Raw genomic sequence first — 57,671 nt, forward strand, 5'->3', positions numbered from 1 at the left:
GGTTCTTTCTTTTAAAAAACCTTTGCTAGAACCCCTATTTTCATTCTTGGTGGTGACGTCGGCTACGAACGTCATGGATGGTTTTTCATCGTTAAATGAAGAATAAGGAGAGGACACAGTGCTTTTAACGATGAAAAACATCGTTAAAGTAGCAGATCCTTCTCAACTGCGTGCTCTTCATTCCTAGCGCTGCGCCGGCTAGGAAATCTCCTCCAATCAAGAGAAAAACCCTTGCTGGCTGTTCGTTTGGGCTTGGTGTTCGTGTGATTCGTGCGATTGTAGCTAAAGAGAGGGAAGGGCTGTGGGTGGAAGAGCGTTAGCGTCCGCCTTTAAAGATTTGTCTCCTCATCGATTCTATTCAGGGAACAAATCTTTAACAGCGGCTGGAGCCCACAGCCATTCCCTCCGCAACGCACCCAAGTCACGAACACACACATCAAAGGACGACACAAGGTGTTTATCTTATGAGAGCTTTATTCAGTTAAGCTTAGGATTCTACCCATTCGTGGCGAAGGGCGAACATATCACGGAGTTCTGCGGTTGAAAGCTCGGTGATCCAGCTCTCGCCGCTGCCAACGATTTGCTGGCTAAGCTCCAGCTTGCGCTCGATCATCTCGTCGATGCGCTCCTCCAGTGTGCCAAGGGTCACGAACTTGTGCACCTGCACATGACGGGTCTGGCCGATCCGGAAGGCGCGGTCCGTTGCCTGGTTCTCAACAGCGGGATTCCACCACCGATCATAGTGGAAGACGTGATTGGCCGCTGTGAGATTGAGCCCGATGCCGCCAGCTTTCAGCGAAAGGATGAAGATGCAGCGCTGCTCTTCCGCAGGCAGCTGAGAGTTCTGAAAGTGCGCGATCATCTCGTCGCGCGCCGTCTTGGAGGAGCCGCCGTGCAGGAACAGCACAGGCTCCGAAAGCTCTCGCTGCAGAACGGATTGCAGCAGGTGTCCGGTCTCGACAAATTGCGTGAAAATCAGGCATTTGTCGCCTTCCTGGCGCAGCTCCTGAACCATTTCCAAGAGGCGCTCCAGCTTGTTGGAACGTCCGCTCCACGGAGCGTTGGGCCCTTCTTTGAGCAATAAAGCAGGATGGTTGCACACTTGCTTGAGCTTCGTCAAAGCGGCCAAAATAATGCCGCGGCGTTCCATGGGCGAGAGCTTATCAAGCCGGTCGAACATATCCTGGATGTAGTTCTCGTAGAGTGAGCCCTGCTCCGCAGTTAGCGAGACGAAGGTTTTCGACTCGTTCTTTTCCGGGAGATCGAGCTGAATGGCCGGATCCTTTTTTACCCGGCGCAGCAGGAAAGGACGAATCAGCCGCTGCACTTTGCCGATGATTTCACTGTCCTGGGTTCGTTCAATGGCATTCACATAACGGTTCGTGAAGTCCCTGACGGTGCCGAGATAGCCGGGATTAGCGAAGTCAAAGATGGACCATAGCTCTGTAAGACGATTTTCTATAGGCGTACCGGTCAGTGCGATGCGATGATTTCCATCGAGCCGGCGTATGGCTGAAGCCTGCTTGGTATAGGCGTTTTTGATGTTCTGCGCTTCATCCAGACATATAGAATTCCATGTAACTGCACCGAGCTCAGCCTCGTCAAGATGCGATAGCGTATAGGAAGTCAGCACCAAATCGATGCCTGACAAAATTTTCTTGAAGGCATCGCCCTTCGATCTTTGGGGTCCGTAATGGAGATGGACCTTTAGTGAAGGCGCAAACCGTTTCAGCTCCATCTGCCAATTACCCAGAACAGAGGTTGGGCAGATGAGCAGGGATGGTGTCTCAGGGGCTTCCTGTTCTTTGACTGTAAGAAGGTAGGTGATCCACTGGATCGTTTTGCCTAGTCCCATATCATCGGCTAAGCAGCCTCCCAATCCACATTTGCGCAAAAACAAGAGCCATGAGATGCCGTCCATCTGATAATGCCGCAGGGATCCCTGGAACGAAGCAGGGGTCTGGGCGGCAGGGATAGAGGAGGTCTGGGTCAACTGGTCGATCATCTGCTGGAGCTGATCGTTCAGCTCTACCTCCATCTCGAACATGCGCTCAACTTCGGGATCAAGCTCACCGGGAGTGAGGCCCTGAGCTTCTCCAGAGAAATGGAGCTCCAGTACGTCGCGGAAGGACAGCCCCTTCTTCTTATCCACCTGTTTAAGAATTTGCTGGATCTGGGCGATGAATCGCGGATCGAGCTGAATCCAATTGCCGCGGATCTGCACAAGACGGCGCTTTTCCTCCAGCAGCTGGCGAAACTCATCTTCCGTCAGCTCCAGATCGCCGATTGCGAGCCTCCAATCGAACTGCATCAGCTGGCTGATGCCGAACAATCGCTCGTGTGCGGAGCCAACGGAGGACTTGATCTTAGCCCGCAGCTTAGGCTTCTGCTTGCTAATCCGCTCCCACCATGCCGGAAGAAACACGGAGGTCCCGGTTTCCGCAAGCCGAACGCTGCCCTCTGAGAGGAAGCGCCAAGCCTCAGCCTCCGTCAGCTTCGTGCGGATTCTGTTAGGCACTGCTTCTCCAGCTGTGTGGCCAGCGCCTTTACCTGCAGCTTTAGCTTGTTCAGCAGCTTGAGCAGCCAACTGAGCTGACAATTGAGCTCCAGCGCCAGCAGCTTCATGCCCAGGATCATGCGCAGGATCATGTCCGGCTCCATGCTCGGCTCCATGCACAGCTTCATGCCCAGCCCCATGGCCAATTTCATGGCCAACAAACTGCCCAGACGTTGCCCCGGCATTTGCCGCAGCACTTGCCCCAGCTGCCGGCGCAGCAGCCGCTTCATCGGCCGCAGCATCCAGCCAAGGCAGGATGCGCAGCCACTTGGCGCTATCGCGCTGCACGCGGCCGAGCTCCGGCAGCCAGTGCTCCGGCAGCGGCAGCTCGCCTGCCAGCGGCTCGCCCGCTGGCGTGATCGTGCGCAGCACGTCTTTATCCTGCCGGTCCTGCAGGAGGAGGCGCAGCTGCCAGGAGCCCATATCGGCAGGCTCGACAAGCTGCAGGCAGGTGCGCATAGGCGTCGGATCCTGCCGCCAGCCAATGGCGACGAGCCAGTCCTCCTCGTCCAGCCAAAGATCAGGCGGCAGCTCGCCTTTGCGCATAAGCGGGTAAGTCGCCTCAAGCTGCCGCAAATTCTCTTTCAGAACACCGTCGTCATCGACCCATTCCGGAATAAGGACATCAATCCATTGGCGTACAGCCGCGGTTTCCAGGCTTTGCAGATCGTCCGGCAGCTCCAGCTTCCAGCCCATCTCGCCGATTTTCCACTTCTCATAATCGGGGATGAAGCGGCCCTGGGTCAGAGCTTCTTTAATGGCGGGCGCGAGCTTTAAGAAGCTCATGGCATCCCGGTCCCAAAGCAGCTTCGTATGCTGCACGGGAGCCGGATTGCTGAAATAATCGAGAGCTTCCAGAGAGCTAAGCTCGAGGCCTTCCCGGTGGAGATATTCGCCCGTTTCTATAAAGGTGCCATAGAAGGAAGGCTTATACCAGGCAAAAAGGATGTGCTTGAGATCCATAGCATCCCATACACCGCCGTTAGAGCGGCTGCCCCAAAGAAACAGGGAGCCGTTGGGCAGTGGGGCGGCATGTATAGTGAGCGTGCTGGTTTCAATCATCGAATCCATTTTCCTTTCTTTAGCTCTTCTTGAAAAGCGCGAAGCCGCGAGAACTTATCCGCCAAGCGATAGATGAATTGCTCCCATCGTTCCTCCTGATTAAGCTGCTTGTAATAGCTGTGCAGCTTTTTGAGCAGCCTCACGGCTGTCTTGTAGGAGGTGCGGTTTTTCTCCAAAACCGTTCTCTCCACAGCCTGATGATACAGCGGGAGCAGCAGGCTCGGATCGCATTCTTCAATAGCGCGCAGCTCGAGAGCGTACAGGCTTAGCGGCGAGATCCTGTTGGCAAGCTGCAGATCCACCCACAGCTTGTAACGCTGGGTTTGCAGCAAGTAAGCCGTATAATAGTAATAGGATCTAGGCAGCAGTGATTCCATCACTTCAACCCACTCCGCATCGGAGTCCAGCTGCTTGGCCGTGTCCAGCCAGAACTGGCAGAAGCTGCGGAAATCCTCATGGGCAGCCTTATGGATAGAGGGAAGGAGCCAGCGCAGCCATCTAAGCGTATCCTCATAGCGTTCATGCTGGTAATCGTTTTTCAGATAAATAAAAAAGTCGGAGGCGTTGCACGTATGAAGCTCATCCAAGCGTCCGAAGGCCTGCTCCCAATTGCCCCGGATTACATCAAAATGGGCTCTGGCGATCAAAAGTGTATCTTTTTTCCTGGCAAGCAAATCTTTCTTATCCAATAACAGCTCTAACCGGCGTTGTTCCTTCTGGGACCATCCGAGCTTCTCATCGATGTTCCACCAGATCAAGCGGTAGATAAACAGCCAGTCGATCGGACTGTCCTTGCCATGCAGCGACAATTCCCCTAGCAGCGTAAGGGTGGCCTGCCAGTGCTTGGGCTCTGCGGCAATATTTTTGGGCTTTGCTTCTATGCTCTTAATGAGCTCGAGCAGCTGCTCCTGGCATTTTTCGGCCGCTAGTTTACAGCCATTTTCATGATAATAAGACAAGTAGGAGCTTTTGGTATCCTGGTAAAATTGCTCGATCTTACGCATCATGAACAAGATGACATGCAGTTTATATACAATTCTAAGCGGCTCATTCCATTTCTCCGCATAGAGTGGAAGAGTTTCAAGAGCAGAATCAAAGAAGGTTTCAATGGAATTCTGATGCGAGATCGAGAAGCCATGGAATTTCCCTTCGAAAAAGCGCTGCCACTCCTGCGGCAGTTGGTCCGCCATAGGCTCTATCGGTTTGGCCAACTTTTTGTCCTGGGGAGAGGGGGCGGCGTGCTTGCTTTTTTTACGTGTAAGAATCGCTTGCTTCAGCTGCTGCAAAATAAGTTCCGGGCGGCCATAGGGCGAGTACAAACTGAAAAAAACCGCAGCCATATGCTTGCAGTACCCGTTATGTGAGCAGCTGCACTCGCTGTCAGGGAAATCCTCCAGATCAATCACGGTCTTAGAGTTCTGGGTTCCTTTCACCAGCGCCTCTACCCGGCCCCCTATCAGGCTCACATTTGTTACTCTTCCTTTGTGATAACAGTCCCAGCCCTCTTCAAGAATGACGGCATCATAACGGTCCTGGACCTGCTTGATCAGGTAGTTCATTCTGTTTTTTGGGATTAGCAGTTTCACCATTTGTTCCATCGAACCTCCGCGCTACATTCCTTTCTCCATAGTAACAGATTTTTTCCGAAAATGCCCATTTCCATAGCTTATGCCACTTGTAAGTTTTTTATCCTTCTCTATGAAATCGATTCGGGCTGTCCGAAGCACTTGCGCCTGATTTCCTGTCAGCATTGTGGTAAAGTGTAATTAGACGAAAATGTGTGAATAGATAAGGTATAATGATCTGAAAGGATGAATGACATTGGGCGTTAAGCATGCTAGGGAATATGCAGTCATCATTGATGATATGGTTCGAGGGATCGGCCAGGTTAACAATGTATATGAATTTTTTGATATGACCGAGGGTGAGTGGCTTGAACTGGAGCTTCCTGAGCAGGAGGAGTGTTTGAAGACGCTGGCTGATGACATTTTTTACGGACTTGGTTCGGAGCCAGTGATGAATGTGGGTGATGGCGTAATTCGCCATGACGGAGATAACCATGTCATTCGTGTTCATGATGGGGACAACCTGATTTCCGTTATTTATTTAATCTGAAAAGTCATTGAGGTGTTAAGGAAACATGTTGGAAGAAGCGAGTCGAGTATTGCAGCAGGTATACGGCTACCCTGAATTCAGGGAAGGTCAGAAACATATAATAACCAGCCTTCTTGCAGGCAAGGATACGTTAGGGATTATGCCTACTGGAGGCGGGAAGTCGATATGCTACCAGGTGCCCGCCATGCTGATGGAAGGGGTAACGCTGGTAGTTTCCCCGCTTATTTCACTGATGAAGGACCAGGTGGATGCCCTGCACAGCTTCGGGGTGTCCGCTACTTATATCAACAGCACACTGGAGGCCAAAGAGGTTGAGAAGCGCATACAGGGGGCGATGCAGGGGAAGTACAAGCTGCTCTATATTGCTCCTGAACGGCTCGAATCTGAACGTTTTCGTGCTCGTATGCATGCTTTAAATTTGCCGTTTGTAGCGATCGATGAAGCGCATTGCGTCTCTCAGTGGGGCCATGATTTCCGTCCTAGCTATGTGTCGATTGCACCTTTTATCCGCGGCTTGCCGATTCGTCCGATCGTAGCTGCCTTTACAGCAACCGCGACCGCTGAGGTAGCGGAGGATGTAGCGAGACTACTGGACTTGAACAATCCGGATATTTATATAAATGGCTTTAGCCGGGATAATCTGGAGCTGATTATTTTGCGCGGCGAGAATAAGCGCGACTTCGTCCAGGCGCACGTCAAGGAGCATACGCATCAGCCCGGCATTATTTATGCGGCCACACGTAAGGATGTCGATGAGCTGTACGAGCTGCTGCGCAAAAAAGGCTTCGCCGTAGGCAAATATCACGCCGGGCTGACTGAGGAGGAGCGCTCTCATTTCCAGGAGGCCTTCCTCTATGATGATATTCGTGTAATCGTGGCGACGAACGCCTTCGGTATGGGGATAGATAAATCCAATGTGCGATACGTGATTCATTACAACATGCCGAAAAATATGGAGGCTTACTACCAGGAAGCCGGCCGCGCGGGCAGAGATGGAGAGCCTAGCAAATGTATGGTGCTGTTCAGCGCACAGGATATTATGACACAGAAATTCCTGATTGAGCAGAATCAAATCTCTCCCGAACGTAAAGCCAACGAATACAAAAAGCTGCAAACGATGATCGATTATTGCTACTCACCGCGCTGCCTGAGGAACTATATTTTGCATTATTTCGGCGATGAGCATATAACGGAAGCATGCGGTAATTGCAGCTCCTGCAAGGATGACAGGGATTCAGTGGACATTACGGTTGAAGCGCAGAAAATTTTCTCGTGCATACGCCGCATGAATGAGCGTTTTGGGATTTCGATGGTCGCCTCCGTACTGAAGGGATCCAAGCTGAAAAAGGTGCTCGAGTATCGCTTTGACCGTCTGCCCACCTACGGTATACTGCGGGATCTACCCGAGAAGGAAATTTCCGATCTTATCAATGTGCTGATCTCCGAGGGCTACTTGCAGCTGTCCGATGGACAGTATCCGGTCGTCAAGCTGCAGCAGCCCGCCGCGGATGTGCTTATGGGTAAAATGAGCGTCTACCAGAAGGTGCGCAGGCAGCAGCAGAAGGCCGCAGCGATCGACAACACCTTGTTCGAGCAGCTGCGTCTGCTTCGGCGGGAGATTTCCCAGCGGGAGAAGGTTCCTCCGTATATTATTTTTACGGACAGTACGCTTCGTGAAATGAGTGAAATATGCCCGACAACAGCGGCAGGGATGCTGGCTATCAAGGGCGTTGGGGAAGTCAAGTTCCGTAACTATGGCGGCCTGTTCCTGGAGCTGCTGCAAAGCTATACGGGAGAAACAGCGGCTGCTTTTGAAGAGCCGTTTCACGACTAGTGCGGGTGTGTTAGGAATAGACCATGCAGTGGAAGGTGGCTAGGCCATTCGGGGTCATTCGTTCATAGGTATCCGTAATGGCGAAGCCTGCTTTCATATAAGTCCGCTGCGCTCTAATGTTCCAAATGAGCACTTCAAGATCGATTTGGTTGGAGGGCGCTCTTGCTACAGCTTCTCGCACTAAGAGCTTCACGAAGGCTGTTCCGAGGCCCTTGCCAACACGATCCGGATGAAGCCCCAGCCCAAGACGGGTGACACCAACAATCGGGAAAAATTGTACAAAACCGCACAAGCTTTGCTGTTCATCCAGCACTGCAAAATACTGCTGAGCCCTAATAGCCGGATCGGCATAATCCAGCTCTTCCAGTACCATTTGCTCCCAGTTCGGCCAATTGTACAGATCGTATGGATAAGGATATCTCCATTTACATATTAATTTTCCATGCTCTTCCTCCAGAGGGACTATGCACCAGGGTAATTCGATTTCTTCGGTTTCTATGGTGATTCCATCCTTTCAAATTGTTTTGGGAAGCTACACAAATCAAATGAAAGAGGCTTGTCATGCAAGTAGCGCTTAAGATTGCAATGTCTACTACTACTTTATTCTCTATGCTATTCTTCAGTACCATGCTTTTTCGATTCTCTATACGGAAATCTACCGTTGTTTTGCTGCTTCTTGCCGCCTTTATAACCGCTAATTTTAATTATATGGTGATAAATATTTGGGGGATGCAGGTTATTGAGCCCGTGCTTTCCCTGTTGATTCAAAGCATGATGCTTTTTTTAATACTTAGAATCAAAGCACATCATGCTTTGATTATTACTTTTTTTGGAGTTATTGTATATACTTTAATTCTAGGTGTTATGATTTTGATCGTGAATATTATAAACGGAGTTTCGCATAGTGAAATTCTGCTTGCCAACCAGTACATCTTCATTATTAAGATTCCGACTGTTCTGGTTATGTGGCTGCTTTCTTCTTACCTTTACCGTTCGCGTTTCGGCTTCACGCTTGTCAGCGGCAAAAGTTTTAGCCGGACGAATTTGCTCGTAGGGCATAAGTTTGTCCTCACCTTTCTACTGGCATTATTGGTTTTTATAGTGGCTATTTATGCAATGATGGTCCATTCGGGTTATATGGTCTGGATTATGCTTAGTTTTTTTGTTGCCCTCGTTGTTATGTTATTTTATTTATATAAAAAGGAAATGGATGGGGATTAGCCTTGGAAGACTCCAAGCATGCGGGTGGATTTAGTGTTTGGATGTTTGGATGTAGTGCTTGGCTTTAGTGCTTGGATCTGTATCTAAATACAAATCTTCCGGTTTTTACTCCATTCTTCTATAGGGATTTCCGCTTACAATTAAAGGATGGACGAAGATGAATAAGGAGGCGTTGAACAATGGCACAGGTAGTCATTCGGCACGCAGTTGAAGAGGATGTTATACAGCTCAGACAGCTTATGATTACATATATCGTGGTTTTTTACCGGTACAGACAGCCTGAGGAAGAGAAGCTTGATGAAATGATTCGGATTCTGCTGGAGCATAAGGAAGGCGTTCAGTTTGTAGCCGAATTGGAGGGCAAATTGGTTGGCTTTGCAACTTTGTTTTTCAGGTACAGCTCGTTCCATGCAGCAAAAATTGCTGTGATGAACGATTTGTTTGTGGCGGAAGACCAGCGAAGACAAGGTATCGCGCACAAGCTGTTTGCGGCATGTAAGGGTTACTCGGCGCGGCATCGGTACGTGTCTATGATCTGGTCAACAGGGAAGGACAACATCAGTTCGCAGCGCTTCTATGAGAAGTTGAGCGGAGAGCAAAGCGAGTGGCTGACTTATTCCATTAATCCGACTATTGGCATAGGCGACTAGACGACTGGGCGACTGGAGCTAAGAGACAGAGCTGGCGTTATATAAAAGAATTCAGATGTCTTAATGAAGGAGTGATCATAGTGAGCAGCATCGTAAGTCAGGAGTGGTTGTTGGAGCGCTTGGACCACGCAGATATAGTGATTGTGGATTGCAGATTTACACTTGGCCAGCCGGAAGCGGGGAAGGAAGGCTATCAACAGGGGCATATTCCGGGAGCTTTTTATATGGATCTGGAAAAGGATTTGTCAGGAGCTATAAAAGCACATGGAGGCAGGCATCCGCTCCCCGATCTGGGCGGGTTCTCACTCCTGGTTGGCAGTCTGGGTATAGATGCTTCAAAGAAGGTTGTAGCTTACGATGACCAAGGTGGAGCTATGGCGTCGCGCTTATGGTGGATGTTGCAATTTCTGGGGCACACGGAGGGATATGTGCTAGGGAAGGGCTTTAGCGCCTGGAAGGCTGCAGGATTGCCTGTTACTGCTGAAGTCCCTGCCGCGGCGCCGCGCACCTTCTCACCAAAGGTCCAGAGGCACATGCTGGCCAGCTATGATGAAGTGAAGGACAAAGTGGAGCGCAAAGGTACGGTTCTTGTAGATTCAAGGGAAGCCAGGCGTTATCAAGGACTGGAAGAGGCCATTGATCCAGTGGCCGGCCATATACCGGGAGCAAAGAATTATTTCTGGAAAGAAGTGCTGGACGGAGAAGGCGCTTGGAAAAGTCCGGAGGAGCACAAGGCTCATTTCGAGGAGCTTCAGGCAGCCGACGAAATCATCGTCTATTGCGGCTCGGGCGTCACAGCATGCCCTAATGTCCTGGCGCTTAAGCAGGCTGGGTTTGCTAACGTAAAGCTGTATTCGGGCAGCTGGAGCGATTGGGTTTCCTACGCGGAGAATCCGATTGCTACAGGGGAAGAGTAAGCGAGCCGAGAGGCTGCGTCGGACGCGGGTTTGGGGGCTGTGACAGGTTACTGGTTGGTGACCTGTTGCGGCCCTTTTTGTGCATCCGTTTAACAACTTTCAAACAAGAAGCCGGAAATCCCTGTAGATGGGCTGATTTTTCATCTTGAACCTTAAGCTTTTTTTAAGTTAACTTTAAGAAAATTATAAAAGACGATTTATGGTGCAGTGATAAAATGAAATAACATATGTGAGTGAGGCGGTACAATGTTGAGTTAGACATAAGGAGGATTATTGTGAGTATTACAGAAATATTCAATTACTTACGCATTCTGGGATTACCAGTGATCGTTGTGGTCGGAATCGAACTGCTTTTTGTCGCAGCTTATTATATTTTTTATTATCGTAAAAGAAGTCCAGAGGAAAAGCCTTGGCTGTCTATGAATAAGCTTGTCCTCGGTGCGTTGTTCGTAGGTTATATTGTTTTTGTACTTCAGTTGACTGTTATCGGTCGAGGTACATCACATTTCATGGAAATGAACCTTTATCCTTTCGGTGGTTATATAGAAGCATGGCAAAAATACTCACTAAGAGAATTTCAGAACGGCATTTTTAACATTTTAATGTTCGTGCCTATGGGGATTTTGTTGCCTTGCATGAGTTACAAATATAGAGCATTCAAGAAGCTTCTTCTTGTCGTTGTATGTGCAACAATTGCTATCGAAACGTATCAGACGTTTTCAGGTGCAGGGTTGTTTGAGGTTGATGATATTATTAACAATACACTTGGTGGTATTATGGGCTACCAGTTATACAGACTGGCTATTTCTATAATTAAGCACAAAAAAGTTAAGATCAAGAGTCTATTGAGTAATCTGTCCATCCCGATTATCATCGGTTTAATGTTTGGGGCCATGAGTATCGTCTACAACCAGCAGGAGTTTGGTCAACTAGCGATTAATTCGTATCATAAATGGAATATGACAGGCGTTCAGCTAAGCACTTCACCTGAGTTAAATCCAGAGCCGGCTGTTGCTGCGGTATATAAAAGAATCGTGAAAAAAGATGAAGTCGCAGCGCTACTGCGGCAGAAATTAGAATTGACAGAGTTAAGCGTCAAGAGTTGGGGGGATGATCGTGAAAGTGTGTTAACGAGTAACATCGGTGTACACTACACGTTATTTCAATCCAGAGAGGGAAACTGGTCGTTAACCGAGGATGATTACGTTCCAGCGCAAGCTTCATTTACTGATCCAGATTCTATGTTAGAGAAGGCGAAGGCTGTTGCGGATGAGTTGGGCTTGCCTACCCAGAAAGCTGAATTACAAGAAGTGGATGATGGAGAGTATGTATGGTCACTTTCGGAGATTCCCCGAATTAATGAAGACTATTGGACAGGCGAGTTCTCAGTCGGCCTAAAAAAGGACGGCAGCATCTATGGGATCCAGAGCGGGATTCAGTACAATCAATTTGTACGGATGATAGATTTATTGTCTCCTGCTGAGGTATATAAGCGTATAGAGGATGGAAAGTTTCAGCAAATACAAAGAAACGCCTTATTAACAAAGGATCAGCTTGAAATTAAAAAGGGTGATCACCTAGAAATAAAAGGAATCGAACTGACCTTCATGTATGATTCAAAAGACTTCTATCGACCTGTATACCGAGTTGTTGGAACATATAATGGAGATCCCAATTGGTTTACCTTAATTGATGCAAGGCATTAAAAAGATGATTGGACTTAGAATTTTTGCAATCTGATAATTGTTAGAATAGAAATCAACATTCCAGTCTGGAGTGAAGAAGATAGTATGAAAACAAAAAAACTCAGATGTACAATTAGGTGATATCTTCCCGGTTAAATTGCCAAATGGGCAATACGGTGCAATACATGCAATTTATTATAATATTCCTTTACAGGAATATTCCGTTTGAGGTATACTTTAATCATGGATTCATATTAAGAAATGGAGGAATGGAAATGACAGTGAAACCGGAAGGCAAGGAGCTAGTCATAACACGTGTACTCAATGCGCCGCGCGAGCTTGTATTCAATGTATGGTCCGAGGCCGAGCATCTGAAGCGATGGTGGGGACCGAAAGGATTTGAAATAAATGTCGCACAATTGGATTTCCGTCCAGGCGGTTTTTTTCATTACAACATGCAATCTCCCGATGGTAATCAAATGTGGGGTAAATTTGTGTATCAGGAAATCGAAGCTTTCGAAAAGATTGTCTGGGTCAACAGCTTTTCAGATGAGGCGGGCCATATTGTTCGGGCTCCATTTAGCGATTTAATCCCGTTGGAAATACGAAATACGGTAACCTTTAGTGAAAATAACGGTATTACAACAATGACCTTGTCCAGCGGAGCGATCAACGCAACTGAGGAAGAGAGAAACTTTTTTGAGGGCATGTTCAAATCCATGCAGGAGGGCTTCGGAGCAACCTTCGATCAGCTGGAACAATATTTGGCAGACCATTCTTAATCAAGATTCATACGCTGAACCTTATCATTGGTTAAAAAAAATTGGAACTCGGACGCGGCTTTGAGGGCAATGACAGGTTGTTTACATGTAACCTGTTACAGCCCTTTTTTGGTTTTCCATTCGCACTGCAAGCAACACCGTCTTTCTACTGAAAGGGGCGGTGCGTTGAAGTGATAATTGGCGGATGGTGCAAGGTTATCGCAGCGGAAGTCAGCCGTTCACGTATTGCAGTTGCTTGTGTCATATGAATCGCTCCCCTCAAAATGAGTGCAAAAAGGCCACCAAAGCTATGGCGGCAGCGGACCTGCTCATATATAAATAATTATAAAATTTGGAAACCCAAGCTGACAAGTCATACATCTCACATTTGGTCAATCAACGCTGTGCTAACGGGCTAGATAGTGGAATCAACATTGTGAAAATTCCACGTCTTCGCCTATGCTTAAGAACAGTTTTGTTCAATCCCGGAAAATTATATGTTATTGTAGGTTTGTACTAATATTTATCAAAAATGGAGGAAGTCAAATGGCTATTGGTGTGAAGAACCTTGTGGTAGGCATTCCAGTTGGTAAATCGGGATCGGGCAATCCGGGGGAATATGAAAAAGCAATACAGTGGTATGCTGATGTTCTCGGATTTAAAATTGAATGGATAATGGGGATTGCGAGCCTTAAACTGGCAAACGGGCAAGAAATTTTACTTTTTGGAGAAGAAGATGATGAAAACAGCCTTTGGTACACAGGCGATATTAAACGGAATCCGCATTACAGCATGCAATTTTCTACAGATAATATCGAGGAATTACGTGCAGATTTAATAAAAAGTGGTGTAGTCGTCGGTGAAATTATTCCCGATGCAGGTGGTGGTGAACCCATAATGATGTTTTGCGATCCGTATGGCAATCGTTTTTGGGCAGTAGAAGATAAAGATATAGATCGGGTAAACTAAATGCATGCTAAAGGAATTGAGCATCCGGAACTAAAGGAATTGCACAACAAGTTGATGAAACCTTAGCATAACGACCTTCTTAGCCAGTCGTAAGAACTATATCGTTGTGAGCTAGCCCCATTTTCATAGACTGTGGTGCCGATTGAATGTAGAGGTTCGTGGGGGGATAAGAAGCTGGAGCGGTTGGAGTTTGTGTATGGAGAATCCGATTGCGACTGGAGAAGAGTAAGAATCAAGAGGCTGCGTCGCACGTGGGCCTGGGGGTTGTGACAGGTTGCAAGCAAGTGATCTGTTGCGGCCCTCTTCGGGCATCGGACTCAACGTCTTGCAAACAATAAGTTGGAGAAAATACAATTATATATGCACAAACATACCTACCACAAAGCAATTCAAGGAGGAAGACTGATGAGTGAATCTGCGAACTTGAGCTCGGCCGGCCGCAACGATGTGACCTACACCATAACAACCCAATACGCAACTTACAATAATGACGCAATAGAAGCATCGCTTATCACGGATATTATCATAGGCTTCGATACGGAACCTGATGATTTCATCGTCGTTGTCCCAGATGCGCCTATCGGGGAAAGCAGCTATATGCAGGCCAGCCCGGCACGGGACGCTCAGCACAGCATCATCGTCGAACTGCGCCTGGACTACGCTGATCAGTCCTTCAAGCATTACAGTTATCAGACGACGGACAAGAGCCAAGTGATTCGGATGTTTCTCGATTATTGGGGCTTACAGAAGCTGCCCGATTGGACAAACTGGACGGATATAACGGACCAGTTCTGAAGTTAACGGACGGAAGGCAAGAGTCTGGAAGCCGCATCGGACGCGGATTATGGGCTGTGACAGGTGTGAACAAGTGACTTGTTGCAGCCCTCTTTGTTGTTCGCACAACAGCTTGCAACAACGAACTACAAATACAATGCAATCCGAGTCATTCATCTACATGTCGGTTAACCTGTATGATTTTTCATACAGAATTGTCGATTTAGACGCTAAATGATGAATTCTATCTGATTTTTCATACAGATTCATCGACTAAGTCATCTAAAGCGAAGATCTAGATGATTATTCATACACAACCCGTGCGAGCTTTGGATGGATCCAACATATTCGTAGTAAATGACGCGTTGTGACATTCCCCTCGCTACGGTTCGAAACTTCCTCTTGTCCACCAATAAGCGATAGGGGAAGCAGGGCGAGCAACACATAGTCACGAATAATAATTAAGAGCCATGTAATGATGTTAGTTTTACAAAGTAATTCTAGATCTATTTTGAGGAGTGGGGGTTGATCCTGGACATGAACAAGCGCTATAGCTTCAAGCAAAACGAAGTCGAAAAAATCATTAACCGTTTTGGTAAAGCTTTTTATGAAAGAGTTTTGAGGGATATTGAAGTATATGCCGAAAAATGGGCGTTAACCTCTTTTCAACTTATTCCTTCATATTCTGCAAATTTAGTTTTTATATGCGATTCTGCAAGTTTTGGAAGTGTAGTCCTTAAATTAGGTAATCCTTCTTCTCGGGAAACATTTACAGAATTTAACACTTTGTACCGATATAACGGCAGACGATTTTGTAAAGTTTTCGATGCTGATATTGAAAATGGTGCCATACTTGAAGAGCGTGTGCAGCCAGGGAATCCTTTACGGGATGAGAGTTCTCTTGATAAACGACTAGCTGTATTTTGTTCCCTATATAAAGGTTTACATATAACGCCCGCTAAAGAAGAAATATATCCGACTTACACAGAGTGGGTGGGGAGGATAACAGCATACATGAGCAAGCGACAAGATTGTAAAAAATTGTATGTGCATATGAAAAAAGCAAAAGATATTTGCTTATCGGTTTCTAATTTGTATTCACAAAAAATGCTGCTTCATGGCGACTTTCATCATGACAATATTTTACTTGGTAATGATGGAAAGTATGTAATTATCGACCCTAAAGGCGTAATAGGCGATCCTGTATTTGATGTTCCACGTTTTATATTAAATGAATTTAGTGATGAAATAACTACGGAATTATATAAGAAAATAAATGATATCATATGCATCTTAGAAAAAAATCTTAATATCCCAAACGACATATTAAAGCAATGCCTTTATGTGGAAACTGCAATGGGAGTTTGCTGGAGCGTAGAAGACGGCACAACCCCAGAGGAATACGAGAGTCTTATCAAAAAAGTTGCTTTCGCAGAAACAATTTTGAATACTTGATTTTTACTTGGTTTTTTATTGGTGTTTCGGCTCAGTTTGTTGCCTTGTATCAGAACGACCTATATAATGGGAAGGTATCCCTATTATATAGGTTTTTTTGTTTTATATATGATATTGAGAGAAATGAATATATATAGCTACTATTATCTTTTATGTCGAACATAAAGGACCTACCCCATGAATTCTACTATAGAGCTTGTCTTTATGATTGCTTCCGTGATGATGATCTGCATCATTTTTATCTCTGTATACGGGTTCAGAAAAGAACGCGGTGTAAGCTATCTGCTAGGTGTAATCATGTGCCGGATTGTTTACGCAAGCGGTGTCGTTCTGGAGAAAAGCAGCGATTTATTAATAGAGAAGCTGATATTTCGCAATATGTTTCAAACGGCGCTTAATTTAATGGTGCCTTTCTTTTTATTGTTCACACTAGAATTAATCGGGCGCGACAAGTTATTAAGGACACGATGGAAGATTATGCTTTTCTCGGGTTTCACGCTCTGGTCGCTGCTGATGTGGTTCGATGCAGATTTACATATGATCTATCGCACGATCGAGCTCTATGACGGTCATTTAGTCACGACAAGAACTGTCTATTCCATTACGTTCTCTATAATTTGTTATTGTATTGTACTTATATGTTTTTATTTTCTAGTTCAGTATATACGGAATATTCGTAACGATCTGCGTAAGCCGGTGTTGTGGGTTTTGTTGCTTGCTTCATTTTCGTTTGTTTTTGAGATCGTTAAATTCGCGAGTCCCGGATGGTTGCCATGGCTGCTTCCGTTGACAGTGTACTGTGGATTTATCGGTATGGTAATGCTCGTGATTATACTGCGCTACAAATTTTTCTCTATCGTTCCTTTTGCCAGGAATATGGTGCTTGATACGCTTCAGGAAAGTATTCTAATTGCGAATGCTGCAGGACAAGTCATTGACAGCAATAAACAAGCCTCCCAGTGGTTCTCTAAGATGGGCTATGCCTCTGTTTCCGGCAGGAGTATTGCCGAGCTATTGGCGCTGTGGCCGCAATGGCATATGTTGTGTAAGTCTATGCAGCAGGGCAATGTAGAGATTGACATTTGGCTGGATGGAGAAAGACGAAATTACAGTGTGAACGTATATCCGCTGCATACACAGCGTAAACAGAGGCAGGGCAGTATTTCTCTTATCTTCGATATTACGGAGAAAGAGCGGCATCTGGAGCAGATTGTACAGCTCAACCAGTTGAAGGATCAACTGCTTACGATTGTGTCTCACGATATTCGTAGTCCTCTGGCGCTTCAGTTTCAACTTGTTGAATTGCTCGAGGAAGATAGAGACAGCTTCGGTGCGGAACATCGGGAGATTATTGAGAGGCTGGGTGACCAGACTCGTAACACACTCGGAATGACTACTAATTTGTTAGAATGGTTTCGAATCCAGCGGGAAGATATGTCTCTTCGTCCACAAATACTGGAGTTGTCTGAGGTTGTGGAGGATTGTTGTCATCTACTGCGTATTCAAAGCGAGAGCAAACAAATTATGGTGAGCAATAGAATTGCCTCAGGCACTCGTGTGTATGCCGACCGGGAAGCGCTTGGATTAATTATTCGTAATTTGTTATCCAACGCGATCAAATTTACCGGATTGTGCGGTTCAATCCAGGTGTATGCTCAGGTATCTGGAGACATGGTGATCGTTTCCGTCCGCGATAATGGGGTTGGAATGGAAGAGGAGCATGTTCGTCAGCTATTTGGTGAGAAGCAGCACAACTCATTGATGGGTACCATGGGAGAGAAGGGCACGGGACTTGGACTTCTCGTAAGCCAGCAGTTCGTACAACGAAGCGGCGGGAGTTTGTGGGTGGAAAGCAAGGCAGGGCAAGGAAGCGTATTTCACTTCACTATAAAAGGGGAGCACAATGATGGAAATACTCATCGTTGACGATGAGGCTGCCATGCTGCTCGCTATGAAGCGGATGCAATAGACCATGGAAGGCGTGGAGCTGGTTGAAAGCTTCCGGAATGCGGCAGAGGTGCTAGATTTCGTCCAGATAGGGATGTGGATATCGCAATTCTGGACATCAAGATCGCTGATGATGACGGGTTAGAGCTGTCTCACCGCTTGCGTTTAAGGGCTGTGACAGGTTGCCGAGAGGTAATCTGCTCAGGGCCCTTTTTGGCTTTTCATTTCAACAGCCTGCAAACTATAAGTAGAAGCTTATTTTTCACCCAGTTAACTAAAATTAAAGAAAATAAATTATTTCTTTTTAGAGAAAATTTAGGATATTATCAATTTAGAAAAGCATATCAACAAAATAGGGGGACGATCATAGCTATGGTTATTGTTAGGAAGGCAAATGAAAACGACGTCTTAATAGTGGCGATGCTTTCTGAATTATGGGCTTCTGAACGTATCACCTACGGTTTGGGGGCTAATACGAAAGAACTTTTGAGGAACTATATTGGAGATTACTTCTGGGTGACAGAAATCAACTCAGAAGTTGTGGGATATATAACTGGAAGCGTTCACGAAAGCGACGGGTTGGCAGTCATCGAAGAGGGTGAAAGGTACCTTGAAGTCGATGAGGTGTACGTTCATCCAGAATATCGTAGTGAAAATATTGGTCATATGATGGTAGATAAGCTTCTTCAAACAGCAGAAGGAAATGGCATCACTCGTTCTGTCGTTTATTCAGCGAGTAAGCAGTGGCAAAAAATCGTTGGTTTTTATGAAAAACATGGTTTTAAAATGTGGTTCGTCCAAATGTACCGATAACAGATGAAAAAGGAGAGTTTAAACATGTCAGAATCCAAATCGTTTCTTGAAGAGATTCATTATTTTCGTATTCCGGTAACAGATCTGGAGGGTTCCATCCACTGGTACGCAAATGTTCTACGACTCACTTTACGTAGGCAGACTGAGGGACGTGCTGTTTTTGCCGTTGGAGAGGGGCCTCTGCTTGTGATCGTAAAGGCGGATGCGGACTCGCGAGGTCATTTTCTCATCAATGGAACACCTGAGTTCTCAGTCGGATTTACCTGTCCGGATATCCATGATTTCCGGGATTATCTAAGAGAGGAAGGCGTTCAAGTAGATGCTATGCAGGAGGAAGGCGGGCATTATTACTTCCACTTCTACGATCCGTCTGGTAATAAACTGCAGGCACACTGGTGAGATGTAAAACCATCATAGAAAAATTTTTTAACGAAGTTGACCGATTTTCTCTATGATGTACGTCATTTAATATGAAAGATTGCAATGAGGTGAACTTATGCCCTTCGACGAACAGGAAATCGTTCTTTCAGCAAGCCGAGGTGATGTAGATGCTTTCAGGCGTTTAATCAGCAAGTATGCAAATGCCGTCTATGCAGTTGCTCTCAATAGGCTAGGTCAAGGAAGCGATGCTGAAGACGTAGCACAAGAGGTCTTCATCAAAGCGTGGTACAACTTAATAAGGCTGGAGCAACCAGGTAAATTCGGTAGCTGGCTAATGGCAATTGCCCGCAATACTGCGGAGGATTGGTGGAGAAAGCATGGTAGACAAAGGGAAGAGCAGCTGGAGGAGGAGCTCTTTCTTGCAAAACAATCAACTGAGGAAGAAGTACTCCAGAGGGAGCATGTTCGGGCGGTAAGAATGGCTTTAAAACAATTGGACGAGAAGTATCGTATCGTTGCGATCATGTACTTTATTAGCGGTTTTACCGTTAGAGAAATAGCGGAGTTCCTTCAAGTCACAGTAAGTGCAACGGAAAGCCGGCTCAGAAGGGCCAAAGATAAATTAAAAAAGGAGTTGTTCGAGTTGGCGGAGCAGACAATGAGTAAGCAAAAGTTGGGCGAGACATTTGAGGATCATGTAGTTAAGAGAATTGTCGGTATTTCATGTATCAATTTTCCGGTGAAAAATGTAGATGTTTCTGCTTGGTGGTATGTACAACATTTGGGATGTAAATTGGTTCGCGAGCCGATACGTTTCAAAGAAGGTGCCAATGCTATCATTCAATTAGGAGAAAACGGTCCCAATGTGTTCTTGCTGGAAGAAACAGAGAGAACACCTTTGCACTTTACCCGAAATGGAGTTCCGGCGTCGCTTTTTGAATTAAAAACAAACGATATTGAATCTTTTTATGCACAATTAAAAGAAGAAGGAGTGCAAGTAGGCGAGCGATACGATAATGTACCTTGTTCCAAATATTTTGATGTAATAGACCCAGACGGTAATACAATCACCATAGCAGAATGGTATTAGAACGGATGCTTAAGTGAAAATGGGGCTGCAAACGATTCACCCACAGCCTGCAAACAACATGTTGCAGCCTTTCCCAGTCTCAATTCACCTTCGAAAAAATCGTACAGCCCGCTGTACACAAAGAAGGCCGGCAGCCCTGCTCTTTCGAGTAGGCTTCCGGCCTTTCTGCAAATCCTGCAGTTTAGGAGTTAAAGTTGGTGCTTATCCCTTGACCATGTTTTCCACAATCTGCTTAAATTGATCCTCTGTCAGATGTACATTTCCTGAAGCTGTTATTTTATAGTGTGTATTCTGGGCTTCGTCATACCATATTGCCTCATACTTTTTATAGCCATGTATGATGCCGCTGGCGAATATGGTTTCTATGCCGCCTATATCCAGTGTTTTCTGTGTAAATTCAGATGTGTAGGAAACTTCCATGCCGATTATGTTTTTCATTGCCTGAATTCGAAGATTCATCAAGTCATCCTCATACTCGAGCGCCGATATCTCCGCTTCTGACCAGTTCACTTCTTCTACAAACAAGTCCTGATCCGGCTCTGCTAAGGCTCTTTGTTGAAACAACGTCAGCAGCCTGGCGTACTCTGCTGACGTTCGCTCGTCATGCTCATACGGGAGGAGAGGCATGACGCTGCCATACTGGAATTTAAAACCCGCGGGCAGGCTCGGCTCCTTAATTACGGGGGCGGAAGTACGTACTAAGAGCTCCTTAAAATCGTTGTAGGAAGAGGATATTCTCGTGTCATCGAGATACTGTATGTACGGGTTTGAACGGCCGTCTCTAACGTAATATGCCAATACTTCTCCCGGCTTAACCAGTGCTAGCACGCGATCTCTATAAGTTGGTTTGGACGTACCATCTTCCTTCTTGTACGGTATGTACCGCGTTTCAGAGTCTAGTACAACGGATTGAATTTTCACATCTCTCGCATGATTGCGAATTTGAATAAATTCACTCGCGGCATATGCCGATGCGGATACGAGCAGTACGATAAGCAAAGCCGTTACAGATAGCGAAAATCGTCGGGCAGGCCCGCGGCTTCTCAGTCTTCCTCCTGCCTGCTTGGCTGCTATGCGGGTCATCACACGTTCTGTAATATCGATTTCGCTGAGCTGATGATCAGGTGCCGAGTGCTGCTTTAAACCTTCAAATTGACCGTTTGATTGTTCTCGTCCCATATTTCTTCCCCCTGCCATTTTAGCATTGCTCGTCTAACCTTTTCCTTAATCCTGCTTACTCTCTTCTTGGCTGCTTCCGGCTTGCACCCCATAATTTCACTCAACTCCTCATAAGTCCGTTCTTCAAAAATGCGAAGGATGAGTACGGATCGATCCTCAGGAGACAACGCAGTCAGCGCAAACATTAATGGTGGACTGAATAATCTCTTGTCCATTGCTTGTTCCGGACTTTCCGCCGCAGCTTCTGGTTTAAATAATCGGGGCAGCAGAAGAAGCTGGTATTTCCGCTTGCGCAGCAGGTTCAGACAATGACGATATGCAATTTTGTATAACCACGATGAGAAGCTAACCGTATGCTTATAATGCCGGATAGACTCGAATGCTTTAATGAAAATATCTTGGGCTGCATCTTCAGCGTCCTGCTGATTTCTGAGCAAACGCAAGCAATATCGGTAGATCGACTGCTGATACGTTTGAACGACAGCGACATATTCACTTGTGTGGCCATTCTGTACATGAACAATCATTTGCTCTATTGTCTGATTTTTCGATTGAAGCGCCTCCCCTCATACATGCTGTCTCCTATTTATATAACACACGATAGCGGCCAAAAGGGACAATTGCCTGTACTTTTAAAACAATATATGTTCTTGACGCCTCTAAACAATAATGATAATCTTTATCAATAAAGATGGACTAAAAAAACTTTTATACCAACAATGCTGGAATAAAGGTAGTTTCTTTGCGTCCAAACGAAATTTTATCATTTACTGGGGGATATTATCTTGAAAAAAAGCTTACTGATTTTCATAAGTTTATTGCTGCTCACTCTATTACTTGCTGCATGCGGAAAAGGAGAAACGAAGCCCGAGCCAACGTCAAACAGTGACAAGGACTCTAATGTTTCGCAAAATGAGAGTGCATCTAATGGAAACACGACCGAAACACGCAGCTATAAACATTTCTATGGAGAAACAAAAATACCGGCCAAGCCTGAAAAAGTCGTAACGTTGCAATATGTCAGCCAAATGCTGAGTGTCGGTTTGAAACCAATCGGTGCATCGAACTACTTGCTCGAGACAACGGATGAGGAATTCCAAGGCATTGAAGATGTTGGGAGTTCGGATAATGTAAATTTTGAAAAAATACTATCGTTACAGCCCGACTTGATCATTGCCGGAGACGTTGAGCAGGATGTCTATGACAAGTTGAGTAAAATTGCTCCGACCGTTGTTGTTCCCTGGATGGACTATGACGTGTTCGGTCACGTGCAAGTAATAGGCGACATTCTGAACCGCCAGGAGGAAGCCACAGCATGGAAGGCTGAATTCGATAAAAAGAATAAAGCGGCGAAAGATCAAATTATCGGTAAAATCGGGGAAGGTAAAACATTCGCTATTTATAGAGTGGACCCGAAAGAGTTCTACATCTATGGTGTACGCAACATGGGCTTTACCCTTTACAAAGCGCTTGGATTGACTCCGCCTCCTCTAGTTCAAAAGGAAATCGACAAGGATCCGAATTTATGGGCAATTCCGATTTCTTTAGAGCTGCTCCCGGATTACGACGCGGATTACGTATTCGTAACCTTATTTGAGGGAGAGGAAACGAGTGATCGTTTCGATGAGATTAAACAAAGCTCCTTATGGAAAAACCTTTCCGCCGTCAAGAACAATCATGTATACCAGATTGATATGAATACTTGGTTAGGCTACACGCCGCATGATATTGATGTACAATTACAGGAAGCTTTGAAGCTATTGACACAAAACCCGTAGCATAAGCACATAAGCTGTCATATTGGCCGTTAATCAAATATCTGCAAAATGAAAAGAACGCAACATCTGGTAATTCCAGCACAGTTGCGTCTCTTCATCGTATTAGCAGCGGCGAAGGGTCCAGAAAGAAGGAGCGTGACGATATGGCTTTTCCTTATGAGGAATTGGCACAGCAATTTGCTGTGGTTCCAATAGACGTGTATGGCGTTTACCGGAAAACATTGGAAGCGAATCTCATCTATGGCGGACATGTCAAGCAACCAACGACAAAATGTGCGATATTGATTGGTTTGAGCGGACAGGCCGACTTCCTGTTTAATGAAACGGACCGGTATAGGCTCGAACCGGGTAAAGTTCTTGTAGGCGGGGTGCATAAGCAGTTGGAAATTCATGTAAGCAGCAGTGGTTTTGAGTATGGTCTTGTTCATTTTTTACCAGTGTATGCTGAAAAGGATGCTGAACAGCGACTGACCGAAGTATCGATGCTTCATGCTGCACTTGATCCTGAAGTGCTGAGATTGCTTGAACGACTGCTGCATGCCTCGTCTTCACCTGACAGCATGGGGATGTTGGAGAAGAAAGCATTATTCTATCGGTTGCTGAACAAACTGCTCCTATCTGAGCGCCTTGGGCAAAACAAGGAAAGTTATTTGCTCATGGATGAGGCCATCTCGTACATTCAGACGCATCATATGGAAACTCTGACGTTGGATATATTGGCCGAACGCTATAAAATGAAGGCCAAATACTTCTCTTATTTATTTCACAAATATGTAGGAATGGCCCCTATTGATTACTTGATTCAGTATCGGATGAACCGGGCAGAGGAATTGCTCGTTACAGGACAATTCCCTGTATCTGTCGTGGCCAAGAGCGTAGGGTATCCTGATGCCTATTACTTCAGCAGGCTGTATAAGAAGCATAAAGGATTGTCCCCTGGGAAGGTAAGTCTGCACCTGAGATGAAATAGTCCATCTTAAGATCGGGAATATCTCCATTTTCATAAGGGGGACGAGGTGATACGATTGTAATCGTTAATGATAAGCATTATCAATTATAATCGGGAAAGAGAAAGGATACCTTACATGAAAAACCGAATCAAAGTATTTGCCGCTGTAACGGCGCTGCTATGCTTCATACTGCTCTTAGGAGCGTGCTCCGGTGCGACAAATTCGAATAATAATGCACAGGGCGATGATTCTGCTCAGGGCAGTCAGACTGAAGAGCAGCAGGAAGCGGGTAAAAATGAAGAGAAGGCCGAGACGAAGCCATTTCCTCGAACGGTCAAGACTGCTAACGGAGAAGTAACGATCAAGGAAGAACCGAAGAAAATCGCGGTCGTTCATTGGGGCTATGCCGATTCTATCTTGCTGTTTAACTTGAAATCCATCGCCCTGGCGCTTCCATTTACCGAAAAGCAATCCGTGCTGGGAACAGAGAGCTATAAGCCTTATGTGAAAAAATTGGAGGAGCTAGTTGTCGTTGGAGAGAACACAAAAGTGAACTTGGAGGCACTGCTCACCTACGATCCCGATCTGATTATCGCAGGGAACAAAATAAATGTGGACATAAGCGAAGAGCTCTCGCGAATCGCACCAACCGTGTTCATTAATGAGGATGAAGCGAATGTTTGGGGAGATTGGCCGTCTGTCGTCACTAAATTCGGAGAAATTCTTGGGCAGGAGGCTGCTGCGGAGAGTTACATTGCCGAATTCCGTAAACAGACGCAAACCGCCAAGGAGAAATTGGCTAAGCTGGATGGAACGGTAGCGTTCGTACAAGTAAGAGAGAAGGCGGTCTGGCTGCAAGGTGCAGACTATTTAAAGCAATATTATGAAGGCCTTGGCTTGAAGGCCCCCGCTTCAGACTTAGCGAAAGAAGGTGCGGAAATCACCCTGGAGGGCTTGAGTGCACTAGATCCCGACCATCTCTTCCTCGGCTATTTCAATTATAGCGACAAATCCCTTCCGGCTTTGACGGACGAGTGGGATGATAGTGCGGTTTGGGGCAAGTTGAAATCCGTGCAGAACAACCACGTGTATCCGATTAATGGGGAACTTGCCCTTGGATATGGTCCGATCGGCAACTCGTATGGTGTACAAGCTATTCTGGATGCATTGGAATAAACAAATAGGGCTGTAACAGGTTGCTGAGGGGCAGGCTGTTGCAGCTCTTTTTTTGTGCTTCACTTAACGATGTTTTTGATCGTTAAAGCAAGTGTTTCCAGGTCAATCAGCACTTTAATGATGATTTTCATCGTTAAAAGAGGTCGGATGGCCCCCTCAGGGTGGATAACAGGGTTTTAACGATGTTTTTCATTGTTAAAGTAAGGATACGGAGAGGACTGATGCTTTTAGCATTGAAAAACATCGTTAAAGTAGAAGCTCCTTCTCGGATCTTTATTCACGGCGATTGCGTCTTCTAGGAAATCTCTTAAGCAAAGAGAAAAAACCTTGTTGGCTGTACTTTTGATTTAGTCATACGTTCGGAAGAGCTTCCTAGACAATGGAATGAACGTCGCGGAAAAAAATAGAGATACACCAATCCCTTCTGCAAACTGCAGTGGGATTTTTGCAAATGGAAGGCCGTTATGAGGTACTATTCGGAACCATTATGATGTATAATAACAAAGTGAAAATGATTATCAGTATCAATGTTGGTATCACTATCACTATCACTATCAGTCTCAACATCAATTTTGGAGGGAAAACCATGAATCAAAAAGAAAGAGCCGCTTTTGCAGGGCAGAGAGCCAAACAAGGACAAACAAATCCACGGGGGATTGCAATATTGCTGCTTATCTTCATGCTTGCTTTGTTCGCCAGTGCCTGCGGGAATAGCACGGACAAGAGCACGAATGTGACTGGTACGCCTGGTAACAACAAACCTGAGCAAACAAATAGCCCGCAACCTACTACTAAAGCGGATGAGCCTCAAATGCAAACAGTGAAGCATGAGTATGGAGAGACGAAGGTTCCCTTACACCCGAAACGCGTTGCTGTTGTAGGTCTTGAAGATATTATGCTGTCTTTGGAGGCGCCGCTTGTTTATGCATACGGGTTTGACGGTTATTATTTGGAGGAACAGTTAAGGGAAGCAAAGATTACTTTGTCAGGCAGCGCAGATATTAAACCTAACCTGGAAGCTATTCTGGCGGCGCAGCCGGATCTCATTGTAGTTCAGAAATATTTTGTTGACCAGGGCGGATATGACGAGTTGAGTAAAGTCGCTCCGACACTGGCTTACGCCCCGGATGATTGGAAGTCCACGATTGTCAGTATAGGCAAAGCTTTGGGGATAGAGGAGCAGGCGCAAGAAGTGATTGAGAATTATCACGATAAACTCAAGGAAGCCAAGGAGACCATTGTTCAGGCGGTAGGATCTGACAAAACAGTCGCATTTATACGCCCTTCTGACAAGGATTTGCAAGTGTTTTTCCCCAGCTTCAATTTCGTCTACCGTGATCTGGGGCTCAAGCCCGATGCAAGCATTGCAGAATTTCAGAAGGTAGCACCCGACGATTGGGGAATTGATACGTCTCTGGAGAAGCTGCCTTCAATCACTGCAGATTATGTTTTTGCCATTTACGGGGGATCTATCAGCACGTCAGAGGAATGGGCAATGGAAACAGCGGCTTCAACGGAGGTCGAGAAGCTGCAAGTTTGGAAAGCCATGCCTGCTGTGAAACAAAATCACGTATTTAAAGTGTCATCCAGACATTGGATGTCATCTGGTCCGATCGCAGAAGGCAGGGAGATAGACGATGTGGTGGCTGCTGTTACCGGTAAGAAGCAGCTTCCCTGAAAAATTTTTGGGAGGGAGGCATCATGAAGCGGCAGTCATGGTTTTGCATGGAAGGGGGTGAACTGGTTTGGTGAATTGGAAAGATCACAGTCTGTTATGGAATCAGGCAATGATCCAAGTCATGGACGTTCGCTACAACAAGATGGAATCTAAAGAGCAACTGCGTGGTTATCGCTTGCCCTCCAGTGCTTTTATATATTCGATGTACGGCAGTGCACAAGTGTGGCTCGACGGTAATGTCAACATTGTTAGTCGGTTTCATATATTGCATGGCGGCAAAGGGACTCATTTGGACATTGAAGCTGAGGAGGAGTTTGCCTATTTTCTGATTTTGTATAAAGCTGCTCTTCCGCAGCTTTGTCGAAGGGAGCTTCAGCTTCTCCTGGAGCGGGTTCATCCATTTCAACTGCAATATGCATTTGCTCCGCAATACCCAATTGATTTACTGGACAAGGCTAAACAGATGTTAAAAGAGTGGGAGCACTCCGAAGCGCTGGAAAAGCTGCATGTGAAAATACTGTTCTATCAGTTTGTCTACGATCTGCTGCGGCAAATGTATCGTCAGGGCATTGAGGCGAGCAAGCCCGATTTGGCCGCGCAAGTGATTCGTTACTTGAATGATCACTACCGTGAGACAATCTCCCTTGATTCTATGGCGGAGTTGTTGAATTACAGTCCACAGTATTTATCAAGAAAGTTCAAGGAGCTGACGGGGCGCAGCCCAATTGACTTCTTGATTAGATTAAGAATAGACAAGGCTCAGGAGCTTTTGGTGACAACGGAAGCGACCTTGCAAGAGGTGGCTGCTAGTGTGGGATATCCCGACCTTTTCTATTTCAGTCGAATGTTCAAGAAGTATGTGGGCACAGCTCCCGGTCATTACAAAAAAAGCATGCTTATCAAGGAGAAGGTACATGATCCTGCAAATGAAGGGTTAAAATCCTCCATTGTGAATCGGGCACTCCAGCGATATATTGATAGTGGTAATGAAAATCATTATCAATATAGAGAAGGGGGAGAGCAACTGATGTTCAGAAAGAAAAAATTATCTATGGCAGCAACCGTATTGCTGTGCGCAGCACTGCTGCTAAGTGCTTGTGGAGCCGGAAATACAGGAAATGGGGGGACGAGTGTGCCAAGCCCAAGCCAACAATCTATCTCCGAACAAGCTCCGGCGCAAACGCCAGCAGCAGCAGAGACGACAAGAAGCTATACGGATACTCAAGGAAATGTGGTTGATATTCCTGTCCATCCGAAGCGCATTGTTATGCAGGGAAATATTGCAGGCGACTTTTGGGCGTTAGGCATAGAGCCTGTGGGTCTGGATCATCGCTTTATTGAAGGAAAGGAAACTTTGTACAAGCAGAACAATCCGGCAGAAGACATTGGGTTTCCGACCAATTTCGAGAAGGTACTGTCTCTTGATCCCGATGTAATTATGCTTGGCTATATGATGGAAAAGCAATATGAGGAAGCTTCCAAGATAGCTCCGGTTGTTGTGTTTGATCAGGCAATGCCGCTGAAGGAGCGTCTCCCTGTCATTGCTGATTTGATAGGAAAGAAGGAAGAAGCGGCGCAGTGGCTGGCCGATTATGATCGCCAAGCGAAGGCGATGTGGCAGGATTTACTGGCACAGGGTAAAGTCAAGGATGGAGAAACGGCCGTAGTTCTTATTTATTATTGGGATAAAAGCATGTATTTGATGAAGAAAGGCGGTTTAGCCGACTTGCTGTACCAGGCAGACGGGCTAAAGATGGACCCCGCCGTAGAGGCGCTGCATCCCTTAGGAGATAGCCCTTATATTTCTGTTACTGAAGAAGTCATGCATGATCAACTGATTGGTGATCATTTGTTCGTCCTTTATCCTAGTAATGAGGATGCCAAAGCCACATTTGATGAGCTGTTGAAAACGCCGCTTTGGAGCGCATTGCCTCAGGTGAAGAATAATAAGGTTTATTTTGTGGATACCAAATTGAATTATACGGACGCACTGACGAGTGAGCAGCTGCTGGATGAACTGCCAAAGCTGATAGCGCAATAAGTTTGTAAGTTTGCACGAAGAAGCTGTTTGCTTCAGTAGGATTAAGGTTGGGTTGTGACAGGTGGCCAGTAAAGGGGCCTGTTGCAACCTTTTTATGCTTCTTTGTCAGAAGCCTGCTAACAAACGATAACAGCAATATGGGGAACTGGCAGGATAAAACAAACCTTTGATGAATCTAATATATGGGATTTATTACATGAAAAAGGAGCTGCCCAAATGAAATCAATGATAGTGATACCGCACTGCCAATCAGAGCATCATATAAATGGCATGGCAGGTGGTTGGACGAACTGGCCACTCTCTGAATTAGGCAAAAGGCAGGCAGAAAATGTGGGTAACGCCCTAAATAAACATCCTAATATAAAAGAATTTTCAGCCTACACGTCTGACTTGCTTAGGTCTCTCCAGACTGCAGAAATCAGTACAAAAATATTAGAACTAGATTTGAAAGTGGCAGAGGAATTCCGCGAAATCAACATTGGAGAAGCTACTGGTAAATCAGTTGAATGGCTGAGACAAAACACGATACCCCCTAAAGATAATGAAACTAGATTAGACTACAAAGATTTAACTGGTGGTGAATCTAGACGTGAAGTTCAAGCTAGGATTTATAAAAAGTTGGATAGCCTAGATGCCGAGGGTGTTGAAAATCTACTTGTTTTTACTCACGGATATGCAGCGACTATGTTTATAGCCTGGTTTTTACGACTTCCACCAGAAGCCTTAGAGTATGCTCATTTTAGTACGCCTAGTGGGAGCATTACGGAGCTGATAAATGAAGAGGGCTTTGGCTTACGTGTATTAAAAAGGTTGGGAGATACAAGGCACTTGGTTTGAAAGTGTGTTTAGACAGTGAGGAGGCAAAAGAAATAAACGGAACCATCCAGATTGATTTCTTGAAACCAAGGTGTCTAATGATCGTATTAATTCTTGAATAAGGTGCATTCCAATTGCATAGAGAACTCAACCTCCAAAGGGGAGTAACTGTTACAATAAAGTCGTCAATACGAGAGCGCTCATCAATCTCCGGCTTTATTGGCATTGCTGTAATGGCTCTGTTAGTGAGACCTTTGCCTGATTTTGGCGAAGGTCTCTTTACTTTTGGGAAAATCATGCAATTTGTGCATCAATATCACAGTCAGGGGAGATGTCGTATGGGATTCGAATTATTAATGGAGTATGGATGGGTATTGCTTGTCCTGATCGCGCTTGAAGGATTACTAGCAGCCGATAACGCCCTTGTATTGGCGATTATGGTGAAACACTTGCCCGAGAAAGAACGAAAGAAGGCTTTATTCTATGGTCTAGCAGGGGCGTTTGTGTTCCGCTTCGCTTCGTTATTCGTCATTTCCTTTTTGGTGGATGTGTGGCAGGTGCAGGCAATCGGAGCGCTTTATCTTCTGTTTATCGCATCGAATCACATTTTTCGAAAGCTCATTGTTAAGAAAGGTGAAAATTCCGCAGAGCGAAATGCAGGGAAAAATAAGAAACCAAGCGGGTTTTGGATGACCGTTCTCAAGGTCGAGATCGCAGATATTGCATTCGCCATTGATTCCATTCTAGCGGCTGTCGCGCTTGCTGTTGCGCTGCCTAAAACGACTTTACCAACGATTGGTGGAATGGATGGCGGGCATTTCATTGTTATATTCCTGGGCGGTTTTATGGGACTTTTGATCATGCGTTTCGCCGCGAACTTATTTGTGAAACTGCTGGAAAGCAGACCTGCGCTGGAAATCGCTGCCTTCTTCATCGTCGGCTGGGTCGGTGTTAAGCTGGCAGTCCATACGTTAGCACATCCGTCTCTACACGTGATCCCGCACGATTTCGCAGAATCGACAGGATGGAAGCTTACATTTTATGCGGTGCTTCTGCTTATCGCCATAACCGGATGGTTCCTATCTGGACACAAGAGCAAAGAAGTAGAGAAGGGCAATGCCTCCTGATCTGAGAGTTTAGCAAGGACAAGGGGGGAACCAGTTCAACATTGATCAAAGCCGAGCAGTTTTTTGAAATAGCGATAGCCGGTTTCGATGTTCCATCGCATGTGATAATGGCGTTGGAATCAATCCGTGTTCTTAAGAATTAGGAATAAGCGGCTTATTTTAGAAAATTATTATAACAGGAGTTGGTTCCATATGAAAATCGAAGTAAAGCTGACGAGCCAAGACGAAGCTTACATCATAAAAAATCTCTACCCTCTTTATTTACATGATTTATCGGGGCACTACGGGCTAACTTCCGGGCATATTCCCAATGAACATGGGATTTTTGAGGAAAGTAACGAGTATAGAACATTGGGTGACCAGTATGATGCGCAGAATGTTTGGTGGGACAAGCCCAATTGTCTATATCCGTTCCTGGTAAGGGTTGATACCATTCCTGCAGGCTTTGCACTTATTGCCACACCCCCTCATTGTGCACAAGGGACCGATTATTTTGTAAATGATTTCTTTCTGTTACAGCCATTCAGGGGAAAAGGCGTTGCAGAGCATGCTGCTGTTCAAGTATTTGAAAATTTCAAAGGTAGTTGGGAGATTTTTACTAACCCTTCGGAAGGAAATCTAATAGGACAAAAATTTTGGCGTAAAACGATTTCAAACTATACAAAAGGCCTGTATGAAGAAGAGTTTGGAACAACATTCGACGGAGATAAGATAATCTTTAGATTTAATAATGGGTAACAATAGGGGATACAATCCCGCTCCACAATAAAAAGGGTTTCGGCCCATAAGGCCAAAACCCTTAATTTCATAACCAGTACCTTTTTCTACCTTTGGTCACTAATGGAAGCATTGCTGTTACTGGCAGATAGCGCAGTCAAAGGATCGTAGGGAGAACCTGTTGTGGTACCAACTAGCAATGCGATATCAACTGCATTTACCGGAATTCCCCATGAATTTCCCGAAAAGACAAAGATCGCTCTATCAACAACAAATCCGCGACTATTATAAACTACATTATTGATGATATGGCCTGTTGAGTTCGGATTTAAATAGGCAGGTTGTCTGAGTGAATAAAAAACATTATCTTGAACTATTAGATTAATTACATTTGATTGTGTTAAAAATCCACGATTTACTACCCAATCTGTTGATGGTCCAGCTTGAGGTGGTCCATAAATAACATTATTAACAAGCTTATGATTTGTTCCGGCAAGTTGAATAAACTCTATCGCATACGCATTATTACTAGTGATCGTCAATCCATCTATGGTTACACCATTTCCGGTAACGAGAAAAGGAATTATGGCAGCTTGTAATGATATTAGTGTATTTGGATATCCTCTTAATGTTACGCCTGCTTTATTAATTGTTATTTGAGAAGTAATTGGATAAGTTCCACCTAACACATGAATAGTCCCTGTTGGGGATACAGCCGTCACACCTGCTTGTATGGTTCCAAACGGGTTAGCCTGGGTGCCATTTCCTCCAACTGATCCTGCTAGAACATATACTTCAAATGGGTTGGGCTCAAACGTGCCGGTAGGTCCAATTGGGCCTGTAGCACCCGTCGGCCCCGTCGGCCCCGTTGAACCAGTAGCACCTGTAGCGCCCGTTGGCCCCGTTGAACCAGTAGCACCTGTAGCGCCCGTTGGCCCTGTTGAACCAGTAGCACCTATAGCACCCGTTGGCCCTGTTGAACCAGTAGCACCTATAGCACCCGTTGGCCCTGTGGGGCCTGTAGTACCTTCAGCACCTGTTGGACCAGTTGCTCCCGTCGGTCCTGGGGGCCCTCCCTCCGGTCCAGTCGGACCTATAGCTCCTGTAGCACCGGTCGGCCCAGGCTCACCAGTAGCCCCGGTAGGTCCAATCGTACCCGAATCCCCGGTTGGTCCAGTTGCCCCCGTCGGTCCTGGGGGCCCTCCTTCCGGTCCAGTCGGACCTATAGCTCCCGTTGCACCTATCGGCCCAGGCTCACCGGTAGCTCCGGTTGACCCAGTAGCCCCTGAATCGCCGGTAGGTCCCGTAGCTCCTGTTACACCTATAGGTCCAGGCTCACCAGTAGCCCCGGTTGATCCAGTCGCACCTGAATCGCCGATAGGTCCCGTAGCTCCTGTTGAACCTATAGGTCCAGGCTCACCAGTAGCCCCGGTTGACCCAGTCGCACCGGAATCGCCCGTCGGTCCCGTAGCTCCTGTTGAACCTATAGGTCCAGGCTCACCAGTAGCCCCGGTTGATCCAGTCGCACCGGAATCGCCCGTCGGTCCCGTAGCTCCTGTTGAACCTATAGGTCCAGGCTCACCAGTAGCCCCTGTTGAACCAGTCGCACCGGAATCGCCCGTCGGTCCCGTAGCACCTGAATCGCCTGTTGGGCCCGTAGCTCCCGTTGCACCTATCGGTCCAGGCTCACCAGTAGCTCCGGTAGGTCCAACTGCACCTGAATCGCCCGTTGGCCCTGTTGCCCCAGTTGGTCCTGTGCTTGAAATATCATCCTGAACTATGACAAGAGTAGCTTTGACCGGCACTATGGTTGAAAGGAAAACTTCAGCAGTGCTGGCATTTATCAGGGAAAGCGTTACGGGCGCCGCGAAAACATCTATTATTCCTATACCTGTAACCACTCCTGTTTTAATAGGTGAATTACCTTCCAAAAAATCACCTTGTGAGGAAGAGAGGGCAAATACCGCTCCATTGATGGATGCAGATGATTGCGTTGCAACCGACCAATCCAAAATATACCTGCCTGCTTCATTAAAAGTTATTACACCTGTTATTATGTTATAACTGATATTTCCAGAAGAGTATACTATGCTATTGAAAATCACATTGTTTCCAATGTTAAACGATCCAGCCGTTAAACGTTCTAATTGCAGTGCTATATCACTCATGGTTCTCCTCCCGTTCAGTTTTTAAAGTGGTACACCAATCTCAATGATGACGATATTTGCCTGAACAGGGGTTATTCCATAATTTACTGTTTCGTTGGTAACATTCACCAGAGCGATATTAGCAGGTATGGCTCCTACAGTTATCAAGGCACTGCCATTAAGTTGCCCTGTCACAATGGGGGATGTGCCCGATATTCCTACTCCACCATTCAGCACTATATCAAAGGTCACACTTGTGGATGGGCCTGCTCCGTCTGTAGAGACCCACCAGTTTATATAGTAATTTCCAACGGCTACTATTGTGAATTCTCCTGTTGCAGCATTATAGATTATGTTTGAACTTTGGTTGTTTATCACCGTGTCAAAAATAACATTGTCTCCATCATCTATTGTGTCAGCACCACTTTCTTGAAGCTGAGCCTGAATTCCTACCAATTGTCCAACAGGCCCAGTCGGCCCTGTTGATCCAGTAGCACCTGTCCCACCGTCTGCCCCGGTAGCGCCTGTCTGTCCAGTAGCTCCTCTTACGCCGTCGGCCCCAGTAAGGCCAGTCGCACCCGTCGGCCCAAATGCACCCATAGCTCCTGTTGGTCCAGTCACACCAGTGGCCCCAGCTGGTCCCGTCGCACCCGTAGAACCCGTTGCTCCGTCCGCGCCGCCAGCAGGCCCCGTCGGTCCAGTGACACCAGTGGCCCCAGTACCACCTTCGCCGTATTTGCCTCGTTTGCCGCGCGGTCCCGTTGCCCCCACTGGTCCTCGATAACCGCGGGGACCTCTAAGCAAGGTAAGTTTTACACAACAATCTTTCTTTATTGATATTTTCTTCTTTTTCTTATCGCAGCTTCTTCCAGATTTAGAGCGAACAGTTAGCGATTCGTTGTTTTTGATCCATTTTTTGTTGGTCAGTCTACGCCTATTATGCTTGTCAAAAGAATCTTTCAGTGGAAACACCTCCTTGTTGATATAGTACGTAGGGGATTTGGAAAACGTATGTGCATTCTGGAAACTATAGACTGAGCTTCATAGAAATGCGCAAGAGCGGAGGGGGTTAAAATTACAGAGAAAATGGTGATGAGAAATAGTGAAGAGAATAGAAAAAAGCGACTCCGAATGCAATCGCTAGATGGTTATTATCTATTTGATTTGTGATTTTATCCGTTTATCGGAAAGTAGATTTCGGTCACACCCTGTGGTTGGAGATCTTCCTTGAAAATCTCAAATCGGATTTTATCAACGTTCAAGTTATATTTGTCCTGAGCTGGTTTGTTGCAGAAAAAGTCCCAGAAATCACCGATATACTTTTCTTCAAATCGAAAAACCTGGTAGCCATCCGCAGGAATTGTTATTTGTACCATACCTTCAGGAACAATCCCTATGGTGGAGACCGCAGCAGCGGCATATAATCCGTCCGGGCTAATTATCAAATACTCATGCTCATTGATTCGATGCGGAATCTCAACCTTTCGGGCTTTCAAAGCTGCAAATAGCTTCTGTTCGTCCTGGGGACCGTCCCCTCTGAACCCGATTGTTTGTATGGCGTTCATCTGAAATTGCTTTACTTGCATCAGGGTTTCGATATTCGTTTTGCTATCCATGAAATCTCCTCCTCGTTCATTCTTTTTCATTGAAGCGACGTACTAGAGATTTCTGCGTACAGCTTACGTTTTCCTTTGTAGTTGCAAGAGAATGTCGCGCAATTATTGACCCTGAGATCAAGGCTGCTAAAAGTCTGTTTGACAAATAGCATGAATCTATAGTAAATTCAATTTAGTTAAGTGCTTAACTATTTAATGGTGGTGAAATTATGAAAGACTTGCAAGAATACGTGCTTGATTTACCGCTGCATACGCAGGCTTTTTTTTCCTTGGTTGAAGCAACTGCGAATTTGGTCGATGTTTCGGAAAAATATTGGCAATCGAAAGGTCTGAACGGTGCCAGAATTCGAATTTTGGTTGAAATTATGAAGGAAGGAGGCACTCTGCTGCCTTCAATGCTCGCCAAGAAAATTGGCGTTACGAAACCGAATATTAGTCTTTTGCTGATCCCATTAGAAAACGAAGGATTAATTCGTCGGGCAAGTCATCCTAAGGACGGTAGAAAAACGGTGATTTCAATAACGAGCGAAGGCCAGAGCCTCCTTTTAAAATATTTACCTGAAAATCGTCAAGAGATTGCGGAGAAAATGAAGGTGCTGGAAGAGCAGGAGCTGAAGCAGCTTCTTGTTATACTAAATAAACTACGAAAAACTTAATATGATTTTTTTATACAAATAGTTAAGGGCTTAACTAAAATTCATCGAAAAATTTGTGACAATAGGAAGGATGAAACCCCATGTCAATCGCAATTACGGGGGCCAATGGCCAATTAGGAAGTTTAATCATCAAGCAGCTTTTGCAGAAAGTTTCGGCTGATCAAATTATTGCCTGTGTTCGCAACACAGAGAAAGCAAACGAATTTCGAGAGCAGGGAGTTGAGGTGCGTTTTTGTGACTATGATCAACCTGAATCCCTGGATCAAGCATTTGCTGGCGTCACTAAGCTATTACTCATTTCAAGCTCTAATCAAGATGATACGATTCGGTTTCGCCAACACGCGCATGTCTTAGAAGCAGCGAAAAAAATGAAAGTTAAACATCTCCTCTTTACAAGCTTTGCTTTTCTTGGATCAGGCTCGATTTCACCATCTCATTTGTATTTGGCGACGGAGCATGCCATTCTTACGACCGGAATTCCGCATACTTTTCTTCGAAATGCCTTGTATACTGATTTTGTTGGAGTACTTGGTCTCAATGATGCTATAGCTGCAGGTGAACTGAGCACATATCCTGGGGATTGGAAGTTTAATACGGTGATGCGTAGCGATCTTGCTTTAGGAATAGCAGCAGTTCTTTCTGAATCTGGTCATGAAAATAAAACCTATGAGCTCACCGCGCCGCGTCCATGGACATTCAATGATCTGACGAAAGCTCTGTCTGAGCTTGCAGGTAAGCCCGTTTCTCTCCGTCAGGATCCTCTAATCCAAAACTGGATCTATGGTTTTCTGGGCAAAACTGATACGTCCTCAACCTCATCCGATTTGGAAAGATTAATTGGAGATCCTATCATCCCACTGAAAGAAAGCATTAAACCATTTATTACTTTTTAATACCTCATATGTCTTTAGCGATTATAGAGCAGTTGCACGAATAAGAAGCTCGTGTTATCCTATATGCAACTTATTAATTTCACATGGGAGGCTAACGAATTGGAGCAGATAACGGTTGTACGTGAGGCTGTTGTGCCGCTGCAGCGCTTCGCTCTTCGTTGGGAGCTGGGCTCGCCAGATCATGCTATGGTGACCACCTTTTTGCTCGCGGAGGAAAATGGCGGAACACGCGTGACAATAACCGAAACTGGATATGAGACCAGGGAGCAGGCGAAGCCAACAGAAGAGGGCTATGCCATGTCACTGGAAAACTTAAAGGCGCATCTGGAAGGAAGGAGGCTGCCTTATTGAGCACGGAGCCCATATTCGCGGCCCTTGGGGATCCCTTCCGCAGAAAACTGCTTGAGAACCTTGCTGAAAACAGTCCGAAGACAGCGACCCAACTGGCTGAGCTGTATCCCCTTACGCGTCAGGGCATTCTCAAGCATTTGAATGTGCTCGAAGATGCCGGCCTGGTAGAGGTTCAGCAGCAGGGACGCGAGAAACGCTACTTTCTCACTCCCGCCCCACTCGGCGAGCTGGAACGTTGGGTTCAAGCGATTGGCGGCAAGTGGGATGAGCGCCTGCAGCTTCTTAAGGGCATGATTGAAAATGAGAACATTATAGAATGAGCTGTACCTCCAAGATCACCCGGCATTACAGGGATTACCGGCTTTTTAAGCAGTTTAGTAAGGTGCTGTTAAAGACAGCCTGGTCTTCCTTATAATTATCGGTGTATTTATTATACATTCGAACCCCGACCGCATTAAACTCAGGTACTACCACACAATGACAGCCCGCGGCACCCGTAGCGTAATACCAATCCTGTTGATAATACCAGCCCAAAATCCGTTTCTCGATGCCTTCCTCTGCCTTCAAGCTTTCGAATAGCTCAAAAACCTCTACGGGCAGCAACTGCGTTCCGTTTATGAAGCCCTTCTTTAAGTGCAAGTATCCCCAGAAACCAAAGTCTCTTGTACTTGTGTAGAGATTGCGTTCATGACCCTCGTTAGATTCGATTCGGACAGAAGCGTAGCCGTCTCCAGCTTGAAAGTCACACACCAGATTTTCCTTAGGAGCAGTGACCCATTCAGTTTCTGATAGCTGCATCGGCTGAAGGACTTTCCTCGTAATAAGCTCAGCAATGTTAAACCCTGTAATACGTTCTATGACTTTTCCCGCCAGTTCTTCCCGTTCGATTCTATTTTTGCCAAAATATTTCGCACCTGTCTTTGTCGCCAAATGGCGCAGAGTGATAGCACCTAGCTCGTCTGGAGGAATATCATCGATAAACGCATAGACGGGCGTGTCTATATTTAAATTTCCTTCAACTATGGCGATTGCGGTCGCTAATCCAACATAAGTTTTTCTTGCAGAGTATAGGTTAAACAAGGAAGCTGCGGAAACTTCACGTGCCCCCGATTTGAAATGATGACTTCCGTTATACCATTCTGAAGCAATTTTATCGTCCTGAATCACGATCAGTGCGGCAGCGGAGGACCCAACGTCTTGTTGAGTATGCTGAACATAAGAAAGCAGCGGGGCAAATTGTTCATTTTTCATTTCATGTTTAACCTCCAATAAAACGTTTGATTTGACTGTTAGGTTGTATTCGATTTTTAGGAGGAAATACCTTTTTATTCCACGGATGAAGTGAGAAGGAGGACTTCACAAAAATGCTACAAACAACCGGAAATATACGGCGAACTATTGTGAAATTTGTTGTTAAATTCATCCTTTTATAGTAACTTGTAGTTGAGGTCTCCCCGCAATGGAGATTAAGCATGCTGATTATTAACGGGATGAATATAATAAAGAGATTCTGAGCTTTTTAAGTTTCAATTAACGGATAATGAGGAGGCTCGTGAGATGAAGGTGACATGCATGTTTTGTAAAACTGAGCATCTGATCGACAGCAATCATTCTCAATATGAGAAATTAAAAAGTAAACAATCAAGCAGCTACGTTTGTAAGTCATGTAATCATTCTTTGCAAAGCGAAGCGAGAAAGAACGTGGATTATGATCCAGAAGTAATTGATCCGTATAAATTTGACAAGCTAATTCCTTAAGCGATAGTAATAAATAAAATAGAATAACTTAATTTTCTTGGCAGCCGATGGCTGCCTATTTATTTTAACATAGTTAATTTTTAATTAGGCTGAATATCACTAGTATCTCTTTGCTGTACCTATTGAATGAAATCAGCAGCCAATCTTGAAGTCAGATCAGTCATATATCCCTGAATATGCTTCACGATCCGGTATTGCCCTGGTTCAAGCTTTGCAGATAATTCAACCTTCTCCTGAAAGGATTCCCCTGGCTTCAAATGCATCGCAATACTGGCAACCTCACCATGGATGGGTACCACTTTCCATCCCTCAGGCACTTTGCGATAAACATCGTATCCATAACCGAAGTACAAATCCGTTGGCCCGGCATTGTATAGGGTTAAAATTGTCTGACCGGAGCCGTTTGTCTCATCGGAAGCTTCTGCAGGAGGTTTGACAGTAAGGCGGGCATTGAGCTCATAAGCCGGCACAAAAAGAGGAGTCAGCCAGGTGTCCTCAACAACGTTCTCAGAAGAAAGAATTTCTATGCTGAGCAAATAATTGGTGTTCGGTTGGTCGGGCATTTTGTGCGCAAAATCCACACGGCCATTAACCGTATTTTGAATATCGGCTGAGTACTCCTTAATAAGTTTAATCCGTTGGCCTGCCTTGTCCCGGCTTGTTAGTTGAAAACGGACGGAACGTCCTTCCGGAATACTGCCTAATGCGGCCCCAACCGCACTTCCTGCCTTAATTTCTCCTGAAGAGAAGGAAGTGATGAGATTAAATCCATGCTCTCCTTCGAACCATTTTCCGGTACGGGGACCGTAGTCCTGCGCAGCTGCTGCCGCACGTTCTGGTGGAATCATGTCTGAAGCTTGTAACGTATCTGGATCGCCCACCGTATCCGTTAAATATACAATGGTTGCATCTATGGTGTCAGAAACTGTGGAAGGGACGTTCTCCGAATCTGAAACTGATTTGTTTCCACATGCAGATAAAACAGAGCCAACAACGATAATCAAGATCATCATATAAATATAAAGCTTTCCCAAAACATAATCACCCCCTGTTTACAGACGGCCCTTTTAGGGAAATAGTTACAACTTGTAAGGTATAGGTCAAATGGATCGAAAATATTGATTTCCGAAACTTTTATTGTAGAATTCGCGTATTACTTATTGTATTTTTGAATTTTCCACGCCAGATATGAAGCACAGCATTTTACGGGAAGAGGAGAGAAATAAAGTGAAAAAGAAGCTTATCGCTACCGCACTTGGAGCTACTATGCTGCTGGGTACAAGTGTTGGTGTTTATGCCGGTGCAAATCTGAAAGAAATCAAGGCTTATCTAAACGGAGGCATTCAGGTGAAGTACAACGGCAGCCCAGTACAGCTTCAAGATGAACAGGGCGTTGTGGTACTGCCGATTACTTATAATGGAAACACGTACCTGCCAGTAAGAGGCATTGCCAAAACATTGAACGTGGCCGTGGATTGGAATGTGGAGACATCGACAGTAGAGCTGGGAGAAAAGGCTGAAGGCGTAGCCATTAGTACCGGATTTAGCAGCTCGAATTACCACACGAAAGATCCGGCACTGACCACTTACAAGGATAAGGATTACAAAGAAGTGTATTTTGACAATGCCACAGCGTCCCGGTCGAGCGGCTTTATGCTGTATCCGAAGGGGAAATATCAGAAGCTGTATCTTCAGGTTGCTGCAACAGGAAAAGATATTGAACAATTCTCTGTGGAAGATTCCAAAAATGATATTAATCTTAAGCAAGAAACAATTGCTATCCAAGACGGTCTGAAAACGATTGAGATTGATATCGGCGGTGTAGAAGAGATCTTTGTTACTGCCTCTGTGAAAGCCGATGGCGGAATGTTCATACCGTTGACAACTTCATACTATAAATAGATGGTAAACAAATGTTGAACAATAGGATATAAAAGCAAACGCACCCTGAAGAGGGTGTTTTTTTTTTACTGTGTATACCAGTGGAAAGATCGTTTTGGTATGGAGCAACACTTCTTCTTCTTAATGTATTCCGCTTTATGGTACAATGAGATGGAATGCTGAAACCGATGAAAGAGGAGAACGACCTATGAATCTTGCGAATAAAATTACCATTGCGCGGATATTAATGATCCCAATATTTATTTTGTTCTTCCCCACTTATCCGGATTGGCTCGCCGAGAAATCTGTGTTCATTCAACATATCAATGTATATGGCATTTATTATGCAGCAGCAGTTTTTCTGCTTGCGTCAGCAACAGATAAGCTGGATGGCTACATTGCCAGGAAATACAATCAAATAACGAACTTGGGAAAGCTGCTAGATCCATTGGCAGATAAACTGCTTATCTCAGCCGCATTGATCCTTATGGTGAGCCAACAGTTGCTTTATGCCTGGATTGCATTAATTATCATAGGGAGAGAAATCATTATAACAGGCATCCGAATTGTCGCTGCATCGCAGAAAATGGCTTTACAAGCGGATCAGTACGGTAAAATAAAAATGGTTTTTCAAGTTATTGCAATCGCTGCGATTTTGTTAAATAATCGTCCGTTTAGCTACTTTACTGACATTCCGATCGACCAAATACTTATGTATATAGCATTAGTTTTGACGGTATATTCGGGCTATAACTATATAAGGAATAATTACCGTAAATTAAAGCTTGATACGTAGGCCTGAAGCGCTGGAGGTGCACTTGTGAAACCAATAAAGGTTTATCATTACGACGCGTTCAGTAATATCCCGAATATGGGAAATCCGGCGGGAGTAGTATTGAACGGAGAAGACCTGTCGGATGAGCAAATGCGAGAGATCGCAGAAAAAGTAGGTTTTAACGAAACCGCTTTCCCGCTTGTATCGGATAAAGCCGATCTCCGGATACGTTATTTTACACCTGGTCATGAAATCAATCTTTGCGGACACGCAACAATGGCAACTCTGTATGCACTGCAAACAAAAGGGTTGTTGGATAATAAAACGGCCTTAACCCTTGAAACCAAGGCAGGAGTTTTGCCGATTAGATTTACTTTTGATTCGATTGGGGGGCTTTACATAACAATGAAGCAAGCCGCTCCGCAATTTCAAGAATTCAACGGTTCGCTTCGAGACTTGGCCCTTTCAATGGGAGTCGAAGATGAGGATATCGATAGAAACTTGCCTACCTTATATGGAAGTACGGGGATATGGACGTTATTGATTCCTGTTAAAAATCTTAATACTTTCAAAAAAATGAAACCCAATAATGCACTTTTTCCTGATATTTTAAAAGAAATGCCTAAAGCTTCGATTCATCCCTTCTGTTTAGAAACATACGATTCAGATGCACATATGCATGCGCGCCATTTTTCATCACCGTTTTCTGGTACGATTGAAGACCCTGTAACCGGTACGGCCTCTGGTGTCATGGGCGCGTATTATGCTAGATATATAAACAATAGTTCAGATTCCTTAATAAAGCTTGTAGTTGAGCAAGGTCATGAAATAGGTAAGCACGGAAGAGTCGGAGTATCCGTATCAAGGAGCAATGGTCAGTTCGATATTGAGATTACTGGAAGTGCTGTTTATGTTAAAGAATATGAGATCCTAATATAAAAGTGAACCATCTGCTTCTTAGCCAAGTCAATTATTACCGAATGAATCTCTTTCACGCGGCGGAGGAACTTCTGATAATGATGATCGTTATATGTTTGGCAGCTGCAGTAATAGTTGGTCTTGTATTTCAGACATTTTATGTAAAGCATTCGTATCATTCACTTGGCTCTATGCCCCATAGATCAAACTCGAAGTTTACCGTTGTCCAGTTATCTGATCTACATGGTCGTACTCGATTTTTAAATGGATCGTTAAGCAAAATGGTAAACAAAATTCAACCTGACTATGTAGTCATTACGGGGGATCTAGCCTCAAAAAAGAAGCAGTTAGTACGCGTTCTGGATGAACTTCAAAAAATAGAGTGTCGTAACATTTACTTTGTTCCAGGTAATTATGAGCGTGAGGAAGTTTATAAATTCCGTAAACGTTCTTTTTCTGCAGATGAATATGCACATATTATTCAACTTATACAGAAGCAAGGAATAACTGTTCTAGAGAACAATGGTGCACTAAGGGATATAAACAATAAGCAGCTATTCATATACGGATTCGATAACTCCATTTATGGAAATGAACGAATTAGCGTTAGCCGCGCAGGTTTGCAACACTATGACTATGTGATTTTCCTTGCCCATTCCCCAACGATTATTGATACGGTAGACAGAAAGCAATTGCCCTATAATCTGCTGCTTGTTGGGCACACTCACGGAGGGCAGATAAGACTTTTTGGTCGAACGATAGGTGCGTATAAAGATTGCCATGTTGGGCTGAAAATTGTAGAGGGAGGCAAGAGCTTCTATATTAACCGTGGTTTGGGAACGGTGAAAATCCCTCTTCGTTTCGCCTGTCCGCCGGAGATTGCTGTGTTTCAGATTGGATAAGTGAAGAACATACGGATTGAAGGTGATTGTGTGAGTAGTCAGGTGAAAATCGAGCAATTAAGTTCAACTAGAGAATATTTGAATGAGCTTACGGAGCTTCTGATTCAGGTAGTGGAGGATGGCGCGTCGGTTGGATTTTTACCTCCCCTGCAGCATTCAGAGGCCGCTCTCTATTGGGAACATGTATTGAACCCTGAAGTGATCTTATTTGTCGCCAAAATAAACAATCAGCTCGTCGGCACTGTACAATTGCATTTATGTAATAAGCAGAACGGTAGTCATAGAGCCGAAATCGCTAAATTAATGGTACATTTGAATGGCAGACGCAAGGGTATTGGCCGTTTACTTATGCAAAGAGCAGAGGAAAGAGCGAAGCAGGAGGGGAGATCTTTGTTAGTTCTCGATACAAGAGAAGGGGACCCTTCCAACCACCTGTATGCTTCAATAGGTTATATCCAGGCTGGACGCATTCCTAACTATGCAGAATCTGCAAACGGTGAATTTGCTGCAACGATTTTTTACTATAAGATCCAGAATTAAATTGAGGAACATTAGTTACCATGATCATATTGAGCAAATGATGGAGACTCACAGCATACATAACTTATGATTGGATCGGCAGGTGGATTTTCAATGAACAATGTCGCAAGGATTATGGGGATTCCGTTTCCAAAAATTACAATGGAGCAAACCTTGGAATTGCTCGGTAAGGTAATTGATCAAGACCAAGCGGGGCTTTTCCATGTTGTTACCGGGAACCCTGAGATCGTAATGTCATGCCAAAATGATAAACAGCTGCGCTCCATAATAGATGAGGCTGGCTTGATCACTGCAGATGGGATTGGAATCGTCATGGTATCCCGGATTAAAGGGGGCCACCTTCCTGAGAGGGTTACGGGCTGCGATCTTCTTATAAAAATGCTTGAGGCCGGCAATCGGAAAAAATGGTCTTTTTACTTTCTTGGAGCAGACGAGGTGACGAATAGAAGAGCGTCGGAAGTCATTACTCAAACCTACCCGAATGTATCCGTATTAGGTGGTCATCATGGTTTTTTTAGTGAGGAAGAAGGCCTAAAGATTGTTGAAGAAATTCGCTCATTAGAACCTGACGTATTAATAGTAGCTCTCGGTGCCCCGTATGCTGAACGCTGGATCCATAAGCATAAATCAAGTCTTAATGCCAAAATTGCCATTGGTGTCGGGGGGAGTCTGGATATCATCGCAGGGAAGGTTAAGCGGGCGCCGGAGATTTGGCAGAAATTGCATGTAGAATGGCTATTTAGATTAATAAATCAACCATCGAGATGGCGGAGGCAGATGATTTTACCGCGGTTTGCTATTAGGGCTATCTTTTTCAAAGAAAGTAATAAGTGAAGAATGCTCTAACACGCTCCACAATGGATACCCAAGAAGGAGTGTAATTACCATCATTTAGCTCAAAAATGTTATAATTATCTCAAAGAATTTGCGAAGGGAATGATGAAAATGCTGGGCATAGTTGCTTACTCATCATTGCTTATTTCTTTCATAACAGCAGTTTTGGCAATAATGGGCTACCGCTGGCTTTACTGGATTTCGGCTTTAGGCGTGTACATGTTTAGTATTATAGCAGGATTTACGATTGGCCAATTCACTGTAGGTTTAACCTTTGTTTTTTTAACTCTGGCTGTTGGCAGCTCTTTGCGGATGTTGAAAGGCAAGCTGCGCTCCACTTTGATTGTTGGTTGTGGTTTTGTGCTTGGAATTTGTATGGTGGTGTTTGTTGATGATAAGTGGCTGTTCTTTCCTTTGAGATTCATTGTCTAGGGAATGCCAGTTCAACCATTTACATGGATAGATAGTTGGGCATAATGGAGTGGGCATACTAAACTATTTTAAAGAAGGGCAGGTAAAAGGGATGAAAATAGAGTATCATGGTCATTCTTGTGTGCAGTTGACGAGTGGGGGACAGTCGATCATCATCGATCCGTTCCTGACAGATAATCCGTCCGCTTCTGTTGATCCGGCGAGCATCAAAGTGCAGTATGTGCTGTTGACGCACGCCCACGCTGATCATATTCAAGATGCTATCACGATTGCCAAGCAAAATGATGCGAAGCTTATCGCCATTCATGAGCTGGCTACGTATATGAGCTGGCAGGGCGTGCGCGTTCAGGATATGAACATCGGAGGCAAGCTGTCTCTTGGATTTGCTGAGGTTCAGATGGTACCTGCGTTCCACAGTTCAAGCATTGTGCTGCATGACAAGCAGTCGATCATCTATGCCGGTATGCCTGCAGGTCTTCTCATCCACTGGGAGGGGCTTACGATTTTGCATGCTGGCGACACCAATCTGTACTCCGATATGAAATTGATCGGCCAAAAGCATCATATTGATCTGGCGTTCCTGCCGATTGGCGATGTGTATACGATGGGACCGGAGGATGCTGTGGATGCGGCAGAATGGTTGAATGCGAAGCGGGTCATTCCGGTTCATTACAATACGTTCGAGCTGATCCGGCAGGACGGGCAGAACTTCGTAGAGCTTCTCGAGCGCCGCGGTATCGAAGGCAAGGCGTTGAAGCCGGGCGAGTCGATTACGCTAGAGAGCGGGCAGAGCAAGTAGAACTTTCTGTAGTCATAATGGGGCAAAGATTATTGTTACTGGCTTGATCAGTTTTCCATATGGATGAATTCACATTCACTCCATCCATATCCTTGTATGTAACATGTGATACTGAAGAAGAGATCGATCGGGTTTTCGAAAAGCTTGCTCAAGATGGTGCCGTTTTGATGCCATTAGCACCTAGTCCATTCAGCGAAAAATTTGGTTGGGTACAGGATCGGTTCGGTGTCTCCTGGCAATTAAATCTTGGGAAGTTAAATATGTAGCCATATTTGTTAAATCTTCGTGTAAACATCATCATGAGGAGGAGTACTATGTTCAGAAAAAAAATCCCCCGCTAATCTCGTGGTCCACCACCTCTCTTTCATGTTGCAGGAACGACTGTGAATGAACCTAAAAGAGAGGAAGAAGAACATGTGGCCGAAAAAAGTGAATTGGAAAGAATTAAGATTCGGTGTTGAAATTGAGTTTATTGGGGGAAACCCGGAAAATTGTGCTTTGTTACCTGGCTGGGTTATGGCTTTGGATGAAAAGCAAATTGACGAAACAGGTGCAGCCTCAGGTAGTGAGCTTCAATCTCCTCCAATTCAGTGGGAAGATAAAGAGCAGATTCGGGAGATGTTAAGCCGGCTTCAAGCGCAAGGTGCTTCTGCAAACTGGAGCTGCGGACTGCATGTTCACATAGGTTTAGAGCACTGGGGAGAGGCGGTTATACTCCCATTAATAGAAGCTGCACTGTTGTATCAACAAACTTTACAAGCCTTATTCAACACTAGCCGGCATAGGCTGATATTTTGTCCTCCTGTTACGGGGGAGATGCATCAACGCTTTCTTTTGAACCAAGATCCAGAGGCACTTCGGCATCGAGGACGCCCGCAATCCCATCGTTGTGGGATCAATGCAGCGCCATGGTTCGATATAGGGACTGTAGAAATTCGTTATGCAAACGGTTCTTTGAATTACGATCAAGTGCTCAACACGATTGAGCTGTGTCTGCGTTTCGTAGCTGCTGTAGGAGAAGATCGTAAGTTATCGTCTGATCCGCAGGAAATGGCCATTGAACTAGGCGCACCACATGAGGGTTATCCTGTTTCAGTGCCAATTCCACAATGGTTTAGGGAAAGAACGTGGCTGGAAGAAGCGCTAATTCCGGTGATAACTCCCCTGGCAGCTGAACTTGTAGAGAACGGCGAGATTCATCACCTGTTGCCAGTTCCTGATGGAATTTTAGTTGCCATTGAAAAATCGGATGGAACTTTAAGCCAATATGTTTTACAGCCACCTTCAACAGGATGGCAGCTTGTGCGTCAGCTTTTGTAGTAATACTAAGAAATATTTTCGTAATCATTTTTTAGCTTGCTCCCCTCTGTCAAAACGACGGGGGGGGCAGCTCCAGTTATGTTGAGGACCTGGAAGAGTGGCTCACCATACATAAAGGGCAAGGAGCAGATTTGCTTTCATTAGCGCAAGAGGCCATTAAGCTGATCAAGAACAGTTCGGAATTAAAAGAGTTATGGGAAGAAACTGAAGACTATAATAACTGGCTGCAAGTTGTGAATGATCTGGAAATTCGTATTCAGTCCAAATAAACAGTGGGCTTGCATGGCCTTGAAGGATCGGCTATAATTTTTTGTAATCACGTGTTGAAGGAGATCCCCATTATGTATACAACTAGGCTGAATCAACTTCATCATCACAAGCGGCGTTAGCACACCTGTAAAAAATCAGGGTGGGCTAACGCTTCTCGCGTTGGCCTCCCTGCGGCATATCCGAACGCGCAGGACCAAGAGGTCCTGCGCGTTTTTTTGTTTTATCTAAAAAGAGAGGAATGATGGGATTATGCAAAATGTGAAAGGTACCTACGATTTTTTCGGAAAGGAACAAGCGCTTAGAAAGAAAGTTCAAACTACTCTTCAAGAGGTGTTTGAATTGTATGATTTTGACGAAATGTCCTCAACCTTGCTGAACGAGCTTGATCTCTTGGCCTCGAAGTATGCGGGAGGTGACGAAATATTAAAAGAAATGTACCAGCTAACCGATCAAGGCAGTAGAAATCTTGGACTTCGATACGATCTGACCATTCCTTTTGCCAAAGTAATCGCACTAAATCCCGGCATAGAGCTTCCATACAAAAGGTATGAAATCGGGAAGGTTTTTCGTGATGGTCCCGTCAAACGAGGGCGTCTGCGTGAATTTTTACAGTGTGATGTTGATGTTGTGGGCATAGACGGACCTGAGGCTGAGGCTGAGCTTATGCAGCTTGCGGTTGAAGTGTTCAACAGGTTGAGTATCCCGATCATACTTAAATGGAACAATAGACGTTTTTTGGGAGAGGTGCTTGAAGCCATTGGGGTACCGTCTGATGACAAGCTGTCGGTCATGCTGACACTCGATAAAGTTGAAAAGATCGGAAATGACGGTGTAAGAAAAGAGCTTGTAAGCAAGGGACTGGATGCTCAAATCATAAATGGAATTACAGAATTGATTGAAATGAAAGGCCAAACGTTCGAACAAGTGTCTGGTAAATATGGAATTCAGAACTATCCGGGTGCTTTAGAGGTCCAGGTTTTGCAGAATTTGATTGAGAAATTGGGACTTGGGCAAGCTTGCAAATTCGATCCATTTCTATCACGCGGGCTGTCCTTCTACACGGGAACGGTGTATGAAATTTTTGATGCTGAGGGCTTATTCCCTTCAAGCTTAGGGGGTGGCGGCCGGTATGATGCGATCATTGGTCAGCTAGTTGGCAGGGATGATATTCAATATCCAACCGTTGGCATTTCATTTGGCATGGAATCGATCATGGAAATGCTCGAGAATCGCCCCGTACAAACACCTATTGCCGCGGTTGTTATCATCCCTATTGGAGCAACCATCGCTAGCGCACTAGCTGCTGCAGCAAATCTGAGAGCAAATGGTATTCGTACGAGTTTAGACACAGGCAGACGAAAATTAAAAAAATCACTAACGCAGGCTTCTTCCAAAGGAATCCGGTATGTCATACTGATCGGTGAAAATGAAGAAAGCCTTGGAAAAGTAAGGCTGAAAGACATGGACGAGCAGACGGAGCTGGTGCTGACTCTTCAAGAAGTTATTAGCTTTTTCTAGGGCCTACTTTTCCTACAGTACTCTTTTACGAATCGCTTCTCTGGCTTCTTCCCGATCATCGAAATGTACGGTGCGATCTTTCAGGATTTGATACGTTTCATGCCCCTTTCCTGCGATCAAGACTATATCTCCCGTACCAGCCATTTCAATTGCCCGTTCAATGGCTTGTCTGCGATCTTCAATCAGTTCATAGGATTCAGGCGAGGCCCCAAATTCCTTTAGGCCATGCTCAATATCAATTAGAATGCCCTTTGGATCTTCAGTCCGGGGATTATCGGAAGTAACAATAACAAAATCACTGTATGCGGCAGCGAGCTTGCCCATGATGGGACGTTTGGTTCGATCTCTGTCTCCACCACACCCAAATACGGTAATGATCTTCTTATCCGCAAACTCACATAAGGTAGAAAGCGCGTTATCCAAACCGTCCGGAGAATGCGCATAGTCGGCAAGCACGAGGAAATCCTGACCTTCATCAATGACTTCCATTCTACCAGAAACGGTTGTTAAATCGAGCAGCCCTGCTTGAATAACATCAATCGGGATCTGTTCAGCCAGAGCTGTACTGATAGCCGCGAGTGCATTGTAGACATTAAAGGTACCAACCAGGTTTAGTTCAATTGTCGTCGTTCCGGCAGAAGAAAGCAGCTGGAAGGTGGTACCTTTCGAGGTCAACTGAATCTCTTTGGCCATGATATCTGCCGGGTTTTTAATGCCGTATGTAATCACTTGCGCTGCTGTCAAGCTTTTCAAAATCTTCGAGGCCTCATCATCGGCATTTAATATGGCGAATTTACGTTTAGCAGGGTCTGGCGAGAAAGAATTGCCCATTCTTGAGAAAAGAGTCCCTTTAGCCGCGAGGTAATTGTCCATGCTTCCATGATAATCCAAGTGATCTTGAGTCAGGTTAGTAAAGACAGCCGTTCGAAATTCACAGCCAAGTACACGGCCCATATGGAGCCCTTGGGAACTCACTTCCATAACACAAAAATCCGCTGAAGCATCCTTCATCTTTTTTAAATTGGATTGCAGGGTATGAGGGTCTTGTGTATTTATGTCGGTATCCAGCATGGCAGCACCTATTTTGGTGCCGATATTCCCCATTAAGCCTGTACGAAAACCAGAACGCAGTATTCCCATCGTGGAATGTTTTTCCTTTTTTTGATTTGAAAACTTTGAACGGCACATTCGATGTTGCAACCAGGATAGGCTTATGCTAAAGTAAAAATATGTATATTTTGATTTTGGTAACCTTTTTCAATGGAGGTGGGCTAGGTGACAAACAAACATATAAAACTAGGTGTGCCCAAGCATGAAGGGCAATTGTCTATGATGTTCTCAAAAGGAGGATCGCGTGACGGGTCTGGAAGAAAAGCACTCGGAGAAACGAAGAAAGTTTCCTTAACCTTATCCACTGACATTTGGAATGAATTCGAAAACCATTGCAATACACTTAAATGTTCGAAATCTGAAGGATTGCGGGGTATTATCGAAGCTTATTTTAGACAAGAGCATATAGGGGATAGGTGAAGCGTTGTGCTGATTAAGATAAGCCAAAAGCTGCTGATGAATGGACTACAATATGTTGCACATGCTGCCGCCACAAAAAACGCTATCCCGATTTTATCAGGTATTAAGCTAGAAGCCGATCGCAGGGGTTTAACACTTACGGCTGGTAATTTAGGCATGATGCTGCAGTACAGAATTCCCTATAATGAAGAGGAAGCAGTTGTATATGAGGGTGGAAGCATTGTTGTTCCTTCACGGCATTTCGTTGAGATTATTCGTAATTTACCTGCAGGTCTTATTAAGCTAGAAATCAAAGGGGCGTTCAATCTTGGAATCCATTCAGATAACGCCGTATATCACTTGTGCGGGGCAGATGCAGGGGATTATCCTCAAATTTCTGAGCTTAACCTACATAGCAGATTTACTTTTTCGAAAGATCAGCTTAAAAGCCTTATCAGACGAGTGTCTTTCGCTGTCTCCACTTCCGAAGCCAGACCTGTGTTAACTGGTGTCATGTGCCATTTTAGCAGCGAGGATCTTAGGCTAATAGCAACAGATGGCGTACGGCTATCTTCCCAGACTACTAATCATTACATAACAACAGAGCTAGCTAGTACGGCGACTTATGTTATTATTCCAGGAAAGCATTTATCCGATTATGCCAAAATGCTAGGTGATGAGCATACCTCGACAGAACTAGGGATAGGGGATAATAAAATAATTTTCAAGTCAAACAACTTACTTATGCAATCATTATTAATAGACGGAACCTATCCTTCAGTGGACAAAGTCAAACCGGAAATATGTACGACAGAAATTGTTCTGGATACATTTCATGTATGGCACGCTCTTGAACGCGTTTCTTTATTAGCAGGAGAAAGCAAAGTTGTGAAATTACAGGTCTCCTCAACGAATTCAATTGTGCTAACTTCACAAACAGCAGAAATTGGTGACGTTATGGAGGAGGTTCCTGTGGAAGAGCTCATTGGAGATGAGATTACTGTACACTTCAACGGCAGATACATGATTGAAATTATGCGCGCTATTGATAGTAAGCAAGTGAAATTAAGCTTTTCCGGTCCATCCAAGCCAATTCTTGTGCAGCCAACGGATACCTTGAACTCCTTTTATATGATCACTCCCATAAGGTCCCACTAGTAGACGATAGATGATAAGTGAACTAAACGATGTGTTAATTTACCATTATTTATGATGCAATTCATACGCAACGTAGTATAATCAAAATAACGGACCTAAGGCTCAGAGGCAGTTCCAGAGTGAAAAGATCGTATCGTTTTGTTGTCTCTGAAAGCGGTTGCGATTATGGACAGGTGCGTTAAAAACTGAATAAAGGAGACAGTAAACATGCTGCGAATTGCATTCACAAATGACTCTCCATGCCTTATTTCTGTCGATTCTCAAGAAAGCTATTCAGATCTGCCCTATCAATATGCGCTGAGATATTCCCGTAACGATCAGGAGATATATGAGGGGAATTTAGAAATGTCTACGATGACTCACTCTGAAGATGACGCGGAACTTCAAGGAAGCTTTGCTGCTTCTGGCATACTGCTTAAGCAAAGGTTTCGCCATGAAGGGGATGGGATATCTGAAGAGATCTCCATAACGAATCCCAATATTCATCCTCTTATGTTGAAGCAGGTATACTTCGGCTTTACAAAGAAGCTGGAAGACAAATCGGATTATCGCCTAAGGGCTATTCCGTTTCTTGTTCAACTGGATGGAAGTGTCCACGATTATACAATTAAGCAGCTTGTGGAGGGACAAGCCATAAATGCAGACCAAACGGATCTCTCCAGAGAAGAGCCGCTCCTGTTGAAGGAAGGGCTTCGTTCAGAAGCTTGGGCATGGGGGGATGATCATCATGGCATTGTCATCATCAAGTATAATAACGAGCAAGTTGAGTATTCCGTTGCCAGAGCTGCTAATGAGCAGGGGGAAGCAGTGCTGCGATACGGCGGGGCGGGCCTCTCACTTTTCAGTGAGCCCTCAGATTCGTCTACTCTGGAACCGGGACAGACATTTACCTTTGGTAAAACCTACTATTTTCCATATGAGGGCAATATTCAAACAGCATATGCTGTTTATCGTACCTTTCTCGAGAACAGGGGCCACACATTTGGCCGTACTTATAATCCGCCTGTCAATTGGAATGTGCTCTATGATATCGGCTGGCACCACTCCAATGCTGAACAGCTTCGTATACATTACCATAAAGAAGCCATTATGAAGGAGGCCAGCAAAGCTAAGGATATCGGCTGTGAGCTCCTCTATCTGGATCCAGGTTGGGAAGTTGCTGAAGGCTTGACCCTTTGGGATGAGTCGCGGCTTGGTGACGTTTCTGAGCTTGTCCATGAGTTGAAGGAGCAATATAATCTTGACCTTGGTTATCGTACAATTCTTCGGGCCTACAAGGATGGTTGGAATGAAGACCATTACGTCCGGCATTCTTATGGACTTATGCAGCCTGACCGCATGGAGCCTGTTTGGGGATACCATTTTTGGGAGCCGTGCCTTTGTGACCCGGAGTATTTTAATGAAAAATTACAAAGAATTTTGGCCATTACGAAACAGGGTATGCGATTTATGATGTTTGATGAGATGGATTGGCGGGGACCTTGCAGTAATCCCAATCATGGTCATCAAGTGCCTTCAACTGCAATAGATCACATTAAAGCTGTGTACCGGCTCGCAGGCGAGGTTCGCCGCCAGTATCCCGCTGTGCTGACGGAAGTCCATGATCCAGTCTGGCCTTGGACGACATCCTTATATGTGCCGACTTATTTCCGTCAGGGACCGGAAGGCGTGGGCTATTATGATGAAAATTGGGGCTTCGAATATATGTGGAACTGCATCGAGGACCTGAAGACTGGCAAAGCGCTGGCCCTCTACTACTACAATCTTGGCTGCAGCATTCCCCTATATCTGCACATTACAATGGCCGCTGATAACGATGCCTGTGTTTTCTTCTGGTGGACTGCTTCCACGGTCCGGCATTTGGGCATCGGCGGCAAGTATAGCCATCCTACCGTTGAGTTCGCAGGAGAGCTGGTTGCGTACGACCAAGAGAAGCGCTATTCGGACTATCGGGATCAACTAAGCGTATATCAGAAGCTGAAGCCTTATTTCGTTCGCGGAACGTTCCACGGCATAGCTGAGCATGTCCACCTCCATACACTGGAAGGAACTTCTGGTGGGGTAATCAATGTTTTCAACCTGATGGAAGAGGAGCGGGAGCTTGAATTCACAATTTCACTTGCGCTGCTGGGTGGTGAGGAAGACTTGCTGGTAACGGGAGCGGAAGCCTCTTGGAGCAATGAGGAGGTTACATTCCGGTTAACGCTTGCTGCCATGTCTCCCGGCATTGTCGTTGTGGGAGAAGCAGCGGGGCTCGTATGAGTTGGGCGCTTTCCGTGATGTTGCAAGTAGGGGAGTCTATTATATAATTTAGGAATAATAACATCAATCTTTCAAGGAGGCCGACCCATGGATCTCAAATATCAATTTTATATCGCGGCAAAAAAGGAGGATGTTTGGCAGATCCTCATATCACCAGAAGGTACCAAAAAAACGGTTTATGGCTCCACCATCCGGTCGACCTTTGAAATCGGGGCTTCTATTGATTATGTAGGGCCTGGCAAAGATGGGGACGAGACTGTTTATCTTTACGGCAATGTGCTTGAATTTGAACCTAATCAAGTTCTAAGCTATTCGGAGCATCCCGGCCCGTCCTATTATCCCGATCACGCAGAACATACAACCCGGGTTACCTTTACTCTTGAGACGGTGGGGAACTGTACGAAACTGACTGTAATTAACGATCAATGGTCGGCAAACCATCCTTCACGTGTCCATACGGAAAATAATTGGCCTGTCATTCTGAGCAATATCAAGACTTATGCGGAGACGGGCAGCACGCTTGACCTCGGCTGGTAATAAAAAGCAGCGGCATCTTCTTAGCCTCTTATACGAGGTGGAAGATGCCGCTGTGTTTATAGGCTGCTTTCGGAGCTTTCGGATATATTCAGTATAATAGGGCAATGATCGCTGCCCAGTACATCACAATCGATTTGCGCGTCATCTAACAGCGGCTCCAGTCTTGACGATACGAGAAAATAATCAATTCTCCAGCCGACATTCCGCTCTCTCACCTTAGGCATATAAGACCACCAGGTATAAGCATTTTCCCGCTCTGGATAAAAGTATCTGAAACTATCCGTAAACCCTGAGTCCAGCAGCAGGCTCATCTTGTCCCGTTCTTCCGGGGTGAAGCCGGAGTTGTTGCGATTGGATTTCGGATTTTTCAGGTCAATCTCCTGATGGGCCACGTTCAGATCGCCGCAAATAATTACAGGCTTGTGGCTGTCTAACTGCAGAAGGAAGCTTCGAAACCTTTCTTCCCATTCAAGTCTATACTCAAGTCTGGACAGATCGCGTCTGGCATTTGGCGTGTATACATTGACCAGATAAAAAGCGTCGAATTCAAGCGTTATTACCCGCCCTTCAGGCTCCGATTGCTCCTCTAGGCCGTACCTGACCGATAGTGGCTTGATTTTTGAAAATATGGCAGTTCCCGAGTAGCCCTTTTTAAGCGCATAATTCCAATATTGGGTATAGGCATCACCGAGCTCCAGGGCGATTTGTCCTTCCTGCAGCTTAGTCTCCTGAATACAAAAAATATCCGCTCCGATTTCATTGAAATAAGTGTTGAAGCCTTTGTTTACACATGCCCTTAATCCGTTAACGTTCCATGATACTAGCTTTATCATCGTCTATCAATCCCTTGCTGCTGATAGTAGTTTCCTATTATCAGTGTATCATAGAAGTTCATCGCTTAACGATTTTATTCGTATGGGAGGGAAGGGCGGCGGTCTCCAGCCGCTGGGCATGAAGAGCTGCTACTTAACGATGTTTTTCATCGCTAAAAACACTTGTCGGCTCCACAACCTTACTTTAACAATGAAAAACATCGTTAAAATCCCTTTTTACCACCCAGAAAGGCCATTCATGCTCATATAGTGATGAAAAACATCATTAAAGTGGCTGACTGCCCTGGGAACACTTGCTTTAACGATGAAAAACATCGTTAAGTGGAGCTCACGCCCCTTATTTATCCCCTGGCTTGAAATGCCCGATGTAGGTTAATTGTTCAACCTCCAGATCATCGGCAGCACCATCCAAAACGCGTCGGACCCCATCTATTGTGTCCTGAAGCGTTAGCCACTCGCCGGGTTTGTTCGTAAATGGCTCTGCCACATAAAACGGCTGTGTAAGGAACGACTCCAACCGTTCTCCCCGGCGATAAATCAGTGTATCTGAATCCGGCAAACTTTCTAATCCCCGTGCTCTTACCAGCGAACGCAGCTCCCGGTAGCGGCGAAGCAGCTTTCGCGCTCTTTGTTGCAACGTCAAATGGGTCGCCTCAAGATGCGCTCCTTCGAGAACGGTAGAGGTAGAAAACACAGGATCTATGGCTGGGAAAAGATTGCGCGATGCCATGTCCGCATCACATCTCAATAGTGTATCCAAGGGCCCGTAAGGAACATCTTCGTCTGCAGCCTCGAAATTAGTGTCCACCAGGGCTATAGTTACAGGTCTGGTGCCAGCTTCTTGCAGCCGCTCCCGCAGCATCGATAGTTCACCTGAGAGAACGATGGATCTATCTGCTCCAAGCAGCACATCACGATCCGTACTGAGAGCAGCTATTTGCGTGTACACTTCTTCTAGAGTCGTACAAATAAATTCGGCCTCCGCCACCACTTCTTCAAAACCCTCAGCATCAATCTGTGGTTTCCAAACAACGGTAGCATATCCCCTCAGCTTCATACGATGCAAGAGCTCGGATAGCGTGACTAGCTGCCCCATTCCAGGACCTGCTACAAGGCCAACTGTCCCTCCCCGTACTACTGGCGCAAACAAATCTAATACTTTCAAACCTGTCTCAATCATCGATACACCACTCCCTCGAATTATTAATTCATCAAGACTGCAATTCGCAAGCGAAGCAAGCGTTACAAGGGTTCTAACTTCCGCCCTGCCTACAGGAATTTTGCCTGTGCACAGGTTAGAAACAGTGGCAGGCCGTAAGCCGGCTGCACGGGCGGCTGTCGTAAGATTTGGGACACGACGACGTAAAAGTGAAACGTTGAGCTGTAGATCATCTTTCATTTTGGAAAACACCTCCTCATTTTCTGTAGAGTAATTATTATTACTTTTGAATGTCGTCTTACTTCATAAGGTAATGTATTTTACTTTAAAAAGCAATACATATTTTTCCGTTTTTTTTAATTTGGGCTGTGTGAGTTTGCAAAGCGATTGCGGATATGATTCACTAGGGGTGTAAGTCGAGCCTCAGGAGGGAAATTCATGATACGACAAGCCAAACAAGAAGATGCGGCAGCTGTGATAGATTTAATGTATACGGCGATAGGAGGCATCATCCACACACTGGCAGGAACTGACGATGTTGGGGATGCGCTGCAGGTGCTGGAGGCTTTTTTTCGGGAGAAAGGGAACAGGATCAGCTTCGAAAACGTAATGGTTATAGAAGAAGAGGGGCGTGTAATCGCCTTTATGCTTGCTTATCACGGGAGCCAAGCGGAAGCGCTGGATCGTCCGTTTCTCGAACGGCTAGCCGCGATCGGCAGTACCACACGAGCCATTGAGCGTGAAGCACGCGAGGATGAATATTATTTGGATTCGGTTGCTGTTCATGCGGATTATCAGGGGCGGGGTATCGGCTCCGAGCTGCTGCGGTTGTTCGAACAGCAGGCCTCGGAGCTTGGACATGATAAAATCATGCTGCTTGTCGACCAAGAGAATACATCTGCAAAGCAAT

At 45.3% G+C, this 57,671-nt stretch carries 55 protein-coding genes and 3 pseudogenes (1 of these 58 running past the window's edge); 45 read left to right on the top strand and 13 right to left on the bottom strand.

All coding sequences use genetic code 11. The annotated features are described in order from the left end of the window. Positions 1-487: 487 nt before the first annotated feature. The gene (locus J2Z66_RS31175; protein WP_312894850.1) at positions 488-2,845 is read right to left on the bottom strand and encodes a DEAD/DEAH box helicase; all 2,358 of its coding nucleotides are present in this window, start codon (positions 2,843-2,845) and stop codon (positions 488-490) included. A 21-nt stretch (positions 2,846-2,866) separates the two neighbouring features. On the opposite strand from J2Z66_RS31175, the gene J2Z66_RS43075 reads away from it, so the two are divergent. After that, positions 2,867-3,334 (top strand): hypothetical protein, encoded by a 468-nt coding sequence (locus J2Z66_RS43075; RefSeq protein ID WP_245375975.1) that lies wholly within the window; start codon positions 2,867-2,869, stop codon positions 3,332-3,334. A 281-nt stretch (positions 3,335-3,615) separates the two neighbouring features. On the opposite strand, the gene J2Z66_RS31180 is transcribed toward J2Z66_RS43075, so the two are convergent. After that, positions 3,616-5,217, bottom strand: a complete 1,602-nt coding sequence (locus tag J2Z66_RS31180) for an SWIM zinc finger family protein (protein WP_245375976.1) — start codon at positions 5,215-5,217, stop codon at positions 3,616-3,618. 223 nt (positions 5,218-5,440) lie between these two features. Here J2Z66_RS31180 and J2Z66_RS31185 point away from each other — a divergent pair, with 223 nt between their 5' ends. Beyond that, positions 5,441-5,734: a hypothetical protein gene (locus J2Z66_RS31185; protein WP_209976679.1), complete on the top strand. Its 294-nt coding sequence runs from the start codon at positions 5,441-5,443 to the stop codon at positions 5,732-5,734. Between the two features lie 25 nt (positions 5,735-5,759). Continuing rightward, entirely contained in the window at positions 5,760-7,568 is a 1,809-nt protein-coding gene (gene recQ / locus J2Z66_RS31190) for a DNA helicase RecQ (protein ID WP_209976680.1), read from the top strand. Between the two features lie 10 nt (positions 7,569-7,578). Here recQ and J2Z66_RS31195 read toward each other — a convergent pair whose 3' ends face one another. Next, positions 7,579-8,073 (bottom strand): GNAT family N-acetyltransferase, encoded by a 495-nt coding sequence (locus J2Z66_RS31195; RefSeq protein ID WP_312894860.1) that lies wholly within the window; start codon positions 8,071-8,073, stop codon positions 7,579-7,581. A 56-nt stretch (positions 8,074-8,129) separates the two neighbouring features. On the opposite strand from J2Z66_RS31195, the gene J2Z66_RS31200 reads away from it, so the two are divergent. The 12 genes from J2Z66_RS31200 to J2Z66_RS31255 all read left to right on the top strand — a co-directional run bounded on the left by J2Z66_RS31200 (position 8,130) and on the right by J2Z66_RS31255 (position 20,231). Further along, positions 8,130-8,789 carry a hypothetical protein gene (locus tag J2Z66_RS31200; protein ID WP_209976681.1) on the top strand — a complete coding sequence of 220 codons (660 nt, stop codon included), beginning with the start codon at positions 8,130-8,132 and terminating at the stop codon, positions 8,787-8,789. Positions 8,790-8,968: 179 nt separating this feature from the next. Further along, entirely contained in the window at positions 8,969-9,439 is a 471-nt protein-coding gene (locus J2Z66_RS31205) for a GNAT family N-acetyltransferase (RefSeq protein ID WP_209976682.1), read from the top strand. Positions 9,440-9,519: 80 nt separating this feature from the next. Further along, complete coding sequence (locus J2Z66_RS31210; RefSeq protein ID WP_209976683.1) at positions 9,520-10,356, top strand: sulfurtransferase; 837 nt, start codon at positions 9,520-9,522, stop codon at positions 10,354-10,356. 275 nt (positions 10,357-10,631) lie between these two features. Further along, the gene (locus J2Z66_RS31215; protein WP_209976684.1) at positions 10,632-12,062 is read left to right on the top strand and encodes a VanZ family protein; all 1,431 of its coding nucleotides are present in this window, start codon (positions 10,632-10,634) and stop codon (positions 12,060-12,062) included. A 254-nt stretch (positions 12,063-12,316) separates the two neighbouring features. Then, entirely contained in the window at positions 12,317-12,823 is a 507-nt protein-coding gene (locus J2Z66_RS31220; protein WP_209976685.1) for an SRPBCC domain-containing protein, read from the top strand. 525 nt (positions 12,824-13,348) lie between these two features. Further along, positions 13,349-13,771 carry a VOC family protein gene (locus tag J2Z66_RS31225; protein ID WP_209976686.1) on the top strand — a complete coding sequence of 141 codons (423 nt, stop codon included), beginning with the start codon at positions 13,349-13,351 and terminating at the stop codon, positions 13,769-13,771. A gap of 405 nt (positions 13,772-14,176) precedes the next feature. Next, the gene (locus J2Z66_RS31230; RefSeq protein ID WP_209976687.1) at positions 14,177-14,566 is read left to right on the top strand and encodes a hypothetical protein; all 390 of its coding nucleotides are present in this window, start codon (positions 14,177-14,179) and stop codon (positions 14,564-14,566) included. A 516-nt stretch (positions 14,567-15,082) separates the two neighbouring features. Next, positions 15,083-16,000 (top strand): aminoglycoside phosphotransferase family protein, encoded by a 918-nt coding sequence (locus tag J2Z66_RS31235; protein WP_209976688.1) that lies wholly within the window; start codon positions 15,083-15,085, stop codon positions 15,998-16,000. A 177-nt stretch (positions 16,001-16,177) separates the two neighbouring features. Further along, positions 16,178-17,926 carry a sensor histidine kinase gene (locus J2Z66_RS31240; RefSeq protein WP_209976689.1) on the top strand — a complete coding sequence of 583 codons (1,749 nt, stop codon included), beginning with the start codon at positions 16,178-16,180 and terminating at the stop codon, positions 17,924-17,926. A gap of 117 nt (positions 17,927-18,043) precedes the next feature. Next, complete coding sequence (locus J2Z66_RS43900) at positions 18,044-18,760, top strand: GNAT family N-acetyltransferase (protein ID WP_209976690.1); 717 nt, start codon at positions 18,044-18,046, stop codon at positions 18,758-18,760. Positions 18,761-18,784: 24 nt separating this feature from the next. After that, a complete protein-coding gene (locus J2Z66_RS31250) occupies positions 18,785-19,159 on the top strand; it encodes a VOC family protein (protein WP_209976691.1) in 375 nt (124 codons plus the stop codon). Between the two features lie 97 nt (positions 19,160-19,256). Continuing rightward, positions 19,257-20,231, top strand: coding sequence for a sigma-70 family RNA polymerase sigma factor (locus J2Z66_RS31255; RefSeq protein WP_209976692.1), 975 nt, complete (start codon positions 19,257-19,259; stop codon positions 20,229-20,231). Between the two features lie 201 nt (positions 20,232-20,432). Here the strand turns inward: J2Z66_RS31255 and J2Z66_RS31260 are convergent, their stop codons facing one another. Together J2Z66_RS31260 and J2Z66_RS31265 are read right to left on the bottom strand one after the other, a co-directional pair. Further along, complete coding sequence (locus tag J2Z66_RS31260) at positions 20,433-21,410, bottom strand: hypothetical protein (protein WP_209976693.1); 978 nt, start codon at positions 21,408-21,410, stop codon at positions 20,433-20,435. Then, entirely contained in the window at positions 21,371-21,937 is a 567-nt protein-coding gene (locus J2Z66_RS31265; protein ID WP_209976694.1) for an RNA polymerase sigma factor, read from the bottom strand. Before J2Z66_RS31265 ends, J2Z66_RS31260 begins: the two co-directional genes overlap by 40 nt. 258 nt (positions 21,938-22,195) lie before the next feature. On the opposite strand from J2Z66_RS31265, the gene J2Z66_RS31270 reads away from it, so the two are divergent. The 8 genes from J2Z66_RS31270 to J2Z66_RS31305 all read left to right on the top strand — a co-directional run bounded on the left by J2Z66_RS31270 (position 22,196) and on the right by J2Z66_RS31305 (position 31,714). Next, positions 22,196-23,188: an ABC transporter substrate-binding protein gene (locus tag J2Z66_RS31270; protein ID WP_209976695.1), complete on the top strand. Its 993-nt coding sequence runs from the start codon at positions 22,196-22,198 to the stop codon at positions 23,186-23,188. Positions 23,189-23,331: 143 nt separating this feature from the next. Continuing rightward, entirely contained in the window at positions 23,332-24,153 is an 822-nt protein-coding gene (locus J2Z66_RS31275; protein WP_209976696.1) for a helix-turn-helix transcriptional regulator, read from the top strand. A 120-nt stretch (positions 24,154-24,273) separates the two neighbouring features. Continuing rightward, positions 24,274-25,314, top strand: a complete 1,041-nt coding sequence (locus J2Z66_RS31280; RefSeq protein WP_209976697.1) for an ABC transporter substrate-binding protein — start codon at positions 24,274-24,276, stop codon at positions 25,312-25,314. Positions 25,315-25,900: 586 nt separating this feature from the next. Continuing rightward, the gene (locus J2Z66_RS31285) at positions 25,901-26,992 is read left to right on the top strand and encodes an ABC transporter substrate-binding protein (protein WP_209976698.1); all 1,092 of its coding nucleotides are present in this window, start codon (positions 25,901-25,903) and stop codon (positions 26,990-26,992) included. Between the two features lie 70 nt (positions 26,993-27,062). Next, complete coding sequence (locus tag J2Z66_RS31290) at positions 27,063-29,033, top strand: AraC family transcriptional regulator (RefSeq protein WP_312894861.1); 1,971 nt, start codon at positions 27,063-27,065, stop codon at positions 29,031-29,033. Between the two features lie 216 nt (positions 29,034-29,249). Then, positions 29,250-29,870: a histidine phosphatase family protein gene (locus tag J2Z66_RS31295; protein WP_209976700.1), complete on the top strand. Its 621-nt coding sequence runs from the start codon at positions 29,250-29,252 to the stop codon at positions 29,868-29,870. Positions 29,871-30,187: 317 nt separating this feature from the next. Continuing rightward, a complete protein-coding gene (locus J2Z66_RS31300; RefSeq protein ID WP_209976701.1) occupies positions 30,188-30,976 on the top strand; it encodes a MeeY/MeeF family manganese export membrane protein in 789 nt (262 codons plus the stop codon). 192 nt (positions 30,977-31,168) lie between these two features. Beyond that, positions 31,169-31,714, top strand: a complete 546-nt coding sequence (locus J2Z66_RS31305) for a GNAT family N-acetyltransferase (RefSeq protein ID WP_209976702.1) — start codon at positions 31,169-31,171, stop codon at positions 31,712-31,714. 86 nt (positions 31,715-31,800) lie between these two features. Here J2Z66_RS31305 and J2Z66_RS31310 read toward each other — a convergent pair whose 3' ends face one another. The 3 genes and pseudogenes from J2Z66_RS31310 to J2Z66_RS31320 all read right to left on the bottom strand — a co-directional run bounded on the left by J2Z66_RS31310 (position 31,801) and on the right by J2Z66_RS31320 (position 35,456). Further along, the gene (locus J2Z66_RS31310; protein ID WP_209976703.1) at positions 31,801-33,861 is read right to left on the bottom strand and encodes a collagen-like triple helix repeat-containing protein; all 2,061 of its coding nucleotides are present in this window, start codon (positions 33,859-33,861) and stop codon (positions 31,801-31,803) included. 456 nt (positions 33,862-34,317) lie between these two features. Continuing rightward, positions 34,318-34,635, bottom strand: a pseudogene (locus tag J2Z66_RS44310) (hypothetical protein); the annotation flags it as partial. A 377-nt stretch (positions 34,636-35,012) separates the two neighbouring features. Further along, complete coding sequence (locus J2Z66_RS31320) at positions 35,013-35,456, bottom strand: effector binding domain-containing protein (protein ID WP_209976704.1); 444 nt, start codon at positions 35,454-35,456, stop codon at positions 35,013-35,015. Positions 35,457-35,665: 209 nt separating this feature from the next. Between J2Z66_RS31320 and J2Z66_RS31325 the strand changes: the two genes are divergently transcribed. The 4 genes from J2Z66_RS31325 (at position 35,666) to J2Z66_RS31340 (ending at position 37,676) form a co-directional block, all read left to right on the top strand. Then, positions 35,666-36,112 (top strand): MarR family winged helix-turn-helix transcriptional regulator, encoded by a 447-nt coding sequence (locus J2Z66_RS31325; protein WP_209976705.1) that lies wholly within the window; start codon positions 35,666-35,668, stop codon positions 36,110-36,112. An 80-nt stretch (positions 36,113-36,192) separates the two neighbouring features. Beyond that, complete coding sequence (locus J2Z66_RS31330) at positions 36,193-37,005, top strand: SDR family oxidoreductase (RefSeq protein ID WP_209976706.1); 813 nt, start codon at positions 36,193-36,195, stop codon at positions 37,003-37,005. A 99-nt stretch (positions 37,006-37,104) separates the two neighbouring features. Next, positions 37,105-37,356 carry an SRPBCC domain-containing protein gene (locus J2Z66_RS31335; protein WP_209976707.1) on the top strand — a complete coding sequence of 84 codons (252 nt, stop codon included), beginning with the start codon at positions 37,105-37,107 and terminating at the stop codon, positions 37,354-37,356. Beyond that, positions 37,353-37,676 (top strand): ArsR/SmtB family transcription factor, encoded by a 324-nt coding sequence (locus tag J2Z66_RS31340; protein WP_209976708.1) that lies wholly within the window; start codon positions 37,353-37,355, stop codon positions 37,674-37,676. The genes J2Z66_RS31335 and J2Z66_RS31340 overlap by 4 nt, the downstream gene beginning before the upstream one ends. Before the next feature lie 34 nt (positions 37,677-37,710). Here the strand turns inward: J2Z66_RS31340 and J2Z66_RS31345 are convergent, their stop codons facing one another. Beyond that, the gene (locus tag J2Z66_RS31345; protein WP_209976709.1) at positions 37,711-38,607 is read right to left on the bottom strand and encodes a serine hydrolase domain-containing protein; all 897 of its coding nucleotides are present in this window, start codon (positions 38,605-38,607) and stop codon (positions 37,711-37,713) included. A gap of 306 nt (positions 38,608-38,913) precedes the next feature. Between J2Z66_RS31345 and J2Z66_RS31350 the strand changes: the two genes are divergently transcribed. Continuing rightward, positions 38,914-39,114 (top strand): DUF2197 domain-containing protein, encoded by a 201-nt coding sequence (locus tag J2Z66_RS31350; protein ID WP_209976710.1) that lies wholly within the window; start codon positions 38,914-38,916, stop codon positions 39,112-39,114. 119 nt (positions 39,115-39,233) lie between these two features. Here J2Z66_RS31350 and J2Z66_RS31355 read toward each other — a convergent pair whose 3' ends face one another. Continuing rightward, entirely contained in the window at positions 39,234-40,148 is a 915-nt protein-coding gene (locus tag J2Z66_RS31355; RefSeq protein WP_209976711.1) for an immunoglobulin-like domain-containing protein, read from the bottom strand. Between the two features lie 193 nt (positions 40,149-40,341). On the opposite strand from J2Z66_RS31355, the gene J2Z66_RS31360 reads away from it, so the two are divergent. From J2Z66_RS31360 to J2Z66_RS31415, 12 genes and pseudogenes are all read left to right on the top strand, one after another. Beyond that, positions 40,342-41,016 carry a stalk domain-containing protein gene (locus tag J2Z66_RS31360; protein WP_209976712.1) on the top strand — a complete coding sequence of 225 codons (675 nt, stop codon included), beginning with the start codon at positions 40,342-40,344 and terminating at the stop codon, positions 41,014-41,016. 187 nt (positions 41,017-41,203) lie between these two features. Beyond that, on the top strand, positions 41,204-41,791 hold the full coding sequence (gene pgsA, locus J2Z66_RS31365) for a CDP-diacylglycerol--glycerol-3-phosphate 3-phosphatidyltransferase (protein ID WP_209976713.1): 588 nt from the start codon (positions 41,204-41,206) through the stop codon (positions 41,789-41,791). Positions 41,792-41,815: 24 nt separating this feature from the next. Next, entirely contained in the window at positions 41,816-42,709 is an 894-nt protein-coding gene (locus J2Z66_RS31370; protein ID WP_209976714.1) for a PhzF family phenazine biosynthesis isomerase, read from the top strand. 77 nt (positions 42,710-42,786) lie between these two features. Beyond that, complete coding sequence (locus tag J2Z66_RS31375; RefSeq protein ID WP_209976715.1) at positions 42,787-43,590, top strand: metallophosphoesterase; 804 nt, start codon at positions 42,787-42,789, stop codon at positions 43,588-43,590. Between the two features lie 30 nt (positions 43,591-43,620). Continuing rightward, complete coding sequence (locus J2Z66_RS31380) at positions 43,621-44,130, top strand: GNAT family N-acetyltransferase (RefSeq protein ID WP_209976716.1); 510 nt, start codon at positions 43,621-43,623, stop codon at positions 44,128-44,130. A gap of 93 nt (positions 44,131-44,223) precedes the next feature. After that, a complete protein-coding gene (locus J2Z66_RS31385) occupies positions 44,224-44,964 on the top strand; it encodes a WecB/TagA/CpsF family glycosyltransferase (protein ID WP_209976717.1) in 741 nt (246 codons plus the stop codon). 102 nt (positions 44,965-45,066) lie between these two features. Further along, the gene (locus J2Z66_RS31390; RefSeq protein ID WP_245375978.1) at positions 45,067-45,396 is read left to right on the top strand and encodes a hypothetical protein; all 330 of its coding nucleotides are present in this window, start codon (positions 45,067-45,069) and stop codon (positions 45,394-45,396) included. A 91-nt stretch (positions 45,397-45,487) separates the two neighbouring features. Then, positions 45,488-46,195: a metal-dependent hydrolase gene (locus J2Z66_RS31395; protein ID WP_209976718.1), complete on the top strand. Its 708-nt coding sequence runs from the start codon at positions 45,488-45,490 to the stop codon at positions 46,193-46,195. A gap of 65 nt (positions 46,196-46,260) precedes the next feature. Beyond that, a pseudogene (locus J2Z66_RS31400) lies at positions 46,261-46,461 on the top strand (VOC family protein); the annotation flags it as partial. A 121-nt stretch (positions 46,462-46,582) separates the two neighbouring features. Continuing rightward, the gene (locus tag J2Z66_RS31405) at positions 46,583-47,515 is read left to right on the top strand and encodes an amidoligase family protein (RefSeq protein WP_209976720.1); all 933 of its coding nucleotides are present in this window, start codon (positions 46,583-46,585) and stop codon (positions 47,513-47,515) included. A gap of 86 nt (positions 47,516-47,601) precedes the next feature. Next, positions 47,602-47,784, top strand: a pseudogene (locus J2Z66_RS31410) (DUF4259 domain-containing protein); the annotation flags it as partial. A gap of 250 nt (positions 47,785-48,034) precedes the next feature. Beyond that, entirely contained in the window at positions 48,035-49,303 is a 1,269-nt protein-coding gene (locus tag J2Z66_RS31415) for a histidine--tRNA ligase (protein WP_209976721.1), read from the top strand. A 12-nt stretch (positions 49,304-49,315) separates the two neighbouring features. On the opposite strand, the gene J2Z66_RS31420 is transcribed toward J2Z66_RS31415, so the two are convergent. Further along, positions 49,316-50,443: a UDP-N-acetylmuramoyl-L-alanyl-D-glutamate--2,6-diaminopimelate ligase gene (locus J2Z66_RS31420; RefSeq protein ID WP_312894854.1), complete on the bottom strand. Its 1,128-nt coding sequence runs from the start codon at positions 50,441-50,443 to the stop codon at positions 49,316-49,318. A 135-nt stretch (positions 50,444-50,578) separates the two neighbouring features. On the opposite strand from J2Z66_RS31420, the gene J2Z66_RS31425 reads away from it, so the two are divergent. The 4 genes from J2Z66_RS31425 (at position 50,579) to J2Z66_RS31440 (ending at position 54,769) form a co-directional block, all read left to right on the top strand. Further along, positions 50,579-50,833, top strand: a complete 255-nt coding sequence (locus J2Z66_RS31425; protein ID WP_312894855.1) for a hypothetical protein — start codon at positions 50,579-50,581, stop codon at positions 50,831-50,833. Between the two features lie 6 nt (positions 50,834-50,839). Continuing rightward, positions 50,840-51,970, top strand: coding sequence for a DNA polymerase III subunit beta (gene dnaN / locus J2Z66_RS31430; protein ID WP_209976723.1), 1,131 nt, complete (start codon positions 50,840-50,842; stop codon positions 51,968-51,970). A gap of 207 nt (positions 51,971-52,177) precedes the next feature. Further along, complete coding sequence (locus J2Z66_RS31435; protein ID WP_209976724.1) at positions 52,178-54,232, top strand: hypothetical protein; 2,055 nt, start codon at positions 52,178-52,180, stop codon at positions 54,230-54,232. A gap of 87 nt (positions 54,233-54,319) precedes the next feature. Continuing rightward, complete coding sequence (locus J2Z66_RS31440; protein WP_209976725.1) at positions 54,320-54,769, top strand: SRPBCC domain-containing protein; 450 nt, start codon at positions 54,320-54,322, stop codon at positions 54,767-54,769. 56 nt (positions 54,770-54,825) lie between these two features. Here J2Z66_RS31440 and J2Z66_RS31445 read toward each other — a convergent pair whose 3' ends face one another. Beyond that, positions 54,826-55,599 (bottom strand): exodeoxyribonuclease III, encoded by a 774-nt coding sequence (locus J2Z66_RS31445; RefSeq protein WP_209976807.1) that lies wholly within the window; start codon positions 55,597-55,599, stop codon positions 54,826-54,828. Between the two features lie 340 nt (positions 55,600-55,939). Next, on the bottom strand, positions 55,940-57,001 hold the full coding sequence (locus tag J2Z66_RS31450) for an ATP synthase beta subunit C-terminal domain-containing protein (RefSeq protein ID WP_209976726.1): 1,062 nt from the start codon (positions 56,999-57,001) through the stop codon (positions 55,940-55,942). 198 nt (positions 57,002-57,199) lie between these two features. Here J2Z66_RS31450 and J2Z66_RS31455 point away from each other — a divergent pair, with 198 nt between their 5' ends. After that, on the top strand, positions 57,200-57,671 hold the 5' portion of the coding sequence (locus tag J2Z66_RS31455; protein WP_209976727.1) for a GNAT family N-acetyltransferase. It continues 98 nt past the right edge of the window; only the first 472 of its 570 coding nucleotides appear in the window; its start codon is at positions 57,200-57,202; its stop codon lies beyond the right edge, outside the window.

Source organism: Paenibacillus eucommiae (assembly GCF_017874215.1).
Lineage (GTDB): Bacteria > Bacillota > Bacilli > Paenibacillales > NBRC-103111 > Paenibacillus_AI > Paenibacillus_AI eucommiae.

What these genes read in the sequence shown, in the direction of transcription:
- J2Z66_RS31240 (WP_209976689.1), top strand. Translation starts at nt 16,178, where the DNA reads ATGAATTCTACTATAGAGCTTGTCTTTATGATTGCTTCCGTGATGATG.
- J2Z66_RS31285 (WP_209976698.1), top strand. Translation starts at nt 25,901, where the DNA reads ATGAATCAAAAAGAAAGAGCCGCTTTTGCAGGGCAGAGAGCCAAACAA.
- J2Z66_RS31280 (WP_209976697.1), top strand. Translation starts at nt 24,274, where the DNA reads ATGAAAAACCGAATCAAAGTATTTGCCGCTGTAACGGCGCTGCTATGC.
- J2Z66_RS31310 (WP_209976703.1), bottom strand. Translation starts at nt 33,861, where the DNA reads ATGAGTGATATAGCACTGCAATTAGAACGTTTAACGGCTGGATCGTTT.
- J2Z66_RS31205 (WP_209976682.1), top strand. Translation starts at nt 8,969, where the DNA reads ATGGCACAGGTAGTCATTCGGCACGCAGTTGAAGAGGATGTTATACAG.
- J2Z66_RS31330 (WP_209976706.1), top strand. Translation starts at nt 36,193, where the DNA reads ATGTCAATCGCAATTACGGGGGCCAATGGCCAATTAGGAAGTTTAATC.
- J2Z66_RS31325 (WP_209976705.1), top strand. Translation starts at nt 35,666, where the DNA reads ATGAAAGACTTGCAAGAATACGTGCTTGATTTACCGCTGCATACGCAG.
- J2Z66_RS31235 (WP_209976688.1), top strand. Translation starts at nt 15,083, where the DNA reads ATGAACAAGCGCTATAGCTTCAAGCAAAACGAAGTCGAAAAAATCATT.
- J2Z66_RS31180 (WP_245375976.1), bottom strand. Translation starts at nt 5,217, where the DNA reads ATGGAACAAATGGTGAAACTGCTAATCCCAAAAAACAGAATGAACTAC.
- J2Z66_RS31230 (WP_209976687.1), top strand. Translation starts at nt 14,177, where the DNA reads ATGAGTGAATCTGCGAACTTGAGCTCGGCCGGCCGCAACGATGTGACC.
- J2Z66_RS31225 (WP_209976686.1), top strand. Translation starts at nt 13,349, where the DNA reads ATGGCTATTGGTGTGAAGAACCTTGTGGTAGGCATTCCAGTTGGTAAA.
- J2Z66_RS31250 (WP_209976691.1), top strand. Translation starts at nt 18,785, where the DNA reads ATGTCAGAATCCAAATCGTTTCTTGAAGAGATTCATTATTTTCGTATT.
- J2Z66_RS31395 (WP_209976718.1), top strand. Translation starts at nt 45,488, where the DNA reads ATGAAAATAGAGTATCATGGTCATTCTTGTGTGCAGTTGACGAGTGGG.
- J2Z66_RS31260 (WP_209976693.1), bottom strand. Translation starts at nt 21,410, where the DNA reads ATGGGACGAGAACAATCAAACGGTCAATTTGAAGGTTTAAAGCAGCAC.
- J2Z66_RS31265 (WP_209976694.1), bottom strand. Translation starts at nt 21,937, where the DNA reads ATGATTGTTCATGTACAGAATGGCCACACAAGTGAATATGTCGCTGTC.
- J2Z66_RS31350 (WP_209976710.1), top strand. Translation starts at nt 38,914, where the DNA reads ATGAAGGTGACATGCATGTTTTGTAAAACTGAGCATCTGATCGACAGC.
- J2Z66_RS31420 (WP_312894854.1), bottom strand. Translation starts at nt 50,443, where the DNA reads ATGGGAATACTGCGTTCTGGTTTTCGTACAGGCTTAATGGGGAATATC.
- J2Z66_RS31440 (WP_209976725.1), top strand. Translation starts at nt 54,320, where the DNA reads ATGGATCTCAAATATCAATTTTATATCGCGGCAAAAAAGGAGGATGTT.
- recQ (WP_209976680.1), top strand. Translation starts at nt 5,760, where the DNA reads ATGTTGGAAGAAGCGAGTCGAGTATTGCAGCAGGTATACGGCTACCCT.
- J2Z66_RS31255 (WP_209976692.1), top strand. Translation starts at nt 19,257, where the DNA reads ATGCCCTTCGACGAACAGGAAATCGTTCTTTCAGCAAGCCGAGGTGAT.
- J2Z66_RS31345 (WP_209976709.1), bottom strand. Translation starts at nt 38,607, where the DNA reads ATGAAAAATGAACAATTTGCCCCGCTGCTTTCTTATGTTCAGCATACT.
- J2Z66_RS31220 (WP_209976685.1), top strand. Translation starts at nt 12,317, where the DNA reads ATGACAGTGAAACCGGAAGGCAAGGAGCTAGTCATAACACGTGTACTC.
- J2Z66_RS31385 (WP_209976717.1), top strand. Translation starts at nt 44,224, where the DNA reads ATGAACAATGTCGCAAGGATTATGGGGATTCCGTTTCCAAAAATTACA.
- pgsA (WP_209976713.1), top strand. Translation starts at nt 41,204, where the DNA reads ATGAATCTTGCGAATAAAATTACCATTGCGCGGATATTAATGATCCCA.
- J2Z66_RS31415 (WP_209976721.1), top strand. Translation starts at nt 48,035, where the DNA reads ATGCAAAATGTGAAAGGTACCTACGATTTTTTCGGAAAGGAACAAGCG.
- J2Z66_RS31390 (WP_245375978.1), top strand. Translation starts at nt 45,067, where the DNA reads ATGATGAAAATGCTGGGCATAGTTGCTTACTCATCATTGCTTATTTCT.
- J2Z66_RS31435 (WP_209976724.1), top strand. Translation starts at nt 52,178, where the DNA reads ATGCTGCGAATTGCATTCACAAATGACTCTCCATGCCTTATTTCTGTC.
- J2Z66_RS31375 (WP_209976715.1), top strand. Translation starts at nt 42,787, where the DNA reads ATGATGATCGTTATATGTTTGGCAGCTGCAGTAATAGTTGGTCTTGTA.
- J2Z66_RS31300 (WP_209976701.1), top strand. Translation starts at nt 30,188, where the DNA reads ATGGGATTCGAATTATTAATGGAGTATGGATGGGTATTGCTTGTCCTG.
- J2Z66_RS31450 (WP_209976726.1), bottom strand. Translation starts at nt 57,001, where the DNA reads ATGAAAGATGATCTACAGCTCAACGTTTCACTTTTACGTCGTCGTGTC.
- J2Z66_RS31305 (WP_209976702.1), top strand. Translation starts at nt 31,169, where the DNA reads ATGAAAATCGAAGTAAAGCTGACGAGCCAAGACGAAGCTTACATCATA.
- J2Z66_RS31200 (WP_209976681.1), top strand. Translation starts at nt 8,130, where the DNA reads ATGCAAGTAGCGCTTAAGATTGCAATGTCTACTACTACTTTATTCTCT.
- J2Z66_RS31405 (WP_209976720.1), top strand. Translation starts at nt 46,583, where the DNA reads ATGAACCTAAAAGAGAGGAAGAAGAACATGTGGCCGAAAAAAGTGAAT.
- J2Z66_RS31295 (WP_209976700.1), top strand. Translation starts at nt 29,250, where the DNA reads ATGAAATCAATGATAGTGATACCGCACTGCCAATCAGAGCATCATATA.
- J2Z66_RS31320 (WP_209976704.1), bottom strand. Translation starts at nt 35,456, where the DNA reads ATGGATAGCAAAACGAATATCGAAACCCTGATGCAAGTAAAGCAATTT.
- J2Z66_RS31275 (WP_209976696.1), top strand. Translation starts at nt 23,332, where the DNA reads ATGGCTTTTCCTTATGAGGAATTGGCACAGCAATTTGCTGTGGTTCCA.